The sequence below is a fragment of the Rhodococcus sp. FG69 genome (assembly GCF_057808915.1).
This window is the reverse complement of sequence record NZ_JBMDIX010000015.1, coordinates 1-57,046: the sequence shown is the minus strand read 5'-3', so window position 1 is coordinate 57,046 and position 57,046 is coordinate 1. Positions and strand designations below refer to the sequence as shown.

The 57,046-nt window shown below is 63.8% G+C and carries 57 protein-coding genes and 2 pseudogenes (1 of these 59 cut by a window edge); 31 read left to right on the top strand and 28 right to left on the bottom strand.

The genetic code is table 11. The features are described 5' to 3' along the window. Together ACODSO_RS13740 and phoH2 are read left to right on the top strand one after the other, a co-directional pair. On the top strand, nt 1–1,804 hold the 3' portion of the coding sequence (locus ACODSO_RS13740; RefSeq protein ID WP_489037369.1) for an ATP-binding protein. It extends 926 nt beyond the left edge of the window; the window shows 1,804 of its 2,730 coding nt (coding positions 927–2,730); its start codon lies off the left edge, out of view; its stop codon occupies nt 1,802–1,804. 247 nt (nt 1,805–2,051) lie between these two features. Further along, nucleotides 2,052–3,377, top strand: coding sequence for an RNA 5'-3' helicase PhoH2 (gene phoH2 / locus ACODSO_RS13735; RefSeq protein ID WP_197481019.1), 1,326 nt, complete (start codon nt 2,052–2,054; stop codon nt 3,375–3,377). Nucleotides 3,378–3,526: 149 nt separating this feature from the next. Here the strand turns inward: phoH2 and ACODSO_RS13730 are convergent, their stop codons facing one another. Beyond that, the gene (locus ACODSO_RS13730; protein WP_489037368.1) at nt 3,527–3,931 is read right to left on the bottom strand and encodes a limonene-1,2-epoxide hydrolase family protein; all 405 of its coding nucleotides are present in this window, start codon (nt 3,929–3,931) and stop codon (nt 3,527–3,529) included. Continuing rightward, a complete protein-coding gene (locus ACODSO_RS13725; RefSeq protein WP_489037367.1) occupies nt 3,928–5,520 on the bottom strand; it encodes a serine hydrolase in 1,593 nt (530 codons plus the stop codon). Before ACODSO_RS13725 ends, ACODSO_RS13730 begins: the two co-directional genes overlap by 4 nt. 132 nt (nt 5,521–5,652) lie before the next feature. Between ACODSO_RS13725 and ACODSO_RS13720 the strand changes: the two genes are divergently transcribed. After that, nucleotides 5,653–6,510, top strand: a complete 858-nt coding sequence (locus ACODSO_RS13720; RefSeq protein ID WP_489037366.1) for an acyl-ACP desaturase — start codon at nt 5,653–5,655, stop codon at nt 6,508–6,510. A 107-nt stretch (nt 6,511–6,617) separates the two neighbouring features. On the opposite strand, the gene ACODSO_RS13715 is transcribed toward ACODSO_RS13720, so the two are convergent. Next, nucleotides 6,618–8,018, bottom strand: coding sequence for a class II fumarate hydratase (locus ACODSO_RS13715; protein WP_068381595.1), 1,401 nt, complete (start codon nt 8,016–8,018; stop codon nt 6,618–6,620). A gap of 47 nt (nt 8,019–8,065) precedes the next feature. After that, nucleotides 8,066–9,106, bottom strand: coding sequence for a class II fructose-bisphosphatase (glpX, locus tag ACODSO_RS13710; RefSeq protein WP_068381597.1), 1,041 nt, complete (start codon nt 9,104–9,106; stop codon nt 8,066–8,068). Nucleotides 9,107–9,229: 123 nt separating this feature from the next. Here glpX and ACODSO_RS13705 point away from each other — a divergent pair, with 123 nt between their 5' ends. Next, entirely contained in the window at nt 9,230–9,799 is a 570-nt protein-coding gene (locus ACODSO_RS13705) for a DUF4245 domain-containing protein (protein WP_489037365.1), read from the top strand. Here ACODSO_RS13705 and ACODSO_RS13700 read toward each other — a convergent pair. Genes ACODSO_RS13700 through ACODSO_RS13690 form a run of 3 tightly spaced genes read right to left on the bottom strand, consistent with a single transcriptional unit; the run spans nt 9,796 to nt 11,822 of the window. Beyond that, nucleotides 9,796–10,011 (bottom strand): exodeoxyribonuclease VII small subunit, encoded by a 216-nt coding sequence (locus ACODSO_RS13700; protein WP_068381612.1) that lies wholly within the window; start codon nt 10,009–10,011, stop codon nt 9,796–9,798. The two genes, ACODSO_RS13705 and ACODSO_RS13700, sit on opposite strands and share 4 nt — an antisense overlap. 12 nt (nt 10,012–10,023) lie before the next feature. Beyond that, the gene (xseA, locus tag ACODSO_RS13695) at nt 10,024–11,244 is read right to left on the bottom strand and encodes an exodeoxyribonuclease VII large subunit (protein ID WP_489037364.1); all 1,221 of its coding nucleotides are present in this window, start codon (nt 11,242–11,244) and stop codon (nt 10,024–10,026) included. Continuing rightward, entirely contained in the window at nt 11,241–11,822 is a 582-nt protein-coding gene (locus ACODSO_RS13690) for a lipid droplet-associated protein (protein WP_489037363.1), read from the bottom strand. Before ACODSO_RS13690 ends, xseA begins: the two co-directional genes overlap by 4 nt. A 91-nt stretch (nt 11,823–11,913) precedes the next feature. Here ACODSO_RS13690 and ACODSO_RS13685 point away from each other — a divergent pair, with 91 nt between their 5' ends. Then, nucleotides 11,914–12,930: a 4-hydroxy-3-methylbut-2-enyl diphosphate reductase gene (locus tag ACODSO_RS13685; protein ID WP_068381618.1), complete on the top strand. Its 1,017-nt coding sequence runs from the start codon at nt 11,914–11,916 to the stop codon at nt 12,928–12,930. Between the two features lies 1 nt (nt 12,931). On the opposite strand, the gene ACODSO_RS13680 is transcribed toward ACODSO_RS13685, so the two are convergent. Both ACODSO_RS13680 and ACODSO_RS13675 read right to left on the bottom strand, forming a co-directional pair. Continuing rightward, nucleotides 12,932–13,855, bottom strand: coding sequence for a DUF6542 domain-containing protein (locus ACODSO_RS13680; protein WP_068381621.1), 924 nt, complete (start codon nt 13,853–13,855; stop codon nt 12,932–12,934). A gap of 20 nt (nt 13,856–13,875) precedes the next feature. Beyond that, nucleotides 13,876–15,042 (bottom strand): DNA recombination protein RmuC, encoded by a 1,167-nt coding sequence (locus ACODSO_RS13675; protein WP_489037362.1) that lies wholly within the window; start codon nt 15,040–15,042, stop codon nt 13,876–13,878. A 247-nt stretch (nt 15,043–15,289) separates the two neighbouring features. Here ACODSO_RS13675 and ACODSO_RS13670 point away from each other — a divergent pair, with 247 nt between their 5' ends. Then, nucleotides 15,290–16,486, top strand: coding sequence for an exonuclease SbcCD subunit D (locus tag ACODSO_RS13670; protein ID WP_489037361.1), 1,197 nt, complete (start codon nt 15,290–15,292; stop codon nt 16,484–16,486). Then, nucleotides 16,483–19,473, top strand: a complete 2,991-nt coding sequence (locus tag ACODSO_RS13665) for an AAA family ATPase (protein ID WP_489037360.1) — start codon at nt 16,483–16,485, stop codon at nt 19,471–19,473. The genes ACODSO_RS13670 and ACODSO_RS13665 overlap by 4 nt, the downstream gene beginning before the upstream one ends. Here the strand turns inward: ACODSO_RS13665 and ACODSO_RS13660 are convergent. The 6 genes from ACODSO_RS13660 to ACODSO_RS13635 form a co-directional block, all read right to left on the bottom strand. Then, entirely contained in the window at nt 19,452–20,642 is a 1,191-nt protein-coding gene (locus ACODSO_RS13660) for an AI-2E family transporter (protein WP_489037359.1), read from the bottom strand. The two genes, ACODSO_RS13665 and ACODSO_RS13660, sit on opposite strands and share 22 nt — an antisense overlap. Nucleotides 20,643–20,723: 81 nt before the next feature. Next, a complete protein-coding gene (locus ACODSO_RS13655) occupies nt 20,724–21,227 on the bottom strand; it encodes a methylated-DNA--[protein]-cysteine S-methyltransferase (protein WP_068381635.1) in 504 nt (167 codons plus the stop codon). Next, entirely contained in the window at nt 21,224–22,669 is a 1,446-nt protein-coding gene (locus ACODSO_RS13650; RefSeq protein WP_489037358.1) for an AlkA N-terminal domain-containing protein, read from the bottom strand. Before ACODSO_RS13650 ends, ACODSO_RS13655 begins: the two co-directional genes overlap by 4 nt. 77 nt (nt 22,670–22,746) lie before the next feature. Further along, entirely contained in the window at nt 22,747–22,935 is a 189-nt protein-coding gene (locus ACODSO_RS13645) for a YbdD/YjiX family protein (RefSeq protein WP_068381641.1), read from the bottom strand. After that, complete coding sequence (locus tag ACODSO_RS13640; protein WP_068381644.1) at nt 22,919–25,204, bottom strand: carbon starvation CstA family protein; 2,286 nt, start codon at nt 25,202–25,204, stop codon at nt 22,919–22,921. The genes ACODSO_RS13645 and ACODSO_RS13640 overlap by 17 nt, the downstream gene beginning before the upstream one ends. 124 nt (nt 25,205–25,328) lie before the next feature. Then, on the bottom strand, nt 25,329–26,510 hold the full coding sequence (locus ACODSO_RS13635) for an ROK family protein (RefSeq protein WP_489037357.1): 1,182 nt from the start codon (nt 26,508–26,510) through the stop codon (nt 25,329–25,331). Nucleotides 26,511–26,652: 142 nt separating this feature from the next. Between ACODSO_RS13635 and edd the strand changes: the two genes are divergently transcribed. Genes edd through ychF form a run of 5 tightly spaced genes read left to right on the top strand, consistent with a single transcriptional unit; the run spans nt 26,653 to nt 31,378 of the window. Continuing rightward, on the top strand, nt 26,653–28,476 hold the full coding sequence (edd, locus tag ACODSO_RS13630) for a phosphogluconate dehydratase (RefSeq protein ID WP_068381672.1): 1,824 nt from the start codon (nt 26,653–26,655) through the stop codon (nt 28,474–28,476). A gap of 29 nt (nt 28,477–28,505) precedes the next feature. Continuing rightward, on the top strand, nt 28,506–29,132 hold the full coding sequence (gene eda, locus ACODSO_RS13625; RefSeq protein ID WP_068381646.1) for a bifunctional 4-hydroxy-2-oxoglutarate aldolase/2-dehydro-3-deoxy-phosphogluconate aldolase: 627 nt from the start codon (nt 28,506–28,508) through the stop codon (nt 29,130–29,132). Nucleotides 29,133–29,152: 20 nt separating this feature from the next. Next, entirely contained in the window at nt 29,153–29,461 is a 309-nt protein-coding gene (locus tag ACODSO_RS13620; protein ID WP_068381648.1) for a CD225/dispanin family protein, read from the top strand. A gap of 42 nt (nt 29,462–29,503) precedes the next feature. Next, nucleotides 29,504–30,286 (top strand): TIGR03620 family F420-dependent LLM class oxidoreductase, encoded by a 783-nt coding sequence (locus ACODSO_RS13615; protein WP_068381651.1) that lies wholly within the window; start codon nt 29,504–29,506, stop codon nt 30,284–30,286. A gap of 12 nt (nt 30,287–30,298) precedes the next feature. Then, nucleotides 30,299–31,378, top strand: a complete 1,080-nt coding sequence (gene ychF / locus ACODSO_RS13610) for a redox-regulated ATPase YchF (protein WP_068381654.1) — start codon at nt 30,299–30,301, stop codon at nt 31,376–31,378. On the opposite strand, the gene ACODSO_RS13605 is transcribed toward ychF, so the two are convergent. From ACODSO_RS13605 to ACODSO_RS13595, 3 genes and pseudogenes are all read right to left on the bottom strand, one after another. Then, a complete protein-coding gene (locus tag ACODSO_RS13605; protein ID WP_489037356.1) occupies nt 31,375–32,628 on the bottom strand; it encodes a tyrosine-type recombinase/integrase in 1,254 nt (417 codons plus the stop codon). The two genes, ychF and ACODSO_RS13605, sit on opposite strands and share 4 nt — an antisense overlap. Continuing rightward, nucleotides 32,625–32,975: a hypothetical protein gene (locus ACODSO_RS13600; RefSeq protein WP_489037426.1), complete on the bottom strand. Its 351-nt coding sequence runs from the start codon at nt 32,973–32,975 to the stop codon at nt 32,625–32,627. The genes ACODSO_RS13605 and ACODSO_RS13600 overlap by 4 nt, the downstream gene beginning before the upstream one ends. A gap of 18 nt (nt 32,976–32,993) precedes the next feature. Continuing rightward, nucleotides 32,994–33,200: pseudogene (locus ACODSO_RS13595) on the bottom strand (helix-turn-helix transcriptional regulator); the annotation flags it as partial. Between the two features lie 101 nt (nt 33,201–33,301). Between ACODSO_RS13595 and ACODSO_RS13590 the strand changes: the two are divergent. The 12 genes from ACODSO_RS13590 (at nt 33,302) to ACODSO_RS13535 (ending at nt 40,532) form a co-directional block, all read left to right on the top strand. Further along, nucleotides 33,302–33,502, top strand: coding sequence for a helix-turn-helix transcriptional regulator (locus tag ACODSO_RS13590; RefSeq protein ID WP_489037355.1), 201 nt, complete (start codon nt 33,302–33,304; stop codon nt 33,500–33,502). Nucleotides 33,503–33,561: 59 nt separating this feature from the next. Further along, nucleotides 33,562–34,191, top strand: a complete 630-nt coding sequence (locus tag ACODSO_RS13585) for a hypothetical protein (protein WP_489037354.1) — start codon at nt 33,562–33,564, stop codon at nt 34,189–34,191. An 8-nt stretch (nt 34,192–34,199) separates the two neighbouring features. Continuing rightward, a complete protein-coding gene (locus tag ACODSO_RS13580; protein WP_489037353.1) occupies nt 34,200–34,367 on the top strand; it encodes a hypothetical protein in 168 nt (55 codons plus the stop codon). Between the two features lie 74 nt (nt 34,368–34,441). Further along, a complete protein-coding gene (locus tag ACODSO_RS13575) occupies nt 34,442–34,642 on the top strand; it encodes a DUF6011 domain-containing protein (protein WP_489037352.1) in 201 nt (66 codons plus the stop codon). Beyond that, nucleotides 34,639–35,352 carry a bifunctional DNA primase/polymerase gene (locus ACODSO_RS13570; protein WP_489037351.1) on the top strand — a complete coding sequence of 238 codons (714 nt, stop codon included), beginning with the start codon at nt 34,639–34,641 and terminating at the stop codon, nt 35,350–35,352. The genes ACODSO_RS13575 and ACODSO_RS13570 overlap by 4 nt, the downstream gene beginning before the upstream one ends. Beyond that, nucleotides 35,349–36,536 carry an AAA family ATPase gene (locus ACODSO_RS13565; RefSeq protein WP_489037350.1) on the top strand — a complete coding sequence of 396 codons (1,188 nt, stop codon included), beginning with the start codon at nt 35,349–35,351 and terminating at the stop codon, nt 36,534–36,536. The genes ACODSO_RS13570 and ACODSO_RS13565 overlap by 4 nt, the downstream gene beginning before the upstream one ends. Next, nucleotides 36,533–36,829, top strand: coding sequence for a WhiB family transcriptional regulator (locus tag ACODSO_RS13560; RefSeq protein WP_489037349.1), 297 nt, complete (start codon nt 36,533–36,535; stop codon nt 36,827–36,829). Before ACODSO_RS13565 ends, ACODSO_RS13560 begins: the two co-directional genes overlap by 4 nt. Continuing rightward, complete coding sequence (locus ACODSO_RS13555) at nt 36,826–37,443, top strand: hypothetical protein (RefSeq protein WP_489037348.1); 618 nt, start codon at nt 36,826–36,828, stop codon at nt 37,441–37,443. The genes ACODSO_RS13560 and ACODSO_RS13555 overlap by 4 nt, the downstream gene beginning before the upstream one ends. Before the next feature lie 606 nt (nt 37,444–38,049). Further along, on the top strand, nt 38,050–38,289 hold the full coding sequence (locus ACODSO_RS13550; RefSeq protein WP_489037347.1) for a hypothetical protein: 240 nt from the start codon (nt 38,050–38,052) through the stop codon (nt 38,287–38,289). Between the two features lie 146 nt (nt 38,290–38,435). Beyond that, nucleotides 38,436–38,837 (top strand): hypothetical protein, encoded by a 402-nt coding sequence (locus ACODSO_RS13545; RefSeq protein ID WP_489037346.1) that lies wholly within the window; start codon nt 38,436–38,438, stop codon nt 38,835–38,837. Further along, entirely contained in the window at nt 38,830–38,982 is a 153-nt protein-coding gene (locus ACODSO_RS13540; RefSeq protein WP_489037345.1) for a hypothetical protein, read from the top strand. The genes ACODSO_RS13545 and ACODSO_RS13540 overlap by 8 nt, the downstream gene beginning before the upstream one ends. Nucleotides 38,983–39,362: 380 nt before the next feature. Continuing rightward, on the top strand, nt 39,363–40,532 hold the full coding sequence (locus ACODSO_RS13535) for a phage major capsid protein (protein ID WP_489037344.1): 1,170 nt from the start codon (nt 39,363–39,365) through the stop codon (nt 40,530–40,532). A gap of 546 nt (nt 40,533–41,078) precedes the next feature. Here ACODSO_RS13535 and ACODSO_RS13530 read toward each other — a convergent pair. Both ACODSO_RS13530 and ACODSO_RS13525 read right to left on the bottom strand, forming a co-directional pair. Continuing rightward, nucleotides 41,079–41,746: pseudogene (locus ACODSO_RS13530) on the bottom strand (DNA/RNA non-specific endonuclease). Between the two features lie 12 nt (nt 41,747–41,758). Beyond that, nucleotides 41,759–42,925, bottom strand: coding sequence for a winged helix DNA-binding domain-containing protein (locus tag ACODSO_RS13525; protein WP_489037343.1), 1,167 nt, complete (start codon nt 42,923–42,925; stop codon nt 41,759–41,761). A 129-nt stretch (nt 42,926–43,054) separates the two neighbouring features. Here ACODSO_RS13525 and ACODSO_RS13520 point away from each other — a divergent pair, with 129 nt between their 5' ends. Next, entirely contained in the window at nt 43,055–43,480 is a 426-nt protein-coding gene (locus ACODSO_RS13520; RefSeq protein WP_489037419.1) for a helix-turn-helix transcriptional regulator, read from the top strand. Nucleotides 43,481–43,530: 50 nt separating this feature from the next. Here the strand turns inward: ACODSO_RS13520 and ACODSO_RS13515 are convergent, their stop codons facing one another. Beyond that, nucleotides 43,531–44,487: an SDR family NAD(P)-dependent oxidoreductase gene (locus tag ACODSO_RS13515; protein WP_489037342.1), complete on the bottom strand. Its 957-nt coding sequence runs from the start codon at nt 44,485–44,487 to the stop codon at nt 43,531–43,533. 35 nt (nt 44,488–44,522) lie between these two features. Between ACODSO_RS13515 and ACODSO_RS13510 the strand changes: the two genes are divergently transcribed. The 4 genes from ACODSO_RS13510 to ACODSO_RS13495 all read left to right on the top strand — a co-directional run bounded on the left by ACODSO_RS13510 (nt 44,523) and on the right by ACODSO_RS13495 (nt 48,410). Continuing rightward, nucleotides 44,523–46,409: an alpha-amylase family protein gene (locus ACODSO_RS13510; protein WP_489037341.1), complete on the top strand. Its 1,887-nt coding sequence runs from the start codon at nt 44,523–44,525 to the stop codon at nt 46,407–46,409. Between the two features lie 82 nt (nt 46,410–46,491). After that, on the top strand, nt 46,492–47,445 hold the full coding sequence (locus ACODSO_RS13505) for an alpha/beta hydrolase (RefSeq protein WP_068381678.1): 954 nt from the start codon (nt 46,492–46,494) through the stop codon (nt 47,443–47,445). Between the two features lie 115 nt (nt 47,446–47,560). Then, nucleotides 47,561–47,926, top strand: coding sequence for a VOC family protein (locus tag ACODSO_RS13500; RefSeq protein ID WP_489037340.1), 366 nt, complete (start codon nt 47,561–47,563; stop codon nt 47,924–47,926). Nucleotides 47,927–47,939: 13 nt separating this feature from the next. After that, the gene (locus ACODSO_RS13495; protein WP_489037339.1) at nt 47,940–48,410 is read left to right on the top strand and encodes an SRPBCC family protein; all 471 of its coding nucleotides are present in this window, start codon (nt 47,940–47,942) and stop codon (nt 48,408–48,410) included. Here the strand turns inward: ACODSO_RS13495 and ACODSO_RS13490 are convergent, their stop codons facing one another. The 4 genes from ACODSO_RS13490 to ACODSO_RS13475 all read right to left on the bottom strand — a co-directional run bounded on the left by ACODSO_RS13490 (nt 48,411) and on the right by ACODSO_RS13475 (nt 52,176). Then, nucleotides 48,411–49,265: a PE-PPE domain-containing protein gene (locus ACODSO_RS13490; RefSeq protein WP_489037338.1), complete on the bottom strand. Its 855-nt coding sequence runs from the start codon at nt 49,263–49,265 to the stop codon at nt 48,411–48,413. A gap of 63 nt (nt 49,266–49,328) precedes the next feature. Further along, nucleotides 49,329–50,630, bottom strand: coding sequence for a WS/DGAT domain-containing protein (locus ACODSO_RS13485; RefSeq protein ID WP_489037337.1), 1,302 nt, complete (start codon nt 50,628–50,630; stop codon nt 49,329–49,331). Between the two features lie 51 nt (nt 50,631–50,681). Continuing rightward, complete coding sequence (locus tag ACODSO_RS13480; RefSeq protein WP_489037336.1) at nt 50,682–51,491, bottom strand: hypothetical protein; 810 nt, start codon at nt 51,489–51,491, stop codon at nt 50,682–50,684. Nucleotides 51,492–51,597: 106 nt separating this feature from the next. Next, nucleotides 51,598–52,176, bottom strand: coding sequence for a TerD family protein (locus ACODSO_RS13475; protein WP_068381694.1), 579 nt, complete (start codon nt 52,174–52,176; stop codon nt 51,598–51,600). Between the two features lie 167 nt (nt 52,177–52,343). Between ACODSO_RS13475 and ACODSO_RS13470 the strand changes: the two genes are divergently transcribed. Next, on the top strand, nt 52,344–53,063 hold the full coding sequence (locus ACODSO_RS13470) for a DUF1906 domain-containing protein (protein ID WP_489037335.1): 720 nt from the start codon (nt 52,344–52,346) through the stop codon (nt 53,061–53,063). A 52-nt stretch (nt 53,064–53,115) separates the two neighbouring features. Here the strand turns inward: ACODSO_RS13470 and ACODSO_RS13465 are convergent, their stop codons facing one another. Both ACODSO_RS13465 and ACODSO_RS13460 read right to left on the bottom strand, forming a co-directional pair. After that, nucleotides 53,116–54,297: an MFS transporter gene (locus ACODSO_RS13465; RefSeq protein WP_489037334.1), complete on the bottom strand. Its 1,182-nt coding sequence runs from the start codon at nt 54,295–54,297 to the stop codon at nt 53,116–53,118. A 103-nt stretch (nt 54,298–54,400) separates the two neighbouring features. Continuing rightward, a complete protein-coding gene (locus tag ACODSO_RS13460; RefSeq protein WP_068381734.1) occupies nt 54,401–55,213 on the bottom strand; it encodes an Rv1157c family protein in 813 nt (270 codons plus the stop codon). Between the two features lie 288 nt (nt 55,214–55,501). Between ACODSO_RS13460 and ACODSO_RS13455 the strand changes: the two genes are divergently transcribed. Then, nucleotides 55,502–56,728 carry a mannosyltransferase gene (locus ACODSO_RS13455; RefSeq protein ID WP_489037333.1) on the top strand — a complete coding sequence of 409 codons (1,227 nt, stop codon included), beginning with the start codon at nt 55,502–55,504 and terminating at the stop codon, nt 56,726–56,728. Here the strand turns inward: ACODSO_RS13455 and ACODSO_RS13450 are convergent. Then, complete coding sequence (locus ACODSO_RS13450; protein ID WP_082898163.1) at nt 56,670–56,960, bottom strand: 4a-hydroxytetrahydrobiopterin dehydratase; 291 nt, start codon at nt 56,958–56,960, stop codon at nt 56,670–56,672. The two genes, ACODSO_RS13455 and ACODSO_RS13450, sit on opposite strands and share 59 nt — an antisense overlap. Nucleotides 56,961–57,046 lie beyond the last annotated feature (86 nt).

Here is a 57,046-nt window from a genome sequence, read left to right as displayed (position 1 = left end):
GGTTGCGTTCGCGCATTCGCTCGTCCGGGATGCCACCTATGCGAACCTGTCGCCGTCGAGGCGTCGGGCAATCCACTGCAGGTATGCGCAGGTCCTGTCGGCGCGAGGCGAGACTGATGCCGCGACGACAGCCGTGCAGTGGCGTCGGGCCGGCGAGCGCGCCGAATGTGCGCGGTGGGCGCGGATTGCTGCCGATCAGGCCAAGTCGATACTTGCCTACGACGAGGCCGCCGCGATGGCTGCCCTGGCATGTGAGGCTGCGCCGTCCGCCATTGCGACCCTCGAACGTGCGGAAGCCGAATTCGCAGCCGGGCACGTCGAGACGAGCGTCGAACTGTGTGAACAGGTGGTCTTGCAGTACCCCGAGGACGACGACGTGGTCGTGCGAGCTGCGGCGCTTGTTCGCGGCGTCGGGGTTCCGGATCTGCTGATGCGGGTGGACCGTATGTGTGGGGCGGTGCTGTCCCGCGCCGGAATCCCCGCGGGCGCCAAAGCGCGTCTGCTTGCCGGTAGAGCTGTCGCTGCGGCCGAAACCGATCGACCGGATGCCGCGTCACGGTGGTCGGCCGAGTCCTTGGAACTTGTAGATACCATGCTCGACGACCACACGGATCCGGACGCCGACGCAGTGCTCGACGCTGTTCGGGCGCGGCACATTGCGCTCGCGGACATGCGGCACGTCGAGCAGCGGAGAGAATTGGCGCTGCGCGCGATCGCGGTCGGGCCAAGGGCGAGCGAAGCGCTTGCCGAGCTGTGGGGGCACCTGTGGCTGATTCAGGCCGCGCTGCAGACAGGTGATTTGAACCTAGTCGACGAACAGATCGACGTCGTGCAGCGAATATCGGACCGAAGTGCGTTGCCGGTGGCGCGCTGGCACTACCACCGTGTGTGTGCCACGCGGGCGGCGTTGATCGGAGACATGGCCGCTGCGCTGCGATCGAACGACGACGCGCTGGCGGTGAGTTCGTCGACGGGTGACCTCTCGCTCATCGGGTTGCACTTCGCGTTTCTCGGCCAGTTGGCTGCCGTGCGGGGCGAAGTGGACGAGGAGACCCGGTCATCGATTCTCGGTGCCTTCGAGCACGCGCCGGACATCCCTCTGGTGCGCATCTACGAGCCGTTGCTGGCGTCGCTGGCCGGTGACCACGGCTTGGCGCGGGCTAGGTTCGCGCCGTTCCGATCGATGCCGTCGACTGTGCGGCGCGGTCCGCGGTGGACGCCGCTGATGTCTCTCGTCGGGACGGTCGCTGTGGCGCTGGACGACGTCGAGACCGCCGTCGATGTGTTCGGGCGCCTCCGCGAGTACGCCGAGTACTTCATGTGCGACGGTTCCGGCGTGGTGTTCTGCGGCGGGTCGATGGCTCGCCTGCTGGGCGATCTCGCGTCCACCGCCCGCTTGGACGATGACGCCGACAAGTACTACACGAGTGCGATCGAGGCCAACGACGCAATCGGCGCGCGGCCGTTTGCTGCGATGAGCAGGTTCGGGCTCGCCGAGGTCCGATACCGGACCGGCAACACCACCGACGTGCGGAAGCTACTCGACGCGGCTGCCGCGGAGTTCGCTGCGCTCGATCTGCCGGAGCGTCTTCGCGCAACCCGACATCTACTCGACGAACTCGACCGATTGACGCCTCGTGAACGAGCGGTCGCCGCCGAGGTGGTCGTGGGTCTGAGCAATCGTCGCATCGCCGAAAAGCTCTTCCTGTCCGAGCGCACCGTCGAAACCCACGTCCGCAACATTCTCGCCAAACTGGGCTGCAGCAGGCGAGCCGACATCGCCCGGGTGTGGCGCCACGGCTGACTCGGCGGTGCGGTTAACGCGTTGTTCACCAACACACCCCTTTCTCGGCGAGCCAACCGCAGGTTTCGGATGTACCGTCGGCAATAACAGACAGCGGGGAAGCTGCCTGTGCGGGAGGTTCTGATACGTGACTGAGCAAGTGAGCGCGAGAGGGCCGGCACCCGGTCCTCGTGTCACCTGACACGTCAGACCGACCGGCCGAGCAACAGACGTCTGAGCGGTGCCGCGCCAGACATAGGAGCCCCACGTGACCACTTCACGCTCCGTTTCCGCCCCTCTCCGAACATTCGTGCTGGACACCTCGGTTCTTCTGTCGGATCCGTGGGCTGTCATCAGGTTCGCCGAGCACAATGTGGTTCTCCCGCTGGTAGTCATCAGTGAGTTGGAGGGTAAACGCCATCACCATGAACTGGGATGGTTCGCGCGGGAATCCTTGCGCATGCTCGACGATCTCCGTGTCGAGTACGGTCGTCTGGATCAGCCGGTTCCCATCGGAACAGACGGTGGCACACTGCAAGTCGAGCTGAACCACACCGATCCTTCGGTCCTGCCCGTTGGCTTTCGTACCGATTCCAACGACTCTCGTATCCTTGCCTGCGCCTTGAACCTCGCCGCCGAGGGTAAGGACGTCGTCCTCGTCAGCAAGGACATTCCGCTTCGCGTCAAGGCGGGTGCCGTCGGACTCCCCGCCGACGAGTATCACGCACACGATGTGGTGCCGTCGGGATGGACCGGTATGGCCGAGCTCGAAGTGCAGGCAAGCGACATCGACCAGCTCTTCGCCGAAGGCGTCATCGATCTGGACGGTGCTCGGGAAATGCCGTGCCACACCGGCGTTCGCCTCCTAGGTGGGCGTTCGAGCGCATTGGGACGGGTCACTCCCGACAAGCAGGTTCAGCTGGTCCGCGGCGAGCGTGAGGCGTTCGGACTGCATGGTCGTTCCGCGGAACAGCGTGTGGCACTGGATCTTCTGCTCGACGAGAGCATCGGCATCGTCTCGCTCGGCGGCAAGGCCGGTACCGGTAAGTCGGCTCTTGCGCTCACCGCCGGGCTCGAGGCCGTACTCGAACGTCGAACGCACCGGAAGGTCGTTGTGTTCCGCCCGCTCTACGCAGTCGGCGGACAGGAGCTCGGCTACCTGCCCGGAAGCGAAAGCGAGAAGATGGGGCCGTGGGCTCAGGCTGTCTTCGACACGCTCGACGGTCTCGCCAGCCCTGAGGTGATGGAAGAAGTCATTGCCCGTGGGATGTTGGAAGTGTTGCCGCTCACCCACATTCGTGGACGTTCGCTACACGATTCGTTCGTGATCGTCGACGAGGCGCAGTCCCTCGAACGCAACGTGCTGCTGACGGTTCTGTCTCGACTCGGGAGCGGCTCACGCGTCGTACTCACACACGACGTCGCGCAGCGTGACAACCTGCGGGTCGGACGGCACGACGGCGTAGCGGCGGTCATCGAGAAGCTCAAGGGGCACCCACTGTTCGCGCACATCACCCTCACGCGCAGTGAGCGGTCTCCGATTGCTGCATTGGTCACGGAAATGCTCGAGGAGTTCGGTCCCACCAGCGCGTAGGGCCGGCGGCTCCGCATTGTCCTCGGCGGCTCCGCTTTGTCCCCGGCGGCTCCGCCGCCAGTGGCACGGTTAAGTGCATCCCAGTGCACTCAACCGTGCCACTGCGCGGGACGCGCGAGCTACGGCGGCGGGACGCGCGAGCTACGGCGCTACCGAACCAGGGCGCGGAATGCCCCTCGTACAATCCCTTTGAAGAAATCCACGTTGTCGAAGTAGTCCCGCCACACGAGCACTTTGCCGTCGCGCAGTTCGAATGTGCCGCACACCCAGAATTCGACCCGTAGCCGGTGCCACACAAGGACGTCGGTACGTTCGGTCAGGACGATGTTGCCGTCCGCGGCGATGTTGTGGATGGTGACATCGAATCCGTATCCCGGTTTGGCCAGTAACCTCATGTACTGGCCGACTTTCGAGATCCCCCGCACCTTCGGCAGCCCGACGTTGTGCCAGATGATGGCATCGTCGAATCGGTCGACAGCTCGGTCGGTATCCCGGTTCTTCAGCGCGTCGAACAGCGCTTCTACGACTTCGGTAGCCTGCTGAGTTTCGGTCACTTGGTGAATCGCCCCAATCCGTCGGTATCGAAGTACTCGAGAGTGACCGTGTTTCCACTGAACGTCGCCTGCGATACGGTGCCGTCCGGCGCGTTTTCCCCGGTCAGCTCGAAGGTGAACGTATCACCGTCCCAGTGGGAAAGCTCGTAGGAGGTTCCATTGGGGCCGATCATCAACTCCAATTCGCCGTTGACCTCTGCGACGGTCGCGGGCCCCCAGAAGCTGTTCTGATACACGCCTGCGTACGACGGAAGTGGCTGTGGCGGCGCGGGGTTGGCAGGCGCCGTCTTTCCGGCGAGCTCGCCTTCTGCTTCGCTCATTCCAGCAAACGCGTTCTGATACAGGGTCCGCCAGTCCTCGCGTACCTCGCCGAATTGGACGAGGTCGGCGAATTCGGCGGTGACGGTTTCGGCGATGCCGATGGGCGCTGCGTTGGTCAGCACGACGATGGCGACGTCGAGCGATGGAATCCACACGAAGTTGGTGCCTGCTCCGAGCGCGAACGCTCCAGAGTGACTCACCATCGTCCGTCCCGCCGCGCTGTTGGAGACGTTGAACCCGTAGCCGTAGTAGCCCGCCCGCGAATCCGGTGTCGCCGACGGGTTGGAGACGATCTCGGCCCTGACGGCGGGCAGCAGGGCGTCGGGATCGACGATGTCCTGTCCGTCGTAGGTGCCGTCGGCGATGAGCATTGTCAACCACTTGGCCATGTCGTTCACCGAGGAGCTGACACCACCCGCGGGCGTTTGCGGATCGGGTTCGCGCTGGTATTTCGCTTGGTATTCGCCGTCGACGAGAACGTGTGGGACGGCGCGATCGGCCCGCGCGATGTAGTCGGAGAACTTCGAGCTCGTCGAGGTCATACCGAGCGGACCGTAGATCGTGTCCTGACTCAACGTGTCCCAATCCTTGCCCGCCGCGGCGGCAACGGCTTCGGCTCCTGCCGTGACCCCGAAGTTGGTGTAGTGGTACGTCGAGCGAAATGGGTCGAGGGGTACCTCCCGCAGCCGTTCCAGCACTTGGCGACGGTCGTAGCCGAGATCTTCGAGTAGGTCACCGGCATGATCGGGCAGGCCGCTGCGATGGGCGTAGAAATCGCCGACCGTGACGTTCTGGGTCACCCAGGGGTCGTTCAACGCGAACCATGGCAATTGCGTCACCACCGGCGTCGTCCACTCGACGACGCCTTCGCCGACCTGAGATGCCACGACTGTCGAACCCACCGACTTCGACAGCGATGCCAGCTGGAACACGGAGTCGCCGTCGATGGCGTCGTCCTTGCCGACCTCGCGGACGCCGAAGCCCTTCGAATAGACGACGTCCCCGCCGTGCACGACCGCGATGGCCATTCCCGGAATTTTCGACGACTCCATCAACTCCTCCGCGATGCCGTCGAGTTTGCCGACCGCGTCGTCGATGTTGTTGGCGGGGGAGTCGACGCCCGCGACCTGGCCAGGGGATAGATCGCTGCTGGGCGGGTTTTCGGACGTCGGTGGGCTGTCTGCGGCAGGTGAATCGTTCGAGCATCCGACCAGCACCGTCATCGACAGTGCAACAGCAATACACAGGAACTTTCGACCCGATCGCATCACTAGGAGTCCTATCCTTCGACGAGTAGATGCTTCGTCGAGGATAGACCTGCACGGACCTGGGCGTTGGGAGAATTCACAGAGGTCAGGGGCACACAGTTTGACGTGCAGACGGAGGCGCTACGGTTGGGTATGCCTACTTTCATGACGGACGGTGACCTGCTGCTTCGACTGGAGCCCGCCGTCGAAGAGAATCTGACTCGACACATCGCAGAATCGGACGACTGGCATCCTCACGAATTCGCACCGTGGGACGAGGGGAGAAACTTCGCATTCCTCGGTGGCGCGGACTGGTCTCCCGAACAGTCCCACCTCAGCGACGTCGAGATCCTGTCGGCGACGGTCGGCGTACTCGTGGCCGACAACCTGCCCGCCTACCACCGTGAACTTGCACGGGCTCTGACAGGACTCGGTGCGTGGTGGAAGTGGACGGGTCGTTGGACGTCGGAGGAGAACCGGCAGGCAATCGTGCTGCGTGACTACCTGGTGTTGACCCGCGCGGTCGACCCGGTCGCTCTCGAGCGTGTGCGGATGGAAGAAATGACCAAGGGGTACGACGCCCCCAGCCTGCACGTGCTGGACATCATCGCGCACTTCGCGATCGACGAAACTGCTGCGGCGCTGCGGAACACCAACACGATCGCCCTCGGCGGTGACGAGGTGCTCGCGAAGATCCTGACCAAGATTGCAGCCGACGACACCCGGCAGGCGTCGTTCTACGTCAACATTGTCAATGAGGCATTCGGCGTTGCACCGGACCAGATGGCTCGGGCAATTGCGGACCGCGTGCTCGGCTACGCCATCCCGGTGGTCGATCTGCCGAGCAAAGCGAACAGCACCGAGGCTCTGAAAGACGCCGGCATCTACGACGAGGATCAGCAGCGCGACAAGGTGTTCAAGCCGCTACTGGAGCGTTGGAATTACTTCGGTCGTGACGACCTCGGCGACGAGGGCAAGAAGGCGCGCGAGGAGCTCGCTCACTTGGCGTGAGCTCTTTACCAACCGCTTGAATGGTCCATTCATACGATCGAATCGTATGAATGGACCTTTCAAGCGATGGATGGCGAGCTAGCAAGCGATGGATGGCGAGCTAGCTTCTAGTCCTTGACCTTCGCCATGGCCAGGACATCGAGACGCTTGTCGAGCTCTTCCTCGCTCAGCTTGTCGCCGATGAGTCCGCGGTCGATGACGGTCTGACGGATCGTCTTCTTCTCCTTCAGCGCCTGCTTGGCGACGGCTGCTGCTTCCTCGTAGCCGATCGCGGAGTTCAGCGGCGTCACGATCGACGGCGAGGACTCGGCGAGGGTCTTGAGGTGCTCGACGTTCGCTTCCAGACCGACGACGCACTTGTCGGCGAACAGGACCGAGACGTTGGCGAGCAGCTTGAAGGATTCGAGGACGTTGCGTGCCATCATCGGGATGTACACGTTGAGCTCGAATGCGCCCGACGCCCCACCGAATGCGACAGCCGCGTCGTTACCGATGACCTGAGCTGCGACCTGTGTAACTGCCTCGGGCAGAACAGGATTGACCTTGCCGGGCATGATCGAGCTACCGGGCTGCAGGTCGGGGAGGGTGATCTCGCCGAGGCCGGTGAGCGGTCCCGATCCCATCCAGCGAATGTCGTTGGCGATCTTGGTCAGTGAGACCGCGATGGTGCGCAGTGCGCCGGATGCCTCGACGAGTCCGTCGCGTGCAGCCTGTGCTTCGAACGAGTCCTTCGCTGCTGTGAGAGCGTCTATGCCGGTCGACTTGACCAGTTCCGCAACGACTTTCGGGCCGAAGCCGTCGGGAGCGTTGAGGCCGGTGCCGACGGCGGTGCCGCCGATGGGCAGCTCACCGAGCCGAGGCAGCGTCGCCTCGACGCGCTCGATACCGGCTTCGATCTGGCGGGCGTAGCCGCCGAATTCCTGGCCGAGGGTGACCGGAACGGCATCCATCAGGTGGGTGCGGCCGGACTTCACGACGTGCTTCCACTCCGTGGCCTTGACCACGAGAGCCTCGTGCAGGTGCCGCAGCGCGGGCACGAGCGAGGTGACGGCTGCTTCGGTGGCGGCGACGTGAGTGGCCGTCGGGAAGGTGTCGTTGGAGGACTGCGACATGTTGACGTGATCGTTCGGGTGAACCTCGACGCCGCCCGCCTTGGCGATCGACGCGATGACCTCGTTGGCGTTCATGTTCGAGCTGGTGCCCGAGCCGGTCTGGAAGACGTCGATCGGGAACTGGTCGTCATGCTTGCCTTCGGCGATCTCGGTCGCTGCGGCGATGATCGCGTCGGCAAGGGCGCCGTCGAGAAGCCCGAGGTCCTTGTTGACCTGCGCGCAGGCGGCCTTGAGCAGGCCCATCGCGCGGATCTGGGTGCGCTCGAGCGGACGGCCCGAGATGGGGAAGTTCTCGACGGCACGCTGCGTCTGTGCACGCCAGAGGGCGTCGATGGGGACGCGAACCTCTCCCATGGTGTCGTGCTCGATTCGGAACTGCTGTTCGTTCTGTGTCATTGACCTCTTGCCTCGGTAGGTGAATGGAAACTTCGTCGAGCGGCCGGTCAGAAGGACGGGATGGCGCCGGAGGTGTCGCCGTCGAAGTCGATGTTCGAGTACTCCTTCAGCTTGTTGAGCTGGTGGTACGCGTCGATCATGCGGACGGTGCCGGACTTGGAGCGCATCACGATCGACTGAGTGTGAGCGCCGCCGCCCGAGTACCGGACGCCTTGGAGCAGGTCGCCGTCGGTGACGCCGGTTGCGGTGAAGAAGACGTTCTCTCCCGAGACCAGGTCTTCGGTGGACAGGACGCGATCCAGATCGTGTCCGGCGTCGATTGCCTTCTGGCGTTCGTCGTCGTCGGTCGGAGCCAGCATGCCCTGATGAGCGCCGCCCATGCAGCGCATGGCGGCTGCCGCGATGATGCCCTCGGGAGTTCCGCCGGTACCCATCAGGATGTCGATGGGAGAGGTGGGTCGGGCGGCGGCGATAGCACCGGCGACGTCACCGTCGGAGATCAGGCGAATACGGGCGCCGGTGTCGCGCACCTGCTGGATGAGCTCGGCGTGTCGGGGCCGGTCGAGGATGCACACCGTGACGTCGGAGGTGGATCCCTTCTTGATCTTGGCGACACGGGCGATGTTCTCCGCGACCGGTGCCGTGATGTCGATGGCGTCGGCGAAGTCGGGTCCGACGGCGATCTTCTTCATGTAGAACACCGCGGACGGGTCGAACATGGCGCCGCGCTCGGCGACGGCCAACACCGAGATGGCGTTCGGCATACCCTTGGCCATCAACGTGGTTCCGTCGACGGGGTCGACGGCGAAGTCGCACTCGGGACCGTTGCCGTTGCCGACCTCTTCCCCGTTGTAGAGCATCGGCGCTTCGTCCTTCTCACCTTCGCCGATGACCACGACTCCGCGCATCGAAACCGAGCTGACCAGCTGACGCATGGCGTCGACGGCTGCTCCATCGCCGCCTTCCTTGTCGCCGCGACCGACCCAGCGTCCCGAGGCGAGCGCACCGGCCTCGGTGACGCGGACGAGTTCGAGGGCGAGGTTGCGATCTGGCGCCATGGCGCGAGTGGACTCGGTGCTGGCCGTCATCGGTTTGTAGCCTCCTGGTAGGTGGGGTGTTACCCAGGGGCGATTATCTCATTCGTGGCGTCGCGGGTGGGACGGAGGGCATGCGCCGACAGGGCTCCGTCGCCGAGTGGGGATACTGGTGCTGTGGCGAACAGCAAACCCCGGATTCTGAACAACAACCGCGACATGGTGTGGTCTCTCATTCCGCTCGTCATCGCGTGTCTGCTGATCGCGGGCATCGCCAGCCAATGCACGCTCAGCCCGGGTGGCCCGAAGCAGGGACCGATCCCGAATTTCGACGTCGACGCAGCGCTGCAGTACGACGCGACGGAACTGGATTTCCCGATCCGTAACCCTGTAGTGCCAGAAGACTGGACGCCGAACTCCGGTAGCCGTCAGTCCATCGCGGGTGACCAGGGCGGGGATGTAAGCAACGTCGGATACATCTCGGGTGCTGGCCGCTACATCAAACTGACGCAGTCGAGCGCGATGGAAGAGGTGCTCGTACCGTTCTCGGTCGGAGAGAGCAGATACGCCGCCGGTAGCGAGACGATCGACGGCAACGAATGGGTCGTCTACGAGCAGGAAGGCGCCGAACCGGTATGGGTCACCGATCTCGGTGACGTGCGTTTGCTCGTGACCGGCAGCGGTAGCGCCCAGGAATTCACCGAGCTCGCCGCTGCGACGACGCGTGCGGTACCCCTGACGCCCTAGTCCTCGTCGGCGATGTGCGCGAGTGCGTTCTCGACGCGTTTGCGGGCGCCGGCAAGGTGCTCTTCACATCGGGTGGCGAGTAGTTCCCCGCGCTCCCACAGCGCAAGGGACGCGTCGAGATCGAGACCGCCCTGTTCCAGAACCTTGACCACGTCGACCAGTTCGTCGCGTGCGGCCTCGTATCCCATTTCTGCAACGGGTATTTCATCCATCGAAGATTCTCCCTATCTGACTTTGCCCATGACCGCGGCCGCGACAGCGCCGTCGGCCACTCGTACTCGGATCTGTGTGCCCGGAGGTGCGTCGTCGACCGAGCGCAGTACTTCGGGATCGCCGCCGGCGACCATACGCTGCACGACGGCATAGCCGCGCGCGAGCGTCGCTGCCGGGCCGAGGGTCTGCAGTCGCGCGCGTAGATGCTCGAGGAGGGTGTCCTGTTTCGCGAGCTCACGCAGGACGTCGCGGCGGCCTGCGTCGACGAGCCTGACGATCTCCTCGCGTCGGTGCTCGAGGCCGGCGATCGGATCGGCGAGGACCGGTCGGTGCCGGATCATCTCCAGCCCGCGTGCCTCGCGAGCTACCCAGTTGCGCAGCGCGGCGGCAGTTCTCGCGCGCAGTTCGACAACAAGGTTCTGTTCGGCGACGGCGTCGGGGACCACCAACTTGGCGGCATCGGTCGGGGTTGCTGCCCTGAGGTCGGCGACGTGATCGCTCAGCGGACTGTCGGGCTCGTGGCCGATGGCGCTGACGATCGGCGTCGTCGCCCGCGAGATAGCGCGGCACAGGGCTTCGTCGGAAAACGGAAGAAGGTCCTCGACGCTGCCGCCCCCGCGCGCAAGAATGATGACGTCGACGTTGCCTTCCAGTTCCTTCAACGCGTCGAGAATCGCCGGCACCGCGGTCGGGCCTTGAACGGGGGTGTGCCGGACGTCGAACTGCACTGCGGGCCAACGCCTGTGGGCGACGGTGAGGACATCTTTCTCGGCTGCCGACGCTCGTGCGGTGATCAAACCGATCCTGCTCGGCAGGAACGGAAGCGGACGTTTCAGTCGTGGATCGAACAGGCCCTCCGCGGCGAGCAGTGCGCGCAATTTCTCCACACGGGCCAGTAGTTCGCCGACGCCGACTGCCCGAATATCTGTGGCGCGCAACGAAATTGTTCCACGACCGGTGTAGAACGACAGCTTCCCATACAAAATGACCTGGGCGCCCTCGCTCAGCGGAACGGGGGAGCGGTCGAGGAGCTGAGGCGAACAGGTCACCGACAGTGACATGTCCGCCGACGGATCACGCAGGACGAGAAACGCCGTTCTGGTGCCGGGTCTGGCATTGATCTGGGTCAGCTGACCCTCTACCCACACACTGCCGAGCTTGTCGATCCACCCCGCGACCTTCATCGCGACAGTGCGAACGGGCCACGGCTCTTCGGCTGTACTCGCGGTCACTTGGCTTTCGCGGTGGTGATTCGGTTCTCCAGCATCGTCAGGAACGGCGCGCGTTGCAGCGACGCGTCCTCGTACTCGCGGAGAGTCTGGAGATCGTCCAAGGACAGCGACCGTAGCCGTGCGCGCAACTGGGCAAGTGCGAGCGTGTCGTAGTCGACGAGATCGACGATGTCCGGACGGTCGACCGGGGCGGAAGCCTTGGTGTCCGACCCGTTGTCACTCGACGGGGCCTCGCTCGGCGGGGTCGAATACAGCGCGAACCGACCCGTCGCAGGCGGTGGCTCCTGGTCCGGGACGTCGACCTCGCCCTCTGCATCGGCAGGCAACTCGTCCTCGAACACCGCCCACGACGGTTGCTCCTGGTCGGGCGTTCCGATGATCGGCAGGACGGCGATGATCTGGTCACCTTTGATGGCGAGAGCAGTCACCTGCTGTTGGAGCCGCATCGAGCTCGCGAGGACCTCGCTGACGACGGTCATCGGGAACATGATGGCGGTGCTGGGCAGTTTGCGCGCCTCTTCGACGACGGTCACAGCCACACCAGCAGCCACGCGTGCGGCAAACGGGACACGAGTCATGATCACCAGCCTGCCTGAAGTCGGCACGTTTGGGTAGCCGACCCGCTTTGCTCGGCGCAGCGGGGTGCGGTAGGACCCGTATCCTGTAAGCATGTCTTCGGCTGTTCCTCTGAATCTCGGTATCGCACGTCCCTCGGGCGAGGGCGCCCCCTCGTACTCCGGGGCCAAACGGGTACTCCTGGCAGAGCCACGTGGCTACTGCGCGGGCGTGGACCGAGCCGTCGAGACGGTGGAGAAGGCCCTGGAGAAGCACGGTGCGCCCGTGTACGTCCGCAAGGAGATCGTCCACAACCGACACGTCGTCGAGACGTTGGCCGACCGCGGGGCGATCTTCGTCGACGAGACCGACGAGGTACCGGAAGGTTCGCTGCTCGTCTTCTCCGCGCATGGAGTGTCGCCTGCCGTGCACGCCTCCGCGGCCGAACGTTCGCTGCGCACGATCGACGCGACCTGCCCACTGGTCACCAAAGTGCACCAGGAGGCCAAGCGGTTTGCGCGCGACGACTACGACATCCTGCTCATCGGCCACGAGGGACACGAAGAGGTCGAGGGCACCGCCGGTGAGGCACCCGAGCACGTGCAACTGGTAGACGGTCCCGACTCCGTGGACAACGTCACTGTGCGCGACGTGAACAAGGTCATCTGGCTGTCACAGACCACGTTGAGCGTCGACGAGACCATGACCACGGTTGCTCGGCTTCGCGAGCGCTTCCCGACTCTGCAGGATCCGCCGAGCGACGACATCTGCTACGCCACCCAGAACCGTCAGGTGGCGGTCAAGGCCATGGCGCCCGAGTGCGACCTGGTGATCGTCGTCGGCTCGACCAACTCGTCCAACTCCGTTCGGCTGGTCGAGGTCGCACTGACAGCCGGCGCGCGTGCGAGCTACCTCGTCGATTACGCCAAGGACATCGACACCGCCTGGCTCGACGGCATCACCACCGTCGGCATCACCTCGGGCGCGTCGGTGCCTGAAATACTGGTGCAGGGCGTCATCGACCTGCTCGGCGAGCACGGTTTCGGAGACGTTCAGCCCGTCACGACGGCCAACGAGACGCTCGTGTTCTCACTGCCCCGAGAATTGCGTCCTACCGCTACGCAGCGGTGACTCAGGAATCTCCGCGATCGCGATAACGCACCTGGGGTACCGGATGCGGCGGGATATGCGCGCTGGCTCGCGGAGCCGCATACGGATCCACCTCGGGTGGCCGCGGAACGCGGGGAGCCTGCGGCCTGGGAGTAGGGCGACGAGAAGGCTCGGACGCTGATCGATTCGGCGCTGCCCGATCCGAGCTTGCTCGATCGGGACGGTACGGATCTGCAGCGGGCCGGTCGTACTGAGGCTCGAGCCGTTCCCGACGGGCCCGGCGGCCTTCGCTCGGCCCGGCCGCTTCGCTCCTCCGCCGACGATCCGCTGATTCACTCGTTCGGTTGTGTGCTGCGCCTCTGGAGTCGGGTGCAGCCGTCGCGGCTCGGCGAGGGCGAACCTCTGGCTCACGGGCACGGTCGTCCTTGGACTGCGCACGGGTGTGCGAGGCGCGTTTGTCCTTGGCGCGGTCGCGTTTCACGCGTGTAGCGGCCCCTGCAGGTGCGTGGGTCGCCTGCTTCTTCAGGAAAATTCGTGCTGCGCCGACGGCAATCGCCAGAACCGATCCGAGAAGCATCAGCGGAAAGCGGTTGACCAGCGGGATCGCGACGTTCAGAAGAATGTCCTTGACGCCGGTACCAGGATTCTCGGTGAAGTACTGATACGACAGCGGCACGGCGACGAACAGGATCAGCGGAGCCTGGACCATGGCGGTGAACAACCCGCGATAGCGGACCAGTACGACGGCTGCGACGGTTCCGATGATGTACAGGCACGCGAACGCCGACGTCAGCTCGGTCCCGCGTGCGGCATCGATGACGAAACCTAGAAATGTTGCGCCGACGGCAATCGCCACTGCCCCCCAAGCAGGGACGCCGGGCACAGATGCGAGCGCTGAACGTTGGTCCAGCGGTACCCCGGAACGGGCACGTTGGGAGGTAGACACCCATCGAGGTTAGCGGCTGTTCACCCCACCGCGTCGCTGACATGACCGAACTGCCCGACCGAGTGCGACGAATCGGACGTTCGGGGCCTCGCGTCGACCCGTCGTACATCGACCACATCGGCGTCGAACAGCTCGAGTTCGTGGAGCTTTCGAGCGGTGACGCCGACGCGGGCGTCCACGGACGACACCGTCGCGTTGAACGAGTCGACTGCCTTGCCGATATGCCCTCCGAGCTTGTCGAGGTGCGTCGAGACCACCCCGAGTCGGGTGTACAGCTCACGGCCGAGCTGTTGGATTCGCGCGGCGTCCTCGGCCAGTGACTCCTGCTTCCACGTGTAGGCGACGGTCCGCAGAAGTGCCACCAACGTGGTGGGCGTGGCAAGTATCACGTTTCTGGTGAAGGCGTACTCCAGTAGCGCCGAGTCCGACGTCAATGCGGCGTCCAAGAACGGGTCGCCGGGCACGAACAGGACGACGAACTCGGGTGTCGGCTCGAACGATCGCCAGTACTCCTTGGCCGCCAGCTGATCCACGTGAGTGCGCAGATGACGAGCGTGACGCGTCATCTGCTTGTCTCGCTTGTCCGGATCCTCCTCTTGGGCGGCGTCGAGATACGCGGCGAAGGGGACCTTGGCGTCCACGACGATCTGGCGGCCACCGGCGAGTCGAACGATCATGTCGGGCCTGACGCCGTTCCTGGCGACCTGGGTGTCGAAATCGCAATGCTTGACCATGCCGGCGAGCTCGACGACCCGCTCCAGTTGCATCTCGCCCCATCGACCACGGATCTGCGGCGCACGCAACGCGGTGACCAACTGGGAGGTCTGCGTCGACAACTGCACCGACGCGCGGTGCATGCCGGTGACCTGCTCGCTGAGCCCGGCATAGGCTCGGATTCGATTGTGTTCGACCTGGCGCACATGCTCGGTGAGCGCGTCGACCGCATCGTGCAGCGGTTCGACCAGATGAGACACCTGTTGGCCGATTACGCCGGAGTGCCGCCTTGCGGAATCCTCGTTGACGGCCGCGAGCGAACGACGGAGAAGTGCCTCGTTGTCGCGGAGCGCCGCCAGCTGAGCCTCGGCTCGAACTGCCCGGTCTCCGATCCTCGACGCGTGCAGCAGCCAACCGATCGCGCCCCCGAGGACGAGGGCGAAGATCATGCCGAGTGCCGTGAGTGCGTTCATGTTCGACGATGATGCACGAGGGCACCGACAGGTTCGGCCGACCTATGGTGCTCCGCACCAGTGGACGCGGGGGGTTCCGCCCCAGTGGCGTCCGGGGGCTCCGCCCCAGTGGCACGGTTGAGGTTCCTCTGGTGCACTTGTTCGTGCCACTGGGGGCGGAGCCCCCATTCCTGGTAACCGGGGCAACACCCGACAGGCCGTAGCAGTTGGCGGAGTTTGTCGGTGTCTGCCGATAGCGTCGTATTCCATGAAGATCCTGCACACTTCGGACTGGCACATCGGTCGCACGTTCCACGGCACCGATCTGCTCGCCGACCAGGCTGCCGCGCTGGCGGCCATCGCGGATCTCGTTGCAGCGCACGGAATAGACGTCGTCGTCGTGCCCGGTGACATCTACGACCGCGCGGTTCCCAGCGCCGATGCCGTGCTGGTGTGCAACAGGGGTCTGGAGGCCATCCGCGCAGCAGGCGCAGTCATCGTCGCCACGTCGGGAAATCATGATTCGCCCGCGAGACTCGGAGCAGGAGCCGCTTTCGCTGCGGCTGGTGGCCTTCATCTGATGACGCGCGTCGGCGACGTCGGCACACCAGTACTCGTCGACGACGAGTTCGGCCCCGTCGCGTTCTACGGAATTCCTTACCTGGAGCCGGAAACCACGCGGTTCGAGCTCGACATTCCGGCTGCGCGCAGCCATGCAGAGGTCTTGGATGCTGCGATGGCACGCGTCACCGCCGATCTCGACGAGCGCCGCAGCGATTCAAGCTCGGTCAGATCCGTTGTGCTGGCTCATGCTTTCGTGGTCGGCGGCGAGTCGACGGGTTCCGAGCGGTCCATCTCGGTGGGAGGCGTCGAGACTGCGCCCGCATCGGCATTCGACGGTGTCGATTACGTTGCGTTGGGGCACTTGCATTCTCCGCAGGCATTGACCGATCGAGTTCGATACTCGGGCTCGCCTCTTCCGTATTCGTTCGGCGAGCGCAGCCACCGCAAAGCTGTGTGGATTCTGGAACTCGACGGTAACGGCCTGGCCGGGGTCGAACGCGTCGATCTGCCGGTTGTCCGGGGGCTCAGTCGAATCGAAGGCACCGTCGAGGAATTGCTGACCGAGGAGCGCTTCGTCGACGCCGAGGATCATTACGTGTCGGCCGTGCTCACCGATCCTGTGCGGCCGGTCGATGCCATGCGGTCGTTGCAGACCAGATTTCCGCACGCGATTCACCTCGAATGGAACCGTCCAGCCGAAGATTCGAGCCTTCGTTACCGAGACCGGGTGCGCGGGCGGACCGACAGCGAGATCATGGTCTCGTTTGTCACCGACATGAGGAGTACGCCCACCGGCAGCGAAATTCTCCTCCTCGAGCGCGCGTTGGCAAGCGTGCACCAGGACGAGGTCACCGCCGACAGCGTGACGGGGCAGTACGAGCTGTTCGGGAAGTCTGCGTGAGACTGCACAAGCTCGAGGTCACGGCGTTCGGGCCGTTTGCCAGCACCGAGACGGTGGACTTCGACGCTCTCGGCGCGGACGGCTTGTTCTTGCTGCACGGGCAGACAGGTGCCGGGAAGACGACGATTCTCGACGCGGTTGCATTCGCGCTGTACGGCACGGTTCCCGGGGCGCGCAAGGACGGCAAACGGTTTCTGTCCGACCATGCCGCGCCGGGGGCTGTTCCGACCGTGATGCTCGACGCAACCCTCGGCGGTCGACGAATGCGGATCACTCGCAGCCCCGAGTTCTTCCGACCCAAGAAGCGTGGGGCCGGAACGACCAAACAGAACGCCAAGGCGTCGCTGACATGGTTGGACGGCACTGGTCAGAACCTGACCCGGCTCGACGAGATCGGCGATGCCGTCGGCGCGGCACTGGGGATGAGTGCCGACCAGTTCTTCCAGGTCGTGCTGCTTCCACAGGGCGAGTTCGCGCGGTTTCTGCGGGCCGACAGCGACGAACGCGGGAACCTGCTCGAGAGGCTCTTCGACACCAGCAGGTTCGGCGACATCGAGGAGTGGTTTACCGACGCGCGGCGCGCGAGCGCGGCGGCGTTGGAGACCAGTCGGATCGCGACGGACAAACTGCTGGGCCAAATTTCGACAGCATCGGGTGAGGACGAGCAACTCGATCGTGTGCCGGTCGAGTGGGCGAGCGACGTTCTCGACACCTCCCGTGCGGCACTGAACGAATCCGCGCAGACGCTGGCGCACGCCAGAGCCACGTCGGACACCGCAGTGGTCACCCTCAGAAAACTTGAAACCACTCGTGACCTGCAACGGCGCAGAAGTATTGCATGCGAACAGCGTGCGCAGTACGAGGCCGGCGCAGCCGAGCGCGCCGTGCTGCGTCTGGAGCTCGAACGGTCGGCTGCGGCGGGGCCGGTCGCGGCCTTGGCCGGCGAACTCGACGCGGCCGCAAGCAGACACAGCTCAGCCTCGGCAGCGTCCGATCGCGCCTACCGGGCCCTCGCACAACTCGACGGATCCGAGGCGGTCACGGAAGGGCTCTGCACGTCGGGGACGGATTTCGTCGCCGATCGCAGAGTCGTCGCCGCTGCCGTTCGCGCATGGACCACCGAGGTCGGGGCACTCGAACAGCTCCGTATCCTCGTCCGCCGTGCCGAGAGCGAGGAGAGGACGGCAACGCAGCTCGAAGGAGAACTCGCCACCGTCGAGCGGGCTGTCGAGTCCATGCAGTCGGAGCGGGCCACGCTTCCCGCCGCGATCGACGAAGTGGAAGCCGCGGTGCACTCCGCTGTTCATGCGGCCGCAGAGATTCCGGCGCTCGAGATGGAGAGCACGCGCCTCGGCAAAGCGGTGGAAGCGGTCGCCGAGCTGGCGAAGACACGGACCAAGCTTGCAGCCGCGGAGAAAGCTCACAACAGCGCACGAACCGCCTTCAACGACGCTCGCGCGCACACCCTCGACCTGCGAGAGCAGCGCTTGGCGGGGATGGCTGCAGAGCTCGCATCACGACTCGTCGACGGTGAGCCCTGTGTGGTGTGCGGCTCGGAAGACCATCCGGCACCGACCCAGGCGACCGAGTCGACGGTCACCAAACAGGACGAGGATGCGGCCGCGGCCCTCGAACACAGGGCAGCGGCACTCACCGAGAAGAAGGCGGCGCTTGTCCTCGCCCTGGTGCGAGTCCAGGATTCACTCGTCCAGCAGTCGGGGGACTGTAACAGCGCACAGCTGATCGACGCACGCGACACCGTCGACGCGGCGCTGAAGAAGGCTCGGGCCGAGGCCTCGCGGCTCGACCAACTGCGCGCCCGGCTGGCGCACCTGCGCAGCGAGGACCAGCGTATCGCCGCAGCAGTCGGTGAAAAGCATTCTGCTGCAGCAGGTCTAGCGGCACGGGCGACGCAAGTACGCGCGTCGGCTCAGGAGATGCGGTCGCGGATTGCCGTTGCGATGGACGGCGCAGAAAGCATCGATCAGCGACTCGCGCGTCTGGAAGAACTGATCAAGTTGTCGACCGACTTGGTGGACAAGCGTGTCGCTGCGGCCGGATCGGCAACCGAACTGCAGAAGCTCACCGACGCGCTCGCAGCGAAGGTTGCCGAATCGGGCTTCGACTCCGCCGCGGATGCCGCTCAGCGGGTCCTCGCACCCGCGCGTATCGCATCGATCGAGAAGCATCTCGAGGCCGCCAACGATGTGCGGGCCCACACCGAGCAGGTCCTCGCCGAACCCGCGATCCTCGCCGTTGCGGATACCGAGCCGGTGGATACCGTCGCGGCGAAGAATGTCGTCGACGACGCCGCGTCTCGATTGCATGCAGCGGTTGCCGCGCACGCCGAATGCAAACGTCGTGTCGAACAGTTGGAAGCCCTGACTGCACAGTTGTGGGCGGCGGTCGATCGGGTCGCGCCCATGCAGGCCAAACACGAGGAACTCGCCGCGTTGGCGGACGTCGTCGCAGGTCGTGGTCAGAACGCTCGCAAGATGTCCTTGCGGTCGTACGTTCTGGCTTCTCGGCTGGAAGACGTCGCCGAATCGGCGTCGGCTCGACTACGTCGGATGTCCTCGGGTCGGTACGAGTTCGTGCACTCGGACGAGGCCGAATCACGTGGTCGGCGAGGTGGTCTCGGTCTCGATATTCGCGACGACTACACCGGTGTCGTCCGGTCGGCGAAGACACTGTCCGGCGGTGAGTCGTTCCTCGCCTCGCTGTCGCTGGCACTCGGTCTCGCCGACGTCGTCGCCGCCGAATCCGGCGGTGTCGTACTGGACACGATCTTCATCGACGAGGGCTTCGGCACGCTCGATGCCGACACCCTGGAGTCCGTCATGGGCGTTCTCGACGAGCTCCGTGCAGGCGGCCGGGTCGTCGGCATCGTCAGTCATGTCGACGAGATGCGCCAACGCATTCCGAGCCGCCTGCACGTCATTCGGGAACGGGACGGATCGAGGCTTCAGCTCTTCGCTGCATCCTGATCCGAGTCCTCGTCGTCGGTCGCCAGATCTGCGGGGTCAGGCGCCTGTTCCTCCAGCTGCTCCTGATCGGCTTCGATGGAGTGCTTGTCGATCTGCTCCGAGACGTACCGGATGAGTACTGCTGCGACGGCCGCAGCCGGTACCGCGAGGAATGCACCGATGATGCCGAACACCGAGCTTCCCCCGGTGACCGCAAGCAACACGATCGCAGGGTGCAGGTTCATGCTGCGGCTCTGCAGGACCGGCTGGAGGACATTTCCCTCGAGTTGTTGAACAGCCAGGATAATGATCAACACGATGAGGGCCGTAGTCGGTCCGTTCGCCACGAGTGCGACCAACACGGCCAACGCGCCGGCAACGAATGCACCGACGATCGGGATGAAACCGCCGAGGAAGGTCAGCGTCGCGAGCACGAGTGCCAGTGGCACTCCCAGGATTACGAGTCCGAGGCCGATGAAGAATGCGTCGATCAGACTCACGACGGCCTGCGTGCGAATGAAGCCGCCGAGCGTCGCCCACATTCTGGCGAGGATCTCGGCAAGGTGGCTTCCAGCGCGACCACCGGCGAATCCGTGCAGCCACGGAATGAACTTGAGGCCGTCCTTGACGAAGAAGAACGTCAGGACCAGAACCAGTGCGAGTGTGATCAGGATCGAACCTGCCGCCGACACACCGGTGAAGACCCCGGACGCGATCGCGGTGCCGCTGTCCTGGAGCCTCGACGTGATCGCCGAGACCGCATTGTCGATCTGCTCGTCCTGCAGATTGATCGGCGGGCCCTTCAACCAGTTCTGGACCTGCGATACACCCTCCGACGCCTTGTCGACGAGTTCCGGGGCCGAATCGGCGACCGACGGCACGATCAGTGTGATGACTCCGCCGATGACGAGGAAGAAGACGATGAGCGAGGCGGACGCGGCCAACGCCGGAGGGAGACCGACGCGCATCATCCACTTCGTGGGCGGCCACAGCACCGTCGCGACGATGATGGCCAACAATGCCGGCAGAATGATCACCCATAGCGCGGAGATCAACCAGCCCACAACCCACGCGCCTGCGGCGACGGACACGATGATCAGCGACCATTTCGCCAACCAGATTCCGCCGACACCGATGAGGTCACCCCGATCGCGCCCAAGCTTCGTTTCGGGCGCTGCCTGCTCAGTCACGTCATAGTCCTCACGTCGTGTCACTCTGCGGGCTGCAGTACTCGCTGTACCCGAGTGACTCTAACGTCTGAGAGCGTCACGTCACCGTCCGACGGCCTCGTGCGCCAGCAGCCATTGCTTGGCCGGCAGACCCCATCGAAACCCGCCCATTGCTCCGCCGATCCGGAAGACCCGGTGGCACGGCACGAACAGTGCCGCCGCATTGCGCGCGCAGGCGGAGGCAGCCCCCCGAATAGCGGCAGGCCGTCCGGCCAGAGCGGCGAACTCCGAATACGTGATCGGGGAGCCGGCGGGTACGTCGCGCAGCACCTTCCATGCGTGGACGAGGAACTCTCCGGACTGCTGCGCGACCGGCACGTCGTCGATTGCGCCCAGTTCTCCGCGGTGATAGTTCTCGACCGCTCTCGTGACGCTGCCGAGATCGCCCGCCTCGCGGACGTCGGTCGGGCGAAGTGACGCGTGAATCAAGGGCGTCAACTCGCCCACCGCGGCTGTCCAACCGGAGGCAAGAACGTGACCGTCGGCGTCGACGACCGCCGTGAACGGCCCGATCGGAGTGATGGTGGTGGCGAATGCAGCAGTCATAGTCCCCTTCTTTCCAAGGCAATGCTCCACAGGTGCATCGAGACGTAGGAACGCCACGGTGCCCAGCGGTTCGAGTCGGTCAGAGTCATCCCGAGTGCTTCGGCGCCCTGTCGGACGACGAGGTCGGTGTCCAATAGAACATCGGGGTCGGCGAGCATGCGCATGACGACGTAACGCGCTGTCCAGGGCCCGATCCCTTTGAGCGAGAGTAGGTCTCGTTCGAGTTCGTCGGCGGGGAGGGCGGTATGGAGAACGATCTTGCCCGACGCCAATGCTTCGGCGACACCGATGATCGCCTTCACTCGAGCCGTCGGGCCGGTCAGTACTTCGTGACCGTGCTCGGCAATGGCCTCGGACGTCGGAAAGAGCCTGGTGATCTCGCCGCCGAGCGGATCGTCGATCGGTGCGCCCAGCGTCTCGACCAGGCGGGCGGTATGCGTCGCCGCTGCACGTAGCGAGATCTGTTGGCCGATCATCGTGCGCAGCAGCAACTCGTCACCGTCCACGTTCCCCGGTACTCGAATTCCCCTGTGTGTTGCGATGTTCGGTGCCAGCGCCGGATCCACTGCCAACGCGGCGTCGACGGCCTCCGGGTCGGCATCGAGGTCGAGTAGATGACGGATGCGCGCGACGGCTGGGGCGAGATCGCGCATGTCCAGCAAGCTCAGGGTCGTGTCGACGTAACCGTCTTCGATGCGCAACCCGACGATGGCGTGGCCATGGGGTAGTCGAAGCGAGCGGCGGTACAACCCGTCCGTGTAGCTTTCGCTGCCGGGTACGGCGTGCCCGCTGAGAAACCACTCGAGCCATCCGCGATCCATCGGTTGCCGGTAGGGGAGGCGAACGGTCACCGTTCCGTTGGCGGCGATGGTCTTCTTTCTCGTGGCTTCCTGACGCAGTGTGGAGGGATTGACCGCGAACACTTGCCGCACCGTGTCGTTGAACTGGCGGACGCTCGAGAATCCGGATGCAAACGCGATGTCGCTCATCGACATGTCCGTCGTCTGGATGAGAGTCCGTGCAGTGTGGGCTCGGTGTGCGCGTGCGAGCGCGAGGGGGCCGGCGCCGATCTCGGCCGTCAACACCCGGGTGAGTTGGCGCGTGGAATATCCGAGAGTATGGGAGAGCGAGTCGACACCACCCCGCTCGACGGCACCGTCGGAGATCAGCCGCATAGCCCGAGAGGTCAGGTCCGAGTGGATGTTCCAGTGCGGTGAACCCGGAGTGGCGTCGGGCTGGCACCGTCGGCACGCTCGGTAGCCCTCTTGCTGTGCGGCTGCGGCCGTCGGGACGAACGAGACGTTCTTGGCTTTGGGCGTGGTCGCCGGGCACGACGGGCGACAGTAGATGCCCGTCGTGCGCACGGCGGTGAAGAACTGCCCGTCGAAACGAGTGTCCCGTGCAGAAACGGCGCGATAGCACCGGTCGAAATCCAACTCCATGGACTCCACTGTGTCATCGCCGACCGAGGGTTGCTAGCGGAAATCGGACACGACCGTTCCCCGTCAGCAGTCAACCGTCAGCAGCAGCGGGGTCCGGGTCTCGCGTCGGCCTCCGCGTAGCGGTCCCGCCAGAACTGGCGTTCCGACGGAACCGCTTCACCAGGATGAACTCTGCTCATGTGGGCGACGTAGCGTTCGTAGTCCTTGTCGCCCATGAGCGAGGTGATCCACCACCAGAGTCCGCGCATGTCAGTGATGACCTGCATGTGCGGCGCCCGGCGCTCGGACGGTGCCGTCCTCGATCAACGTGTTCCATTCACTTTGGATCTCCTTCTCGGCCGCGGTCGGGATGAACCCTGCGGGGCCGAAGATCTTCGACGGCACCTCTGGGTCCTCGTTGTCTTCCACGTCACCGCCCCGTACTGCTTTGATACACACCAGAGTTCCTGCCGCGACGACGATCAGCACGAGTACCGCGAAGATGATGGAGAGCGTGCCCTGGATGAAGGTGTTGCGAATGACCGCGTCGATAGCCTCCGCCGTTTTCGCGGTCTGGAACTCGGTCAGACCCTGATTCTTCGCGTCCACGAACAAGCTGTGTTGCTTCCAGTAGCCGATCGCCGGAATGTCGGAGAAGATCTTCTGGTACGACGCGGTCATGGTGACGATGAGGTCCCAGACGAGCGGAACTCCCGGAATCCACGCCCACTTGTACAGTCCGCGTTTGACGACGATCGTCATCACGACGGTCAGAGCGATCGCGGCAAGGAGCTGGTTGGCGATGCCGAACAGCGGGAACAACGTGTTGATGCCGCCGAGCGGATCGGTGACGCCCATGAGAAGGATTGCGCCCCATGCCGCGACGACGATGAACGAGCACACCCATGCGCCGGGCCGCCACGACGGATCCTTGAACTTCTTCGCCGTCGAACCCGGCAGGTTGCCGATGCTGTCGGAGAGCATGAAGCGCGCGACGCGCGTTCCGGCGTCCACTGTCGTGAGGATGAACAGCGCCTCGAACATGATCGCAAAGTGGTACCAGAAGGACTTGAGGCCCGTGCCGCCGAAGACCTGATGCAGTACCTCGGACATTCCGAAGGCCAAAGTCGGCGCGCCGCCGGTTCGGGAGATGATGGATTCCTCGCCGACGTCGGTAGCTGCCTGCTGTAGTTCGTCGGGGGTGATGTTGCCACCGCTGATGGGAAGCCCGTTGACGAAATCCGCTGCTCCCTCGGGGGTTCCCTGCGTGAGCGTCGCTGGGGCATTGAGTGCGAAGTAGATGTGCTGGTCCAGAACGCATGCGGTGATGAGAGCCATGATGGCCACGAACGATTCGGTCAGCATGCCGCCGTACCCGATCATCCGCATCTGCTTTTCTTTTTCGAGCAGCTTCGGTGTCGTACCCGAGCTGATCAGAGCGTGGAAGCCCGAGAGTGCGCCGCAGGCAATGGTGATGAACAAGAACGGGAACAGCGAGCCGGCGAATGCCGGGCCGTTGCCCTCGGTTGCGAACGTCGTCATTGCAGGCATCTGAATTGCAGGTTGGGCAATGAGGATGCCGACAGCCAACAGTGCGATGGTGCCGATCTTCATGAACGTCGACAGGTAGTCGCGCGGTGCCAGCAGCAGCCAGACCGGCAGGATCGACGCCGCGAGGCCGTATGCGATGAGGAACCAGGCCACGGTGACCTTCGAGAGCGTGAACCAGTCGGTGCCCCACTCGGTCTCGGCCACCCAGCCGCCCGAGACGATGGCCAGGAGAAGCAACGCAACGCCGATGAGCGAGACCTCGGACACCTTGCCGGGACGCAGGTAGCGCAGGTAGACACCCATGAACAGCGCGATGGGGATGGTGAGCGCGATAGAGAAGACGCCCCACGGGCTTTCGGCGAGGGCGTTGACCACGACGAGTGCCAGCACGGCGATCAGGATGATCATGATGACGAAGACGCCGACGAGTGCGGCGACGCCGCCGACAACGCCCAGTTCGTCGCGGGCCATCTGGCCGAGGCTGCGCCCGCGTCGACGCGTCGAGATCCACAGTACGAGGAAGTCCTGCACGGCGCCTGCGAACACGACGCCGATGATGATCCACAGCGTGCCGGGCAGGTAGCCCATCTGAGCTGCCAGTACGGGGCCGACGAGGGGGCCCGCGCCGGCGATGGCGGCGAAGTGGTGGCCGAACAACACGCGACGATCCGTCGGCATGTAGTCCTTGCCGTTCTCGAGGATCTCCGCAGGTGTGGCGCGATCGTCTCGTGGATGGACGATCTTGTTCTCGATCAATCGGGCGTAAAAGCGAAACGCGAAAATATACGTACAGACAGCAGCGATCACGAACCAGACCGAGTTGGGGTTCTCGCCGCGCACGATCGCGACGATGGTCCACGCGACGCCGCCGAGCAGGCCGATGAGGACGAACAAAATTCTCTTGGCCGGCGTCATCGGACTCTTGTCGACGACTCCGACCGGGGGCAGATCCGCATCGGTCTTCAACAACTCGATGTTCGGATCGTCTGCCGCTTTCAATGCCATGGGGACCGCTTTCAGCATCGGTGATGTGACAGCGATCACTGTAAACCGTCGGGGTGACACCCGACGCCATTCTCGGCCTACGTGCGATCAAAGGTTGCGCAACTGCGCCGAGCGGAAGAGCGTGTCAGGCGCCCAAGGCTTCGTCGACGGCCCGCGCGCTCAGTACCTGGTCCAATACCATTGCTGCGCTGCCGATGACCCCCGAGAAGTCGCCGTGCGTCGTGGCCTGGATGGTGAGTGCTTTGGTGGCGAGGGCGGTTGCGTTTCCGTAGACGGTCTCACGTAACCCGGCGACGAAGATGTCGTACGCCTTGGCCATGTCGCCGCCGACGATGAGCACCTCGGGGTTGAGCAGGTTCACTGCCCCGGCCAGTGTTTCACCGATATGGCGTCCGCTGTCGCGGATCAATCTGCGAGCTTCGGGATCACCGCTCACCGCGAGGTCGACGACGCCCCGGACGTGGCCGACGTTCCGCCCCTGTTCCCGGAGTGTTCGGACCAAGGCCCAGCCGCCGGCGATTGCTTCCAGGCAACCGCTGTCGCCGCACCTGCAGGCGACTCCTGCCGCGGCTGCGGTTTTGGTGTGTCCGAATTCTCCTGCGGCTCCCAGTGATCCACGTTGCAGAGCGCCACCCGCGACGATTCCGGCACCGAGGCCTGTCGAGGCCTTGACCAGCAGTGCGTCCTGGAATCGGTCTCGGTTGTCCCGACGTTCCGCGAGGACCATCGCATTGGCGTCGTTGTCGAGAAAGACCGGTGCCGACGTGGTCTCCGCGAAAAACGGAGCAAGTGGCACTCCGTCCCAACCGTGCATGATCGGCGAGTCCAGGCTGCAGCCCCGCACCGTGTCGGCGGTGCCGGGGATGGACAGACCGACCCCGAGGATGCGGTGCCCGGCTCGGCCCGACTCGTCGAGCAGTGCTTGGAGACGCTTGGTGATCTGAGGCATCAACTCGTCCGGGCCGACGCCGATCTCCTGGTCGACGGTGTCGCTCGCGAGAAACTCCCCGCCGAGGGTGAAGACGCCGAGTTGTGAGCGACTGCGGCCGATCGCGGCGGCGAGTACGACGCCTGCGTCCACGTCGAAAGACAGTCGCGCCGGCGGTCGGCCGCCCGTCGAATGGGTGTCCTCGGTCTCGATGATCAACCCGAGACCGGTGAGCGCGGCGACGCGGGAGGCGACCGCCGACCGTGACAGGCCGGTGATCTTGCCGAGTTCCGCGCGAGTATCTGCCTCGCCGTCGCGAACGAGCGCGAAGATCTCGCCTGCTGTGGCAGGCGGCGCGCTCGGGCGTGGCGTAGTCATATACGCCATTCAACCAACAAGCAACTTTTGCGGCAACAGCCTAAGAATCAACACTTACAACTTTGAAAAACATAAGTTGAGTTGTCGATCCACGTAAGTGGCCCTAGGGTGGGTGATGAGAGACCGAACATCGGAGATACTCATGGACACACTTCACCCGGTCCTGCGTCAGGTAACCGACCGCATCGCACACCGCAGCCAGTCCGAACGATCCGCATACCTCGATCGAATCGCAGCCGCAGCAGACAAAGGGCCAGCGCGTGGCCGTCTCGCGTGCGCCAACATCGCCCACGGCTTCGCTGCATCGGGCACAGCAGACAAGAAAGCGCTCCGCGGAATGGTCAAGCCCAATATCGCGATCGTCTCTGCCTACAACGACATGCTTTCGGCGCACAAGCCGTTCGAGACCTACCCGGCTGTGCTGAAGAAGGCCGTCATCGACGCCGGTGGCATCGCACAGTTCGCCGGTGGCGTCCCAGCTATGTGCGACGGCATCACGCAGGGCCGCGACGGAATGCAGCTCTCGCTGTTCAGTCGCGACATCATCGCGATGTCGACCGCAATTGCGCTGTCTCACGACATGTTCGACGCCACCCTCATGCTCGGGGTCTGCGACAAGATTGTGCCCGGAATGCTCATGGGCGCATTGAGTTTCGGCCATCTACCTGCGGTGTTCGTGCCCGCGGGGCCGATGACATCCGGACTCCCCAACGGCGAGAAGGCGAAAGCACGCCAGCTCTATGCCGAGGGCAAAGTGGGCCGCGAGGCTCTGCTGGATGCCGAGGCTGCGTCGTATCACGGCAGTGGCACCTGCACGTTCTTCGGAACGGCGAATTCCAATCAGCTGCTCATGGAGGTCATGGGCCTTCACCTACCGGGCTCCTCGTTCGTCAACCCGGGAACTGCAATGCGCGACGCCCTGACTCGCGAGGCCGCACACGTCGTGACCGGTCTGACGTCGTTGGGCGATAACTACACGCCGGTAGGGGAAGTCGTCGACGAGAAGTCGATCGTCAACGGATGCGTCGCACTTCTGGCCACCGGCGGTTCGACCAATCACACGATGCACCTCGTCGCCATCGCCAAGGCAGCGGGCATCACGTTGACCTGGCAGGATCTGTCCGATCTGTCCGCTGTCGTGCCGCTCATGGCCAGGATTTACCCGAACGGCAAGGCCGACGTCAACCACTTCCACGCAGCGGGTGGCCTCGGTTTCGTCATCGGATCACTTCTGGACGCGGGACTCGTGCACGAGGACGTCAAAACCGTTGCCGGACCGGGGCTTGCGCGATACACGCAGGAACCCAAGCTGGACGGCGACGGTGTCATGTGGCAGGACGGTACTCGAATCAGCCACGACAACAGCGTCCTACGCGGAGCGAACGAGCCGTTCAGTGCTGACGGCGGACTGAAGATGCTGACCGGGCCGATCGGCAAGTGCGTCATCAAGACTTCCGCAGTGGCGCCGGAACATCGGGTGGTCACGGGACCTGCGAAGGTGTTCGACGACCAGGCGGATTTCCTCGAGGCATTCGACGCGGGATTGCTCGACGGCGACTTCGTCGCGGTCCTGCGATACCAGGGCCCGCAGGCCAACGGAATGCCCGAGCTGCACAAACTCACCCCGGCCCTCGGAATCCTGCAGGACCGAGGACGTTCCGTCGCGCTGATCACGGACGGCCGGATGTCCGGAGCGTCCGGAAAGGTTCCTGCGGCAATCCATCTCACGCCGGAGGCCGCGAGCGGGGGACCGATCGCGAAAATCGAAGACGGCGACATGATCACCCTCGACTCGCTCGGTGGCACACTGTCGATCGACGTTCCTCTCGCCGAGTTCGAGGCACGCCCGGTCACCGGGCGCGTGTTGGGCAAGGACGAATGGTCCAGCACCGGTCGTGACCTGTTCTCCGGGATGCGTGCGCTCGTCGGCCCCGCCGACGAGGGCGCGATGTTCGTGATGCGCTGACCCCCACTGACCCTAGAAAAGGTAAGAACTTGACTGCATCTCTGCTCGACCGCGTTCCCGTCATCCCCGTCGTCGTCATCGACAACCTCGATCACGCTGTACCGATCGCCCGTGCCCTGGTCAAGGGCGGAGTGCCCGTCATCGAACTGACCTTGCGGACTCCCGTGGCACTCGACGCCATCGAGCGCATCGCTGCGGAGGTTCCCGAGATCCTGATCGGCGCAGGCACGATCGTGACGCCAGGGCAGGCGAAGCAGGCTGCCGATGCGGGCGCTCAGTTCTTGGTGTCACCGGGCTGCACTCCGGCGTTGACGAAGGCCATGAGGGACACCGGATTGCCGCATCTCCCCGGCGCCGCAACGGTGTCCGAAGTGCTCACCCTCCTCGAAGCCGGATACACCGATCTCAAGTTCTTCCCCGCCGAGGCGTCCGGTGGCGCGAGCTTTCTGAAGTCCATCCATTCACCCGTCCCCGCGGCCCGCTTCTGCCCGACGGGTGGAATCTCCACTGCCAATGCGTCGACGTATCTGGCGCTGCCGAATGTCGGGTGCGTCGGAGGTTCGTGGCTCACTCCGGCCGCCGCGGTGGCGAACGAGGATTGGGACGCCGTGACCGCCTTGGCCGAGGCCACATCGACGCTGAAGACAACCGCGTAAGTAGGTATTACGCTGCGTCCATGACGGACCCGAATCAGCCATATCAGCAGTACGCGCCGCCACCGCCGCCGCCGTCCAACGTGGGTTGGGCAGTGGCGGCGGTGCTGTTCTTCTGGCCGCTCGCGTTCTCGGCCTTCACCCACTCCTCGAACGTCTACCCGCGCTGGGCGGTGGGCGATTTCCAGGGTGCGCAGTACGCGTCGGACCGGGCCAAGAAGCTCGGGCAGATCGCATTGTGGGTGTGGGTCGCGTTCTTCGTGGTGCTCATCGCCTTCTACGTGGTGTTCTTCGCGATCCTGATCAACACGAGCACCTGGAGTGCGGTGTAGAGCCTTGACCTGAACGCCGCTCGAGGTTTTAGCGTCGACCTCATGGACACACTCGGACTCGGCAGTATCGGCATCTCCATCGACATCGGCCACTCGTACCTGGACGACGCCTGCGAGCTGGAATCGCTCGGCTACTCGTCGCTGTGGCTCGCGGGCGGCCAGATCGATCGGCTCGGACGCTTCGCCGACCTCGTCCACGCGACGGAGTCGGCGAAGATCGTGCCCGGGATCGTGCCGGTCGATGTCTACGGTCCTGCCGAGACCGGGGCGCTGTACCGGCAATTGCACTCGTCGGGCAGGTTCGTGCTCGGCCTCGGCGGCCCGCAGACAGCCAAGCCGCTCGCGGGACTGAACGCCTATCTCGACGAACTCGACGTTCCTGCCGACCGGATCCTCCTGGCAGCCCTCGGTCCGAAGAAGCTCGAAATGGCTCGCACGAAGGCCGCCGGTGCCGTCGCGCTGCTCGTGACCCCCGAATACACCGCCGACGCCAGGGCCGTTCTCGGTGATGCGACGCTGGTGATCGATCAGTTCGTCGTACTCGGCTCGGATCCTGCGCCGGCTCGTGACTCACTGTCCTTCTTGGCGACAGTCCCGGGCTATCGCCAGAATTTCCTCCGCATGGGCTTCACCAGTGACGACGTCGACAATCTCAGTGATCGACTCGTCGACGCCCTCGTCGCGTGGGGGAGCGTCGAGGACATCGCTCGGCGCGTCCAGGAGCACCACGAAGCAGGAGCGGACCATGTCGTTCTGGCTCCACTCGGCACCTCGGGTGTTGCGGCCGGACGGGCACTGTCCGAGCTGGTAGCGCCGTCAAAGTAGACTCCATAGACCGTGAGCCTCACCCTCGGAATCGTCGGACTGCCCAACGTCGGCAAGTCCACCCTCTTCAACGCACTGACCAAGAACGATGTGCTGGCTGCGAACTACCCGTTCGCCACCATCGAGCCCAACGTCGGTGTGGTGCCGCTTCCCGATCCCCGGCTCGGCAAGCTCGCCGAGGTGTTCGGATCGGAGAAGCTCGTGCCCGCGCTGGTGTCGTTCGTCGACATCGCCGGCATCGTCAAGGGCGCGTCCGAAGGTGCAGGCCTGGGCAACAAGTTCCTCGCCAACATCCGTGAAGCTGACGCCATCTGCCAGGTGGTTCGGGTGTTCGCCGACGACGATGTCGTGCACGTCGACGGTCGCGTCGACCCGTCCGCCGACATCGAGGTCATCGAGACCGAGCTGGCGATCGCGGACCTGCAGACGCTGGAGAAGGCAATCCCGCGCGTCGAGAAGGAAGCGCGGATCAAGAAGGACCGCAAGCCCGCGCTCGACGCTGCACTCGCCGCTCAGGCCGTGCTCAACGAGGGCAAGACGCTGTTCTCGCAGAAGAACAAGCTCGACTTCGAACTGCTCAAGGAGTTCCAGCTCCTCACCACCAAGCCGTTCCTCTACGTCTTCAACGCCGACGAAGGTGTCTTGACCGACGACGTGAAGGTCGGCGAGCTCGCCCGGTCCGTCGCTCCGGCGGATGCAGTGTTCCTCGACGCGAAGATCGAGTCCGAACTCCTCGAACTCGACGCCGAATCGGCAGCCGAGCTGCTAGAGAGCGTCGGGCAGACGGAGCCGGGTCTCGACGCCTTGGCGCGCGCCGGCTTCCACACCCTCGGCCTGCAGACCTACCTCACGGCGGGTCCGAAGGAAGCGCGTGCCTGGACGATCCACAAGGGTGACACCGCTCCTCAGGCCGCGGGCGTTATTCACACCGACTTCGAGCGTGGCTTCATCAAGGCCGAAATCGTCAGCTTCGACGACCTCGTCGAGGCCGGATCCATGGCCTCGGCCAAGGCCGCGGGCAAGGTCCGTATCGAGGGTAAGGACTACGTCATGGTAGACGGGGACGTCGTGGAGTTCAGGTTCAACGTTTAGAACCCCTGGTCAGCAGGCGTTTTAGCGCTATCCGTCCGCAGTGAGTCCGCAGTAGCAGCTTCTGTGAACATCGCGTCCGCAGCCTTGCGAGTGCGATCGTCAGCGTTCGGCCACAGGTGCGCGTACGTCGACAACGTGACGTTCGGCGAGCTGTGTCCGAGCGCCTTCTGTACCGTCACGACGTCGCACCCGGCGTAGATCAGGCCGGACGCGAAGAAGTGCCGCAGGTCGTGAAGATGCCAATTGGGTTGGCCAGCTAATTCCTTCGTCTTGCGCCACCGGTAGCCGACCGAGTTCTGATGCCACGGATTACCGCTCTCGCCAGGGAAGAGCCAGTGCGTCGGATCGTTGTTCGGCAGCCAAAGGCGGATGTGCTCCGCGACAATCTCCAGCAGTCCGTCCGGGGCCGGAATCGTCCGCTCGCTGCCGTACTTCGGTGCGCGGATCTCGACGACACCGCCGTTCGCCCGTTGCACCTGACGGCTGACATGAATCTCTCGCCGCAGGAAGTCGACGTCGTGGATCTGGAGAGCCGCGGCCTCACCGAGACGCAGACCAGCGAACGCCCCCAACGCAACGAACGCTCTGAATCCGACGTCAGCCGATCGAACGAGCGCACCCACCTGAGAGGGCTCGGGAATCGTCATCGCGGCCTCAGTGCGTCGTCGGCGGGGGAGCGTGATGCGCTCGGTCGGGTCATCGGCGAGCACCTTGTCGCGCTTCGCGGCTTTCAGCACCGATCGCACGTTATTGAATCGCGTTCGAATCGTCGATGGCTCCAGCGGCTTGTCCTGCATCGCTTTCACCCACGACTCGATATGCGAGGGCCGGAGATCGCTGAGGGCAACCGCACCGAACGTGACTCCGTTCGCGGCCAGGTTCATTGCCTGCACCGTGCCCGGCACCCACACCTGGCGCGAACTCCACTCTCTGTAGAACGACGCGAACGTGATCTCACCGCGCACCGGGTCGATGTAGTTGCCGGACACCTGGCTTGAGACGATCGTGTCGAGCCATTTCTGTGCGTCGGCCTTCCTGATGAACGACTTCGCGTGCTCGCGCGACTCGTCGTCGACATACCTTGCGCGCCAACGCTTTCCCTTCCCGTAGTTTACCGGACGCAGGGTGGTTTCGGGCTGACCGACCTCGTTCAACAGTGGCTGTCGATCTTCTCCGAGAACGACGCGCGGTTTGTTCAGATCCCGCCACCTGTCTTCTACGCCCGCCCGGCGATTGCGTCGCTGGCTCACTCGCCTAGCCAATCATCGTCAACGAAATACCGATCCGGATGATCGGATGCCTGATGCCCTTCGGAGTCTGCACGCCTACCGGACTCGACGGCCCCCTCCAGGTTAAGTCCGACAAAGGGTTCGCCGCCTCGGATGGCAAGCCACAAGCTGGCAGAACGAGTCGGATCGCCTTCGTTGTCGAGCCGGCCAGCAATCTCGCGGGCTTCTTCCACAAAACGGTCCAGCGTCCGTCGAGCACCCTCGAACAGGCCGGAGTGTTCAACGACTTCGTTGTAGCTGTCGCGAACCACAGACTTCCAGTCGGCGATGTAGTCCTCGACCGACGCCTGCGACTCGTCGAGCATCATCGACTTGATCGTCCTACCGAAGACCCTGGCGATCAACTCGGCCTCTCCCAAGCGTGCCGGCCGTTCGCCGTTTTCCAACCTCGTGATTGTCGTTTGGTGCGCAGACTCCCAGCCCGCGTCATTGAGGGCGCGGACCAATTCCGCCTTGCTCCACCCATTGAGTTCACGGAGTCGCTTCACGTTCGCTGCGAATCGGAGGTCGGTCTTAGTCGGATCTTCGGCCATGCGCGGAATCATCTCACACGAATCACGAAATGTACTAGACATCTGACACGTCCTGTGTACTATCGTTTTGTATCAACCATCCGACACGAGAGGTGAATGCATTGTCCGACAGAGAGATTCTGACGACGCGGGAAGTATCTGCGGAGTACCCCTTCGCCGAGGGAACCCTGAAGTACTGGCGGGGAGCCAACCAGGGGCCGGCCTCATTCGTGGTGGGCAAGCGGATTTTGTATAGGCGTTCGGAGATTGAGCGCTTCATCGCCGAGAAGGAAAAGGAGACCACACGGGGCGGTGCTGCCTGATGCCGCTCACACCAGACCTCTACGAAAACACCCCCGACCACGGGACTGCAATCCCAGATGTGGCCGAGGGTGCCGAGTCCCAACCCCAACCAAAAGGAAGCAACCCGATGAACAACAGCGTAGACGACACCACTGACATTGTTCAGCTCGACGCCGAACCCACCCCCGACGAAGAGTTCGCGGCCTACATGAAAGCCGAGCACCCGCAGATCGAGAAGGACTCCGCCAACTGGAACCTCATCAAGCGGGGATACGACCAAGAAAACATGATCGACGGCGACAGCCCGTTCGACCTTGCGTGCAAGATCTGGAGGGCCGTCACCGATTCCCCAATACCCTCTTGGGCAAGCGGGGCGAACCTCAAGTGGATATTTCCCTCCCAAGCCGCCGTGTTTTCCGCACCCGCCCGAGTCTCAGTACTGGGCACACGTTCGAACGTGTACGAGGGCAATGACGGGTCATGCTCCGTGCGGACAGGCCGCCTCGACGTGTGGCTCTACCAGCGGCCGACCCAGCACACCCCTTGGATCACGTTCAATCGTTGGTGGAACACCAAAGATGGCGACTTCGAGATGGTCAAGGGGTCAGACGCCAGCCTGACCCTCACTGAAGCCGCCGAGCTAGCGCACGTGCTGCTGCTGATGGTCGACATCGCCCGCGAATCCGCCGACGAGATCGCGGGTGCCTGATGCCGTACATGACGCAGCACGTGGACTGCACCGCACCGATGGTCCGACTCCACAACGGCTACACCACTCTGGCCTGGGAATCGGGGCTGAACCTGCAATTCGACAGCGACGAGTGGCGAGCGCTGATCGCTGCAATCCATGCCGCAACGGGTGCCGCATTCGGGCCAATCAAGTAGTCGCAGACACACCGGTGGGGGCTCGCCATCACACGAGCCCCCACCGAACCAGAACACCGAACCAGGAGGACTCCATGGTAACCCGAGACACCGACGACGAGCTCGAAAAGCTCAGAGACCCAGCAGACAAACTCCTCGCAGCCGCACTCCGCGACGGCACCTACCGGCTCGCCTCCCAATGCCACTCCTGCGGCGCATGGCTCGTCGACCCAGTCTCGGTCCGCCGGCACCTCGGCCCGGTCTGCGCCAAGCGAGAAAAGGACGGCGTGCAGTGATTCCTTACGACATGCTCGACCGCGGCTTCGCAATCGGCCCCCTGCAAGGGAAGAAGGCGTTCTTGCACGGTGGGTTCCACGACTTCAGCACCAACCGAGAAATCATCGAACGGCAGGCACGGAGGTATCGCGACTGCAACTGGGGCGGAACATGTCCCGGCGTCATCGTCCTCGACGAGGACCCGCGCAACGGCGGCAACCTGGACGAGGTCCGCGGGCTCAATTGGGACACCCTCGTCGTCCGCACCGGATCCGGCGGCCGACACGTCTACTACCGTCACACAGGCACCGCCCGCGGGAAACTCGCCGAGCACAGCGGGATCGACGTGAAGACCTGGCGCACCGGCTACACCGTGATGCCAGGATCAGTGCATCCCGAGACCGGCGAGTTCTACCGTGTCGAAACAGATGCCGAGATCGCGCCGTTGCCAAAGCCACTGCTCCCTCTTGTCGAGGTACCCCAGTACCGACCGCAGCCGACTGTCGTCAGCCCCGAGCGGCGTAGCAACGGTCTTGTTCGGAAGGTCGCCGAGGCGAATGGGGGTGGCCGGAACTCCATCACATTCTGGGCTTTTTGTCGTGCACTGGAAAGAGGGGAGCAGTCGCTTGTGGACGAGATTCGCAACGCAGCTGCGTCAATCGGTCTACCGGCACAAGAGGTAGAGACGTGCCTGAGATCGGCTCAGCGGGCAACAGGGCGTGCAGCATGAGCGAAATTCCGACACCCGCCGAAGTCGCATCCGCCCACCCGAAACGAGTGCGACAGCGTCGTCGATCGAGAGGTGGCAAGCCCGTAGTTCCCGGTTCCCGCATAGGGGTTCCGGAACCGGGAACCGACGAATCCACACCGGGAACCGCCGTTAGTTCCCTAGTTCCGGGAACCGACCGGGAACCGACCGACCTGCGGGAACTCCCGGTTCCCAGTTCCGCACCCCAGTACCCGGAACCGGGAACCAGCCCCTACGTCGACATCGCAGCATTCCTCGACGGGACCCTCGCCGAACCACCCCAACCCACCATCCTGAAGCGGCAAGACGGTCACGCCTTGTTCTATGACGGGCAAGTCAACCTCGTATTCGGCGACCCCGAATCCGGCAAGACGTGGGTATGCCTCGCCGCGGGAACCGAGTCCCTCAACAGCGGCGGCCGCGTCGTGGTCATCGACCTCGACCACAACGGACCGGCCGCGACGGTACGAAGACTGGTCAACCTCGGTGCTGACGTGATGGCGCTGCGAGACCCGACACGATTCCGCTACACCGAGCCGGAGGACCGGATCGAACTGTTGACCGTCGTCGCAGACATGGCCGAGTTCCAACCGAGCGTCGTCGTCGTAGACAGCGTCGGAGAACTGCTCCCTCTGTTCGGCTCGTCATCGAATTCAGCGGATGACTTCACGACCGTCCACACCCGGGTACTCAAACCGTTGGCCCGCACCGGTGCAGCGGTCCTCGCCGTCGACCACCTCGCCAAAGGTGCCGACTCCCGATCACACGGACCAGGTGGAACCGCAGCCAAGCGTCGAGCGGTCGGTGGCGTCTCGATCCGAGTGAAGGTCAAGGCAGCGTTCACACCGGGCCGCGGTGGATCAGCGGTGCTCTCCCTCAACAAGGACCGCCACGGTGGTCTGCGGGCAGTGTGCCCGATCGGCGACCGCGAACCCATCGCAGGAACATTCCGACTCAAGGCACTCGCCGACGACGCACTCGAGTTCGACGTCATCGCCCCGGCCGAGGGCGAGCGCAACGAAGACGAGTCAGCACCCCTCGACGACGTCAAAGCTGTCGCTGAACTCGACCCACCTCCGACCACTGTCGACGAAGCGAGAGAGCGACTGTCGTGGCGAAAGGACAGAGCAGCCCGAGCAGTCAAAGCCTGGAGAGAAGCAGCATGAGCACTTGGGAATCACTGTCCGACATCCTTGGCGAGATTCCGGATTTGACGGGAGCTGCGTGTGTCGGGCTGGGCCGATTGTTCGATCGATTCTTGGACGACGACGTCGCCGAACCACTGGATCTGCGACGGGAAAGGCACGCACAGGCTATCGCAGTCTGCGACGTGTGCCCGGCGCTGGAGGCGTGCCGGGAGTGGGCCTCGACCCTCAAACCAGCCGAGCTACCCGGAGTCCTAGCCGGCAACCTCCGACCGATCAAGAACCGCGACAGTGAGAATGGAGCGGCCGCGTGAGTCCCTGGTCCGAGAGTGACACATGGGGTGTTCCCCTTGATATGGAGTGGTCGGAGTACGACCAAGAGCATGTCCCGATTCAGAACCTATTGTGGGCGCCGCACCCACCCGAGGATGCCCACGAGACAGCGTTCATCGGTGGCCGGGGCTCGCCGATCCTGCTGTACCGCCAACACCGCGCAGGGAAGCTCACAAAGCAGCAGCTCCGGCGCCGCGTCGGGCTTGCGTGGAGAACCTGCGGCCAACCCTCCACCGAGCTATCGGACGATCAGTGGGCCGAACTGTTCGGTAGTGCTGGCCTCACCGTCAACGGGTGGCCCGCCCCGGTCAATGCCATGGAAACCATGGTGCTCTACCGAACCGCGACACCAGAACACATCAGAGGTCGCGCATGGGGAAACAAGATCGAACCCATCACGAGCACCCGATATCACCGCCAAGTTCTGAACCCGCACCAACCTCTCGGAACGTACCGCGTCGATGCACCACCCGAGTCGATGCTGTGCATCATCGCCTGGCCCCGATGGACTGAATACGTAATCGACACAACAGGACTCGTGATCGAGAAGCTCGACGACCCAATCGAATTACCACAGAAGGGAACGACACGATGAAGCTGTGGACACAGGACGAAGTGTGGTGGGGTCTGCTCTGGGCACCCGAACCCACCCGAAGACGCCACCGGCCCGCAATACGCCGGCGGCCCAGGATCAGCCGCGTACCTCTACACGCTCTACTAGCCCAGCAGTGTTCGGGTAGTTCGACGAATGGTGACCATCGACTGGTGACCCATGCCATCCCTACTCGCTGTGTCAGTTGTGCTGCGGTGATCCATCCTTTCGACGGTCGATCTTCAACTTTAGAAGTTGAAGATCCTAAAACTCGACCTGCAGAACTGGCGTCCACCAACGAGCTCAATGGTCAGTACCAGAAGGGCCGGCGCGGTGGCGGCATCTACCAGTCACCCTCTACCGCACCGCAGAACCCCACCAATCTCACGGATGGGCCTGGGCCAACGAACTCCAAGCCGCAGCCAGCATTCGAGCACACCGCAGCCAGGAGTACAACGAACCACTCCAACCCATCTACCGCACCGTCGTCCCCCCCGACCAAATCCGTTGCATGATCGTCCTCCCCCGCTGGACCGAGTACGTCATCGACACCCGAGCACTCGACATCGAAGACATCACCCACACCATCGACACGGAGGACACCAACCAATGCTCAAACCCATCGACGGAACCCGAGCACTGCGACTCGTCCTCGCAGGAATCAACGAAGACGCCAGCAGCGCAGACATAGTCCTCACCGAAGCACTCAACGACGGCGACGACGGAGGCATCCGCCTAGCAATGGCAGCAGCAGACCTCACCATGGTCCTGCTGACCAGACTCCTCGGAACCGACACAGCCAGAGCAACCATCCTCCACGACCTCAACGTCGGACTCGACGCAACGTGACCAGCCAGGTTGCCAACCCCGACAACCTGCCAGGCAGTAGGGGCGTAGACGCCATCACACCCCACCACCCCAGACACCTCATCCGGCAGGGATTTATATAGCGCGCAGGGTCTCGGTAACAAGACAATCCAGATCGGAGCATGACAATGGTCGAAAATGATGATGACAAGCCGCACGGGCGTTCCCGCTATGTCCAGGGGTGCAGGTGCGGGATCTGCCGCACCGCGAACCGCGAGTATCAACGAGATCATCGGGCGGGTACGACTGCGAGTGTCGTGGTGACGCTGCCCGGTTCGGGAGAGTCGGTAGCCGAGGGTGTTCGCGCGGAATTGGCGGCCATCGGTAGCACGGAGGCGTCGCCGGGGCTTGTTGCCGCGGCGTTCGCGATGGCCCGGATCCTCGACGATCCGAAGGCTGCACCGCAGCAGCCGGCGGCCGCCGGGAAGTTGCTGGAGATCCTCGAGCAGATCCGTGCGAGGACTCCGCGGGTTGGTGGGAAGCTAGCGGCGATGCGGTTAGCGGCACAGCGCGGTGGTGACGATGACTGAACCCGTCGACGAGACCGAGCCCACCGACAGCCGGCGTAAGGTGACCATTCCGGTTGTGTTCGCGTCCTGCGGGTGCTGCGTCGATGAGGACATGGTGTGCGACGCCCACGCGGTCGATCACTGGAATCCGGCGATCTGGCATTGATCTGAGATATGCTCTGCCGTAGCTGAGATCGCAGAGTGTGCGGCGAATCAAGAACGAGGGCCGTACCCGGTCAAGTTCGAGGGTTCCGCCCGGACATCATGTGGTGCAGTAGGAGTCACGGCCCGGACAGTATCGACGGCCAAGCGTGAGGAACCCTGAGGGGTCAAGCGTGAGGAGCCCGGTAAACCGTTCTCGTCGTTCAGGATTCCGCCCGAAGTTGATGGTGTCGGCCCAGTGGCCGGTTCAGCCAAGTTGGTGAGGAACCCGTAAGGGTCAAGCCGATGAGGAGCCGAACCGATACCCACATGCCCGCCTGACCGGGTTCCTCATTCTCTGTGCGCCAACTGTGCGCCATTCACCCTGATAGGGGTCTATTTCTCATGAATATCAAAGAGCAGCACGCCGCTGCAGTAAAGATCGCGCAGGACATCATCGATACCGCGAAAAGTGAAGGCCGTAGCCTCACCCCCGGCGAAAAGAAGAAGTCGAGGAACGCGCTCGACGAAGCCCACGAACTCGAAGCGAAGATGGAACGGGCAGCGGAGGGAGAGGCGTTGCTGAAGTCGTTCAGCACCTTCACTCCCGCGCAGGAAATCATCATGAACGGTGCAGTCGGCAGTTTCGGTGACGGTTACCTCGGACTGTCCGGGCCGGCATCGAAAGCACTCTCGATCCAGGTCGCCCAGACAATGCACAACCCGAACGGTTCCAAGGGTGTCACCGCGGTCGGTTCGTCTCTCACTGAGATCCCTATTCTGCCGAACGACCCGGTCTCGATGGGCAGGGTCGCGCAGAGTTTCCTGGAGCTGATTCCCGCCGAGGCCTCAGCTACGCCGGCATGGAAATTCCTTCGCCAGACCGTTCGTACGAACTCCGCGGCGCCAGTCGCCGCAGGGGCGGTCAAACCGACCAGCGTGTACACCTGGGGCCACGTCGACGCGGCGTTGCATGTCATAGCGCACCTGTCCGAACCCATCGACAAGTTCATGCTCGAAGATGCTTCTGCGCTGGAGTCGTGGGTATCGGGTGAACTGTTGTACGGAATCCGGGTCGCCGTCGAGAATCAGGTCCTGAACGGGTCCGGCACTGCTCCCGCTCTTCGCGGTCTACTGAACACGTCCGGAATTCTGGTCCAAGCCTTCGTGACCAACGTGTTGACCACGACACGAAAGGCGATCACTGCGCTGGAGGTATCCGGTCAGACCCCCGGAGCGTTCGTGGTCTCGCCCACCGACTGGGAACTGCTCGAATTATCTTCTGCGACAGTGGGTTCTACGGACTTCAATGGGCTTCCTGTGGATCGTGCCACGCAGCGACTGTGGGGTGTGCCGGTGGCTATCTCCACGGTGTTGCCCGAAGCGACTGGTTTCCTGCTCGACCTGTCGAGTCTGAAGCTTCGCACCGACACATCGGGCGTCAAGGTGGCGTGGTCGGAGAACGTGTCCGACGACTTCACCAAGAACCAGGTTCGTGCCCGTTGCGAGGGTCGCTTCGAGCTCGAGGTTCGTCAGCCGATGGGAGTCGTGAAGCTCGCTACGGCGGCCGCATAGACTTCGACGTCAAGCTCACCCCGTACCGGCTTTCCTTGAGATTCACCGGGCGCCGGGGAGGTATGGGCGGCGAGCGAACCGGTCCCTTTGAGATTGCTGCGTCCTTCGGGGTGCGCCTCCTCCTTCCGCCGGTAGCAGTGACCCGTCCAGCGTCGATACGGAATCCCCCCGCAGCCCGTGGAACGGCAGCGGGGGGTTCTCCGGTTTGAAACCGGAAAAGCGGATTCGAGGGGGACGGACCCACACGTTGTAGGTCCTCTCGTCCGCAGAGCGTCCGCAGCGCATCAGTCTCGGACACCGCCGAATAGGCACCAATAAACCCAAGAGGCCCTGTTCAGAGGCCCTTGCCAACCCCAGTCAACCTCAGTAAACCCGCAGCACTGAGTTCAGGTTCAACGTCTGAATCTTTCGTCGGTACGACAACACTCGATCCGGCCCGAATTTACGCCCCTGTTGTGCGTCGTACCGACCTTGCAGCGCACAACGCGGGGGTAAATCGCGGTGGTGCGCGGCCAACGGCGCCGCGCTGAATCCCAAACCCCGATCTCAGAACACAAGATCCGAACCGATGTGCAACTCGGTCCACTCGATCGGCCGAGCTGTCGCCACGGCTGTCAGGCGGTCTGCGTCGACGAGATCGGGCATGGTCAACCCGGTGACCTCCGCGATGTCTTCGACCGGGACCTGGTAGGTCCGATACGCGCCGAGCGGTGGGATTCCCTGAGCGAACACGTTCTGGTTCAGGATCCGATCGAGAGACTCCGGCTGGTCGAGGACGTAGCCGGTCGGTCCAAGCGAATCTTCCTGCATCCACGCCGCGATCTTGAAGAACCGACGCGGGATCGCGATGTCGCGGTAGACCGGATCCTCGTCGTCGAAGATGCAGCCCGTGAACACCGACAGCGACCTGCCGTACTGTCGAGCCAGAGCATCTTCGATTGGTTCAGCTCCGCTGTCTGCGGCGCACCGACGGTGTAGTGGAAGGTGTCCCGATTAGCCTGTTCTGCAACAGAAATCGGGCCCCAGACGGGATCGCTTCGCCGAACGAGATGGCCTCGGTCGATGTCGTTGTTCGAGTACAGTTCCGGCCCGGCCTGCTGGTTGCGCGGGAGTCGGTTGTCGAGTTGCCAATTGTCGCTTCGCTTGAGGTCGCGAAGCTTCGAGCCATCGATGTTGACCGCGGTGACCGCAGCGATTCTGCGGGCGGTATCCATCGAGACTCAGCGCTACTTCTTCCCCCGCAACCGCTTTTCGAGCGGCGTCGGGAAGCTCGGGACGACCGCGGCACCGTCGAGCAGATCGGTGATTCGGCCCGCTTCGGCGGTGACATCAGCAGCCTGAGCCCCGATGTCCTCGAGCAATTCCGTGGCCACCTCTCCGGCGGGAGTGACGGCCCAGCCGCCGACGATGCGGCCGTCCGCCCAGATCGTCGGGCCGATGTTGCCGAAGGTGTCGAACAGTGGCGCCTTGTGCTCGCCGAGGTACCAGCTACGGTGCTTCCATCCCATCGGCGTCGGATCCAACGCCGGCAACAGCATGACACCGGATGCGACTCCCGAAATATCAGTGTCGGCCAACATGATTCCGTCGCCTTCGGTCAATTCCACGTCGACGATATCGATCGCCGCGAGCGCCGTGCGAGTCTGAGTCTTGTTCCACCCGGTCCACCACTGGACGTCGTCGACGGTCGCTGGCCCGAACACGTCGAGCCAGCGGCGCACAAGCTCCGTGCGTGCTTCGGCTTCGTCCATCATCGGAATTCCGTCGGGCCACCACTCTTCGATCGGCGCCCACGCGTGGCGTCGGGAAGTCCAGGCCCCGCGCGGTTCGACGCGGACCAGCTTCCCCTCCGCTGCCATCATCACCAGCACCTCCGACGTGACGTAACGCTTGACGTCGTACGCCTTGTCGGTCGTCGGGAGAAGAGCCGTCTTGAGTAACGGAACCGCCGCGGAAAGTTCTGCACCTGTAGCTATCCCGACGGACCGCAACTGCGCGTCCGTCTCCTTTTCCACGGCCGCGAGCCACTTTTCGACGTTCTCGACCACCGGCTCGGTCGGAAGCGTCGACACCTGCTTCTTCAACCGTGCGCGCATCGTTTTCGCGACGCCGAGACTGGCCGCAGCGTGCACGACCGGTACATCGTCGTGCGCAAGGACGAACAGTGTGCGGCGCATCGCCATGAGTCGCACGAGCGAGCGACGGTCGTACATTGCGTCACGTACGTCCTCGACGGTCGACGACCGGGCTCGCGCAAGAACCGAGAGATACACCGTCGCCGGATCGGTTGCGTGTAGCGCCAACACGGACGAGACGACGTCCTCCGGCGATGTGGCGTCCGCGAACTGACGTGTCACGAGACGAGCTCGGCGTTGGGCATCGGTGATCTTCACGCACTCATTGTGACGGCAACTTCTGGCGGGCGACGGGAGTAAAGTGAAACGATCAGCCAGGTGAGTTCCGAATCCATCTCTGCCGAGCGGCGCAAGGATCTCGTGCGTCTGCGACGCGTGCGGGACCGGATGGATCGCGAGTATGCGCAGCCTCTCGATGTCGAGGCTCTTGCCCGCGGCGTGAACGTCTCCGCTGGCTACCTCAGCCGACAGTTCAAGCTGGCCTACGGCGAGTCGCCCTACTCCTATCTGATGACGAGGCGGATCGAGCGGGCGATGGCACTGCTGCGGCGTGGCGATCTCAGCGTCACCGACGTGTGCTTCGAGGTCGGATGCTCCTCGCTCGGCACGTTCAGCACACGTTTCACCGAACTGGTCGGAATGCCGCCGAGCACCTACAAGAAGCTGTCGTCGGACGAGGCCGCGGGAATCCCGTCGTGCGTCGCCAAGCAGGTGACCAGACCGATCAGGAATCGAGACCCGAGGCCGTCAGCGCCGCATCGACCTGATCGGCGCGACGTGGGAAGGGGCCCTCCGGGCCAGTGGCACGGTTAAGTGCACCCCAACGCACTCAACCGTGCCAGTGTGGCGGAGCCACGAACCCATCAAACGTCGATTCCCGTCGCGTCGACCACGGATGCCCACAACGCGTCCCGCGCCTCGGGTGAGTCTTTCCGCCACGACGGGTAGTGGGTGGGTCGCACGGCACGGTCGTGCCAGAACTTCCCGGTGCTGGTCAGCGCCTCGTCCCCGGATACGAGCCAGACGACGGTGTCGGCTCCCTCCCTGGCGGTACGAAGAATGGGCTTCATCAGGCTGCCGAAGACCGGGCTCGACTCGGTGACGCCGGGCGTCGCGGCCCATCCGGGGTGCATGCTGTGCACTACCGGGTCGTGCTCGCCGACCAGCCGCTCGGCGAGTTGTTCGGCCACGACCACCTGCATTCGCTTCGTCCGTGCATAGGCAGTGTGGCCCGAGTACTTTCCGGAGGCGTATTCGAAATCCTGCGTCGTCAACGGTGCCGTGTACATTCCGGCGCTCGACACGAAAATGACTCGAGATCCGGCGTCGAACAGTTCCCTGAGCCCGACCGTCATCGCGACTGGCCCCAGCACATGCGTCGCGAACGCCATTTCGTGATTTTGCGCCGTCGCGATGCGCTTGTTCGGCATGACTCCAGCGCAATGCACAACGGCGTGTAGGCCGGTCAACTCGGAGGTGAGAGCGTTGACGAATTCGGCCACGGAATCGAGATCACTGACATCACAACGATGTACGACGACCGGTCCGACGGCAGCAGCATGAATCTCGCCGGCGGATTTTTCCAACCTCTCACGGGAACGTCCGACGATATGGACGCGAGCCCCCAGTTTCGCCAGCGACATTGCGGTCGCGGCCCCGAGCCCGGAACTGCCTCCGGTAACGACGACGTCGATCGGTTCGGCAAACGGTGCTGGGTCGGCGCCCCAGAACTGGCTACGCACGAACGAACCGATGCGCGAGTAGCCAGGAACGACAGCTCGGTCGAGAAGGGTATCGAGGATGCTCTTCACGGAGGTCATGAGTCCTTGATACCCGCTCATGCCATCATGCATGTATGGCGCTTTCCGAGGCAGCACTCGAGACCCTCGCGACACTACCCACCCACCGGCGCCAGAGCTTCCAACTGAGACTCGAACAGTGGTGGCCTGACCTCCACGATGCCGTCACTGCGCTCTACGGCAATCCCGACGACGTCGCGGCCCGACTCGTCGAGGTGGCTGCCCGTGGCTTCGCTGACCGTTCGGACGAACTTCACCTCCTGGATCAACGTCGGCTGCTGGCGCCCGACTGGTTCCAACGACCGGACATGTTCGGATACGCCTGCTACGTCGATCGCTACGGAACGACGCTGAAGGGGCTCGGTGAGCGGCTCGATCACCTCACCGATCTGGGCGTCACCTACCTGCACCTGATGCCTCTGCTGAAGCCGCGACCGGGGGACAACGACGGCGGGTACGCGGTGATGGACTTCGGGGTCGTGCGTCCTGACTTGGGCACCACCGATGATCTGCGCGACCTGGCGACTTCCCTGCGGGAACGTGGCATCAGTCCTGTTGTCGACCTTGTGCTCAATCATGTTGCACGCGAACATGAATGGGCGGTCAAAGCTCGCAGTGGAGATCCGAGGTACCGGGACTACTTCCACATCTACCCCGATCGTGAGACTCCCGATTCGTTCGAGCGCACCCTCCCCGAGGTGTTCCCGGACTTTGCGCCTGGCAGCTTCTCCTTGGACCCCGAGTTGGACGAATGGGTATGGACCACGTTCAACGAATGGCAGTGGGACCTGGACTGGTCGAACCCCGACGTGCTCCTCGAATTTGCCGGCATAGTCATGCATCTGGCAAATCTGGGAATCGAGGTGCTGCGGCTCGACGCCATCGCGTTCCTGTGGAAGAGGCTCGGAACGAACTGTCAGAACCAGCCCGAGGTGCATGCGATCACGCAGGCGTTGCGCACCACGTGTCGTCTGGCTGCGCCGGCCACACTCTTCAAGGCCGAGGCGATAGTCGGCCCACGAGATCTGATGCCGTACTTGGGGATAGGTCGGCACACAGGGCGGGTGTCCGACATCGCCTATCACAACAGTTTGATGGTGCAGATATGGTCGATGCTGGCTTCGGGCAGCACGGATCTGGCGCGTCACGCGCTGGCGGCACTGCCACCGACACCGCCCAGCGGGACGTGGGTGACGTACGTGCGTTGTCACGATGACATCGGGTGGGCGATCGACGACGGTGACGCCGCAGCACGCGGCATCACCGGGGTGGGACACCGACATTTCCTGGCGGACTGGTACTCGGGAGAATTCGACGGTTCCTGGTCGGAAGGTCTTGTATTCCAATACAATCCAGAAACAGGGGATCGTCGGATCAGCGGTACCGCCGCCGCGTTGAGCGGGCTCGGCCCGTCGAGGAAGGATCCCGACGGCGGGTTCGCGCGACTCTTCCTGGCGCACGCGGTTGTCGCGGCATGGGGCGGAATTCCCGTCGTGTGGAGCGGCGACGAAATCGGCTCGCCGGGAGACCCCGACTGGGCGAGCGAACCGGGCCACGAGAACGACAATCGCTGGGTTCATCGCCCCCGCGTCACCGATGAAGACCGCGCGCGACGGTTCGAGCAGGGGAGCGACGCGCAACGAGTGTTCGACGGGATTGCGCACATCGCCCGCGTGCGGAAGGGCCTCGCGATGCTGCACTCGGAGGCGCCCGTAGCGGTCCTCGCCGATTCCGACGACGGACTGTTGGTGCTGCAGCGCCGCCACCCGAGCGGAACGTTCGTCGGCGTCTTCAACGTCACCGGACACGATCGCCCGTTCCCGCACGCGCAGCTGTACGAGCTCGGCCTGACCGATCCGACCGAGGTGCTCACCGGACACGACCTGTCGCAGCGCGACGGGATCGTGTGGGTCCCGCCGTACGCGGCTCTGTGGATCGTGTGAAAGTCACAATCGAGCATCGACGTTATTTCCCTGTTACCCTGCCTCCCGAAGGTCGGTTCGATTCGACGATAGGGATTGTTTGATGTTTTCTCGTGCCCGCAGCTTGACGCTGGGACTCGTGACCGTGTTGATCGCAGCGCTCGGAGCCATTTTCGTTGGCACTGGCGTCGCGCAAGCGGACTCGGCTCTGGTCTATGTCCACTCGGATGCGATGAACAAGGACATCCCGGTCAAGGTCTTGAAGGCCGCCGGTGGTGGCCCCGCGCCCACGATCTACCTGCTCGACGGTTTGCGCGCGCCGGACAACAACAACGGCTGGCTCATCGAGACCGATGTCGAGCAGTTCTTCGCCGACAAGCACGTCAACGTGGTCATCCCTTACGGCGGCGGCGGAACGTTCTACACCGACTGGGAGCGCCCCGACCCCAAGCTCGGTGTCGTGAAGTGGGAAACCTTCCTCACTCAGGAACTGCCTCCGGTCATGGCCGACCAGTTCGGCAGTGACGGCGTCAACAACGCCATTGCGGGTCTGTCCATGAGCGGCACCTCGGCGCTCAATCTTGCAGCCCATCACCCCGACTTCTACACGGCAGTCGCGTCGTTCAGCGGCTACCCGACGGCCAGCAGCCCCGGATACGCCCAGGGCATTCAGGTCTCGGTCGGCGAAATGGGCGGAAACGCCCGCAACATGTGGGGCGCGTGGCCGTCGGCTTCCTGGTTCGCCAACGATCCGGTGTTGAATGTCGGCGCGCTCCGCAACACCTCCGTCTTCGTCTCCGCAGGTACGGGCTCGCCATCGACCGACCCGACCGTCAACCCGGTCAGCGCCAGCTTCGACCCGGTCAAGTTCGCTCAGATGGTCCCGCTGGAAACCGCCTCCGGTCTCAGCAGCACCACCTACGTGACGGCCCTGCGTGCAGCCGGAGTCAACCCGCAGGTTCGCATCACCGGCACCGGAACGCACTGGTGGAACTTCTGGGAAGCGCACCTGCACGACGCATGGTTCTCCACCTTCGCACCAGCGTTCGGCCAGTAACCGGTTCCGATTTCTGCACGAATGGCACGATGCAACGCCTCAGGCTTAGCACCGTGCCATTCGTCTGTCGTGACCTCCCTGTGTCGGGCCGCGTCGGCGGCTAGGGTCGAGAGCCATGACGGCTCCGAAGATCGACATGGATTACACAGTTCTCGACTGCCCCGATCCGGCGGCGCTGATGGACTTCTACCGGCAAGTGCTCGGCTGGGAGATCGCCCGTTCGGACGGCGACTGGGCGGTGCTGCAGGGCCCTGGGGAGTTGCGCCTTGCATTCCAGCGGGCCACTGACTTCGTTCCGATCGAGTGGCCCGCGCACGGCGTCAAGATCCACCTCGATTTCGTCGTCGACGACATGGAGTCGACCGAGCAATACGTCCTCGGGATCGGCGCGAGAAAGATCGAAGGCAACGAGAACCATCCGGGTTTCGCTGTGTTCCGCGATCCGGTCGGCCACTTGTTCTGCCTATGTCGGCGCGACTGACTATTATTCGCACATGGCATCGGACAACAGCTTCCTGGTCGAACGCTCGACGGTGATCCATGCATCGCCGGAGAAGATTCACTCGTTGCTGGAGAACTTCCAGAAGTGGCGGAGTTGGTCGCCGTGGGAAGACATCGATCCCGATATGAAGCGCACCTACACCGGTCCGGACTCAGGCGTCGGTGCGTCGTACGCCTGGTCCGGCAATCGGAAGGCCGGTGCTGGCAGCATGGTCGTCACCGATTCGAAGCCGGGCCAGATCGTCGTACTGGATCTGGTGTTCACCAAGCCGTTCAAAGCTCAGAACGTCATCACGTTCACGATCGATCCGGGGCCGAACGGTTCCGAGGTCACCTGGGCGATGACTGGGAAGAGCAATTTGCTGTTCCGACTCGTCGGCAAGGTCTATTCGATGGACAAGATGGTCGGCAAAGACTTCGAGAAGGGCCTCGCCCAATTGAAGGTCGAGGCAGAGAAGGCCTGATCAGGCCGCAAGTTCGTAGCTTCCGACGGTGGCATTCACTTGCAGCCACTGAGCCAGGATCTGGCAGCCAGTCAGTCCGCTCGAGTCGAGCGGCTCGCTCGCGTAGGCGATATGCCGGTCCCCGGCCGGGTTGGACACTCGGTAGCTCCGCCACGTCAGTGAGCTCGGGAGATACCCGGCCAGCTCCCTCGCCGCAACGCGCAGGCGTCGCGCATCACGAACCCACTGCCGCGGTGACAGGCGAGTTTTCGCGGCGTTCTGGAAGCTGTTGGTGCGGGCGAGTTCCCAAAGGTGATGTCGCCACAGTGTCGTCGTTCGAAACGACATCCACCGGGTGAGGTCTGCGATGTCCCGGATGAAGCTGTCGTCACTGGCGTTGCAGATCATGTCGTGCGGGTGCCCGATCCACATCACCTGGACTGCATCGGGCCACGCCGGTCCGATGCCCGCGACGCCTCGGCCCTGGCATGCGGCCACGGCGCCCGCAGGTTGCTGCGGATCAGAGATCAGCCCGGCGGCGATCACCGAAGGCGCAGTCAGTTCACCCGACGCCATCAGGCCGAGCACTTCGCGGACGACCGAGCTTCCCTGCGAATATCCGATCAGAGCAATCGGACCTTCGGTGTCGCGGACTGCAGCGATCAATCGTCGGACCCCCACCTGCGTGCTCTGTCGATAACTGAGGCCACCCGCCGCGACCGGACCGTACGACGCTGGGTAGCCGATCCACCGGCTAGTGAATCGTGGGTCGAGCGCATCGGTCGCATGGCGCAGCAGGCCGGTCACTTCGGTCCGATGGTCGTCCGGGTGGGACTCACCTGTGCCACCGACCGCCAGAACCGTCATGTGCGTCATATACACACTGTGAATGATCATCCTGAGACGCGTGCCCGGTCGACCCTGAGAAGACTCTGGCAATCAGGGCAGGCGCGAGAACGCGTGCGCGACGTCGTCCACTGCGCCGCTCAGTAGCGTCTCGTACACATCGGGATCGTCCATCGCAGACTCCGAGGACGTCACGCTCAGTGTCACGGCGTCGCCGATTCCGTGGACTCCGTGGGTGAGCCCCATGACCGGGGAGAGCGCTGGGAATCCGGCGGTGAATCGAACCCGACCGCCGCCGAGGTGAAGGTCGTCGTCACCGCGCGCCACGCTCGACACGACGGTGTTTCCGGTGACCGTATCCGGAACAGCGGTCACGTCGAACTGACGGATACCCCAGTGCAGCAAAATTGCGGGCACCATTTCTGTTGCCAGACTCTGCGCCTCCATCGCCGGGTGTTCGGCTCGGGCTCGTCGATCCGACAGCGCTACTGCAATCGCACGAGCGCGGCTGGGGAGATCCTCGATCATCGGAAGAAGGTCGACGCCGGCGTTGCGAAAATGGTTGCGTGCTCGTCGCGGACCGGGTTTGGCGAGGGTGATCTCCGCGCCGAGACCTGCCGGCACCTCGTCGCCGTGCAGGGCCAGATATCGGGAGAGGGCAAGAGAGATCGCGGTGGATGCACCCACCGTGACACTGATTCCCGACGCGGTGAGCTCGGATCTGTCACGTACGACGCACCGCACCGAGGTGAGGCCCGACGGGGCAACGTTCACGCGGGTCAGTCGTCGGCCAGGCGCTTGCGGAGCTACCGCTCCAGAATCCGTGTCGGCGACGAGGGCGTGTTCCAATTCCTGTGCGCGAGTCGATCTTCGGATGAGCTCGCGGATTCGAAACAGTCCCCGATCGACCGTCTCGGTCGCACGCTCTCGGCGATCACCGAACAACCGACGGGCGAGGGCGGAGGCGATGCGGCCGTCGCCCAACGCGTGTGAAAGCTGAAGTACAGCAACCAAAGCGGGCCCGTCGCATCGTGGAGACTCGGTGACGTGATCGAAAAGGTGTAGGCGCCAGACTGTTTCGTGTTGATCGAGCTGCCGGGAAAACAGCTCGGCGACCCTGCTCGTGCAGTAATTCCAGCTGCCCGGGCTGGCGTGCACGAGGATATGGCCGTCGTCGATTGGAGTGGACTCGAGACGTGGATAGCCCAGCGTCAGTGGCGCGTCGACTATTCGCAGACTCAGTTCCTCGACCCTGCGTGCGTTGTCGAGTAGGCCGGCGCGCACGGACCCGGCTGTTGCGTCGGTGTCGAAGCAGTACAGCAGGAACTGATCGTTAGGGATCTTGGTGGACATCCAGTAGGTCTGAGCGTCGGTCGGATGCAAACGTCCGTGCATCGACCGAGGGTATCTCGAAGTCGATGCACGGACGGATGACGAACGTTTCGATCAGGCGACGTTGACCAACCCGACCGTCGGGAAGAAGAAGCAGCTCTTGTCGCTGCCGTCGACTGCCTTGTGGTTCACGGTGCCGAATACAGCGGCGAGGACGGTGCCGGTTCCGGTCTCGACCGGGACTGCGCGGGCGCCTGCTGCGGGAAGCGCGGACAGCGCTTCGGTCAACGGTCCGCGGATCGCATCCTTGACGAACGGCAGCACGTCCAGGTTGGCCAAGACCGAGTCGACCAGCGTGGCGGTCGCTCCGCCCATGTCGGCGAATCCGCCCTGGAAGGTATTGACGTTGAACCAGGCCACCTGCATACCGGTCTTGTCACCCGAGTCGTCGACGATTCCTGCGGGCACGAAGGCGAACATCGTCTCGCCCTTCTCCACCGCGTTCAGTGCGGGGAGTGCGATGGGCGCCGGAATCGTCAGGTTCGGCCACGGTCCGGCCGCGCCGCCTGCGACGCCGGGGACGATGCCGAGCGGAGTGCCGGGAGCTGCGGCGCAGTTGATGGCCGCCGTCGGGTAGAAGAACGGCGTGATGCCGAAGTCGGTCAGGATCTTGTTGACGGCGTCGAGCGCCGCGAGTGGATTGGCATCGGTGGCTTCCGCGACGTCGGTGCGGGTCGCTGCGATGGCCTCGGCGGCAGCCTGCGACACCGAATCCACGCCGACGGGTTCAGCCGGGGCCGGATCCGCTGCCGCAGTCGCGGGAACGGCCAGCAAGGCGGCACACGTCAGTGCAGCGAAGGGCAGGGCTACTTTCCCTGCGAAACGACTGCGCTTTCCCGCGAAACGGCTGTAGCGACGAGACATATGTGACTCCTGTGACTCATGAGATCAAAGTTACGAATGTGGTGATAGGACCACATACTCTTTCGACTTCTCAAGCCCAGGACTGCACGGTTATTCAATCGATACGTCAGCTGGCACTGATTCCGTAGTCCCGAACGATCCCGACGAGGCCCGATGCATAGCCCTGACCGATGGCCCGGAACTTCCATTCCTGGCCGCGTCGATAGAGCTCCCCGAATACCATCGCGGTCTCGGTCGACGCATCCTCGGTGAGATCGAAACGGGCGAGCTCACGTCCGTCGGACCGATCGACGACGCGGATGAATGCGTTGATCACCTGGCCGAAGTTCTGGCCCAGAACATCGGCGTCGTGGATGGAGACGGGAAAGATGATCGAATCGATCTCGGGGGACAGCGCAACCAGGTCGACGTTGATGCTCTCGTCGTCGCCCTCGCCTTCGCCCGTGCGGTTGTCGCCGGTGTGCTCGATGGCCCCGTCGGGGGATCGAAGGTTGTTGTAGAAGACGAAGAAGAGGTCGCCGGCCGACTTCTTGTCCGGTCCGAGCCCGATGGCACTGGCATCGAGGTCGAAGTCACCGCCGGTGGTACTCCGCACATCCCATCCGAGGCCGATGGACACAGAGGTGAGGTTGGGGGCTTCCTTCGACAGTGAAACGTTTCCGCCCTTGGCCAGGGTGACGCCCATGTGTTTGCTCCTTCTCTCGCGGTGTGCTCTCCAGGGTAATGGCTGAGAGAGATGTGACTGGCGGTGCTGGAGTGAATGTGGTGAAATACCGAAACCGAAAAAAGTATCAGGGCTGTCGTTGTAATTGCCGACGACACGCCGGATGCGCAATCGATGTGGGGACTCACGTGCACGTATCGCGACGAGATTTGTTCAAGTACGCCGCAGTAGGGTCGGCGGCGGCCCTTGGCCTGGCCGCAGTCAATGCCAGCGTCGCAGGCGCGGACGGACTGGGAACCCTCGTCGATTACTCCGGTGGTGTGCCCTCACCGGAGTCGATCCGCGCGGCCGGCCATCTAGGGGCCATCCGTTACGTGTCCGATCGAAGGCCAGATGCGCAATGGATGCTGGGTAAGCCGATGAAGCGCGACGAGGCGGACGCACTCACCGAGGCAGGCCTGGAAGTGGTGTCCAACTACCAGTTCGGGAAGGGTGCGACTTCGGACTGGAAGGGTGGATTCGCCGCAGGCGTCAAGCATGCCAAGCGTGGCGTGGAACTGCACCGGGCCGCAGGTGGGCCGGAGGGCCGCCCGATCTACGTATCCATCGACGACAACCCGACGGCAGTGCAGTTCGCGACCATGATCGCGCCGTACATCCTCGGCTGGGAGTCCGTCGTCGGACCGGAGAACACCGGGATCTACGCGAATTCTCCGACCATCGAACTGGCGTCGATTGCGGGTCTCGGTCAGTGGTATTGGCAGCACAATTGGGGGACACCCGCGGGATATCGACACCCGAAAGCCCATCTTCATCAGGTGCAGATAGACAAGGCAAAGATCGACGGAATCGGTGTCGACATCAATGTAATTCTGAAGTCCGATTACGGACAGTGGTCGCTGGCGTGATTGTCCACGAAAGAAATCGTCACACATGACATCGACGTAATTCGAGTCGGCGTCAATTCGCTCTTTGGTGATTTCTGGATTCGGCGAGCAACAGAATCAAGGAAACGAGCGCAAGTGCGGCCACCGCTGCGGAAAAGACGACACCCGCGGTGACGAGCCCCCAGGCACTCGCAGCGGCGCCCGCGCCGATCACGGGTACCGAAATCGCGATGTAGAGCACGACGAAGAACGTCGAGGTGACCTCCGCACGCCGGTCGCCCGGTAGTTCTGCGGTCACCGACGCCATGCCTTTGCTGAACGTGACGCCCTGTCCGATACCGCACACCACGGCGGCCACGACAAGCAGGGGCAGCGAAGTCAGCAGTAGTGACAAACACAGCGCGCTCACTCCGAGAATCAGCACTACGCATCCCGCACGTAGCGCGAACTCGGCGCCGAGCCCGCGAAAGACGATCTGAGCCGTAGCCGAGGACGCGAAGGTCAGAAACACGACCACGCCACCGACGGCGTGATTGTCGATCCCGAGGACTTGCGTCATGAACCCGGGGGAGACGCCGGTGAACAGGCCGAGCACCGCGAAACCGGCGAAGCCGCCGATGGCCGCGCGAACGAAGGTGCCGCGGATGGGCGCAGGTATGGACAGTCGCTGCATGTGTGGCCGTGCACCCCGGGCGACTGCTACGGGCTCCGGCACGAAGTAGACAGCGATACCGGCGACCACCAGTAGCCCGATGTCCACGACGAACGTCAGGTGGGTCGGCTCGGGCAGGTATTGCACGAGCACTCCGGCGACGAGCGGTCCCAGCCCGAGACCACCGATGTTGGCGGCGGTTGCTATCGCGGGGGCTTTCGAGCGCCACTTGTCCGGAACGAGTTCGACGAGCGTGACTGTCGCGGTGCCGACGAAGATGCCTGCCGACAACCCGGACAGGACTCGTCCGATCAGCAGTGCGGTGAGTGAACCGGCGAAGACGAACACGAGCGCACTCGCAATGCCGAGCGCCACTCCTGCGAGCAGAAGTGGCCGTCTGCCAAGGGAATCCGACCAGCGGCCGAAAGCCAGAAGTGCCGCCAGCACACCGAGCGCGTAGGCGGCGAAGATGATCGTCACCACGAACACCGAGAAGCCGAATTCCGCCTGATAGAACGAGTACACCGGGGTGGGCATCGTCGTGCCCATCATCGCGACCGCAAAGGCGTAGGTGATCGCCACGAAGGCGAGTGGTCTGCTCACGAGCAGACCCTACTGCCTCCAAGCCGTGTGGGTCAGAGGCTATGGCTCAGAGGCAATGGGTCAGACGCAATCGGGCAGAGGTCACGGGTGGAGGGGCACTGGCTCAGGGGACGTACACGGTCCCGATCGTCGGCAGGAAACCACAGGTGCGGGACGGAGCCGCGGGATCTTCCTTCGACTGCGTGGTGATCGAGCCCGATACGACGGCGAGTACTCGGCCCGGACCGGTGTCGGCGATGGCAGACAGGGTCGCCGGGCCGTCAGGATTGATGTTGGATGCGCCCGTCAGGTCCTGTGTGCCGGTGCGGCGGTTGTCGAGGTTGAGCCACGTGACAGTCAGCGGCGCTTCTTGGGTCTGCGCGATGGGTGCGGTGCCCAGCGCAGTGAACACGAAGCCTGCCTGGCCTGCCGGCGGACCGGGAGGGGGAAGTGTTGCAGGACCGGGAACGGCGAGGGCAGTGCCGACGGAATCCGCGCTGTCCGAGATGCAGCCCTTACCGATGGTCGGGTACAGGAACTGTGCAATGACCGGTCCGTCGGAGGGAGGTAGCTCGGGGCCGCCGCCGCCGGATCCGTCGAGGAACGTGATGACCCTCTCGAGGGTGGACTTGACCGAGTCCGGCAATGCCGAGCTTTCCAGGAGTGCGCGTGCTTGGCCGAGGAGATCGGCCTGGGGAGCAGCGGCGACGTCCGTGGGACCGGCAGCCGCACCGAGGATTGCGGGAGCGAACGAGGCGAGTGCTTCGATCTGCGCGTAGTCGGGGAGCGGCTGATCAGGGGTAGGGAGGAAGAACGGAGGGAGCTCCGCGGCCGGTGGTGCTGGTTCTGCTGACGCCAGAGCCGGCGCCGTCAGCACGGCAGCCAATGCCACAGCTGCAACGGTGACGGTCCTGCGCGTTACCCCGGTACGAAGCACTTGATATTCCCCATCCTGATCGAAAAGCGGGCCGTCAATCGGTTGCTGGCTCGAGGGGTCACTCTATGTATCGGACCCAACGTTGTACAGCCGATGTCACCCTTTGCTGCAAACGGACAATAGCCTGTTACTGAAGTGAATAGTGTGGTTGGTGATGCAAATGTTATTTGTGACTATTGAGCAGCGGCCGGTTTTGATTCTGTGAACCGCTCGTTCAGCCCGATTCGGGCTTGCCTATAGGCTCGGCTGTCGATCCGCACTTTCGACTCACCACGGGAGCAGACAAACGTGAACCGCCTGGTTCGATATGCCCCGTTCCTGCTGGCCCTGTCGGTACTCGCGCGATTCGTCTGGGCCTTTGCGACGCCCAATGGAATGAACCTCGTCGACCTGCACGTCTACGTCGACGGCTCGGCAGCTCTGCTCCGCGACGATCTCTACGACTTCACATACTCGAAGGAGACGCCGGACTTTCCGCTTCCGTTCACCTACCCACCGTTCGCGGCGCTCGTGTTCTTCCCGCTGCACTATCTGCCGTTCTCGTTCGTCGGCGTGTGCTGGCAAATCGCCACGATGATCGCGCTGTTCGTCCTGATCAAGCTCAGTATCGGGCTCGTGGTCGGCGACGATGTCGCCCGTTCGTCGCGGTGGACACGAATCGTGATGCTGTGGACCGCGTTGGCACTCTGGACCGAGCCGGTGCGTACGACACTGGACTACGGGCAGGTCAACGTCTTCCTTGTACTCGGTGCCATCGTCGCGATCCGTAGTTCCAGGTGGTGGCTGGCGGGCGGGTTGATCGGATTCATCGCCGGGATCAAACTGACTCCGGCCATCACCGGCCTCTACTTCCTCGCGACCAAGCGCTGGAAGGCAGCCGCGTTCTCCGCAGTCGCCTTCGCGATCACGGTCGCTGTCAGCTACCTGGTGCTGGGCAACCAGGCGTCGACCTACTTCACGACACTGCTCGGCGACGCGGACCGAATCGGCCCGGTGGGATCGGTGTGGAACCAGTCGCTGCGCGGCGCGATGAGCCGCATCGTGGGGCGCGACGTGGACACCGGCGCTGCATGGATGGTGGCAGTGCTCGTTGTCGCTGTTCTTGCGTTCCTCGCCTGGCGGGCGCTGCGGCGCGACGATCGACTCGGAACGCTGATCATCGTCCAGCTGCTGGGGTTGTCGGTATCGCCGATCTCCTGGTCACACCACTGGGTGTGGGTGCTGCCACTGCTCGTGTGGCTGCTACACGGACCCGATCGACACCTGCTCGGCACCCGGCTCGTTGCCGGGTACTGGCTTGTCACCACGGTCGTCGGCGTTCCCTGGGTACTCAGCTTTTTCCAGGAGTCGATCTGGCTCGTATCGAGGCCGGGAGTGCTGGCCTGGCTCGGAGCCGTCGACATGCTCGGCGTCCTGTTGGTCTACGGATGGACCATCTTTCTCGGCAGGGGCAGGATCAGTCGTCGGGAAGAAGGGAATCGATCTCGTGAGCCAAACGCACGTCCTTCTGCGTGAGACCGCCCTCGGAGTGAGTCGACAACGTGAAGTGGAGTTTGCGCCACCTGATGTCGATGTCCGGATGGTGGTCGGCAGCCTCTGCAGCCGCGGCAACGCGCGAAACGAACTCGATGGCAACCGGAAACGTCGGCAACTCGACCGTCCGGGTGATCGACCTGCGGTCGAGAGTCCACTCCGGCAACCCGGTGAGAGCGTCATCGATCTCGGCGTTGGACAGTAGATTCGTCATGCAACCGATCGTGTCACCCCACGGGCAGCGCCGTGCCTGATTCTCACTCCGCAGGCTCCGCTCGCGTGCCTGATTCTCACTCCGCA

Coding starts and splice junctions, on each gene's coding strand:
- ACODSO_RS13725 (WP_489037367.1), bottom strand. CDS start 5,520: ATGCGATCGGGTCGAAAGTTCCTGTGTATTGCTGTTGCACTGTCGATG.
- ACODSO_RS13720 (WP_489037366.1), top strand. CDS start 5,653: ATGCCTACTTTCATGACGGACGGTGACCTGCTGCTTCGACTGGAGCCC.
- ACODSO_RS13715 (WP_068381595.1), bottom strand. CDS start 8,018: ATGACACAGAACGAACAGCAGTTCCGAATCGAGCACGACACCATGGGA.
- glpX (WP_068381597.1), bottom strand. CDS start 9,106: ATGACGGCCAGCACCGAGTCCACTCGCGCCATGGCGCCAGATCGCAAC.
- ACODSO_RS13700 (WP_068381612.1), bottom strand. CDS start 10,011: ATGGATGAAATACCCGTTGCAGAAATGGGATACGAGGCCGCACGCGAC.
- ACODSO_RS13690 (WP_489037363.1), bottom strand. CDS start 11,822: ATGACTCGTGTCCCGTTTGCCGCACGCGTGGCTGCTGGTGTGGCTGTG.
- ACODSO_RS13685 (WP_068381618.1), top strand. CDS start 11,914: ATGTCTTCGGCTGTTCCTCTGAATCTCGGTATCGCACGTCCCTCGGGC.
- ACODSO_RS13675 (WP_489037362.1), bottom strand. CDS start 15,042: ATGAACGCACTCACGGCACTCGGCATGATCTTCGCCCTCGTCCTCGGG.
- ACODSO_RS13670 (WP_489037361.1), top strand. CDS start 15,290: ATGAAGATCCTGCACACTTCGGACTGGCACATCGGTCGCACGTTCCAC.
- ACODSO_RS13655 (WP_068381635.1), bottom strand. CDS start 21,227: ATGACTGCTGCATTCGCCACCACCATCACTCCGATCGGGCCGTTCACG.
- ACODSO_RS13650 (WP_489037358.1), bottom strand. CDS start 22,669: ATGGAGTTGGATTTCGACCGGTGCTATCGCGCCGTTTCTGCACGGGAC.
- ACODSO_RS13645 (WP_068381641.1), bottom strand. CDS start 22,935: ATGCAGGTCATCACTGACATGCGCGGACTCTGGTGGTGGATCACCTCG.
- ACODSO_RS13640 (WP_068381644.1), bottom strand. CDS start 25,204: ATGGCATTGAAAGCGGCAGACGATCCGAACATCGAGTTGTTGAAGACC.
- ACODSO_RS13635 (WP_489037357.1), bottom strand. CDS start 26,510: ATGACTACGCCACGCCCGAGCGCGCCGCCTGCCACAGCAGGCGAGATC.
- edd (WP_068381672.1), top strand. CDS start 26,653: ATGGACACACTTCACCCGGTCCTGCGTCAGGTAACCGACCGCATCGCA.
- ACODSO_RS13620 (WP_068381648.1), top strand. CDS start 29,153: ATGACGGACCCGAATCAGCCATATCAGCAGTACGCGCCGCCACCGCCG.
- ACODSO_RS13615 (WP_068381651.1), top strand. CDS start 29,504: ATGGACACACTCGGACTCGGCAGTATCGGCATCTCCATCGACATCGGC.
- ACODSO_RS13600 (WP_489037426.1), bottom strand. CDS start 32,975: ATGATGCTCGACGAGTCGCAGGCGTCGGTCGAGGACTACATCGCCGAC.
- ACODSO_RS13580 (WP_489037353.1), top strand. CDS start 34,200: ATGACGCAGCACGTGGACTGCACCGCACCGATGGTCCGACTCCACAAC.
- ACODSO_RS13575 (WP_489037352.1), top strand. CDS start 34,442: ATGGTAACCCGAGACACCGACGACGAGCTCGAAAAGCTCAGAGACCCA.
- ACODSO_RS13565 (WP_489037350.1), top strand. CDS start 35,349: ATGAGCGAAATTCCGACACCCGCCGAAGTCGCATCCGCCCACCCGAAA.
- ACODSO_RS13560 (WP_489037349.1), top strand. CDS start 36,533: ATGAGCACTTGGGAATCACTGTCCGACATCCTTGGCGAGATTCCGGAT.
- ACODSO_RS13550 (WP_489037347.1), top strand. CDS start 38,050: ATGCTCAAACCCATCGACGGAACCCGAGCACTGCGACTCGTCCTCGCA.
- ACODSO_RS13545 (WP_489037346.1), top strand. CDS start 38,436: ATGGTCGAAAATGATGATGACAAGCCGCACGGGCGTTCCCGCTATGTC.
- ACODSO_RS13540 (WP_489037345.1), top strand. CDS start 38,830: ATGACTGAACCCGTCGACGAGACCGAGCCCACCGACAGCCGGCGTAAG.
- ACODSO_RS13535 (WP_489037344.1), top strand. CDS start 39,363: ATGAATATCAAAGAGCAGCACGCCGCTGCAGTAAAGATCGCGCAGGAC.
- ACODSO_RS13520 (WP_489037419.1), top strand. CDS start 43,055: ATGGATCGCGAGTATGCGCAGCCTCTCGATGTCGAGGCTCTTGCCCGC.
- ACODSO_RS13515 (WP_489037342.1), bottom strand. CDS start 44,487: ATGACCTCCGTGAAGAGCATCCTCGATACCCTTCTCGACCGAGCTGTC.
- ACODSO_RS13510 (WP_489037341.1), top strand. CDS start 44,523: ATGGCGCTTTCCGAGGCAGCACTCGAGACCCTCGCGACACTACCCACC.
- ACODSO_RS13505 (WP_068381678.1), top strand. CDS start 46,492: ATGTTTTCTCGTGCCCGCAGCTTGACGCTGGGACTCGTGACCGTGTTG.
- ACODSO_RS13500 (WP_489037340.1), top strand. CDS start 47,561: ATGACGGCTCCGAAGATCGACATGGATTACACAGTTCTCGACTGCCCC.
- ACODSO_RS13495 (WP_489037339.1), top strand. CDS start 47,940: ATGGCATCGGACAACAGCTTCCTGGTCGAACGCTCGACGGTGATCCAT.
- ACODSO_RS13490 (WP_489037338.1), bottom strand. CDS start 49,265: ATGACGCACATGACGGTTCTGGCGGTCGGTGGCACAGGTGAGTCCCAC.
- ACODSO_RS13485 (WP_489037337.1), bottom strand. CDS start 50,630: ATGCACGGACGTTTGCATCCGACCGACGCTCAGACCTACTGGATGTCC.
- ACODSO_RS13480 (WP_489037336.1), bottom strand. CDS start 51,491: ATGTCTCGTCGCTACAGCCGTTTCGCGGGAAAGCGCAGTCGTTTCGCA.
- ACODSO_RS13475 (WP_068381694.1), bottom strand. CDS start 52,176: ATGGGCGTCACCCTGGCCAAGGGCGGAAACGTTTCACTGTCGAAGGAA.
- ACODSO_RS13450 (WP_082898163.1), bottom strand. CDS start 56,960: ATGACGAATCTACTGTCCAACGCCGAGATCGATGACGCTCTCACCGGG.